This is a genomic window from Stenotrophomonas sp. 86156_Sma (assembly GCF_056481625.1).
Genome location: NZ_CM151157.1, coordinates 4,691,694 through 4,746,574, shown reverse-complemented (window position 1 = coordinate 4,746,574; position 54,881 = coordinate 4,691,694). Strand labels below are relative to the sequence as shown.

Genomic DNA, 54,881 nt, shown 5'->3' with positions numbered 1-54,881 from the left:
CGACGCAAGGTTCCCACAATGTTGCTGGGTCATCCTGTCTACATGGCTCAGTACAACCCGCGATCACCGTTGTTCGGCATCCGGAGCCCGGGACGGCCCCGGCAGGCGCTGTCCGTGGCGCCTGTGATCGACCTGCAGGCCGAGTACCAGTTCTGGCACGTCTACGAGCGCGTGGTCCGTCCGTTGCCCGGTGGGGGGCTGCGGCTGGCCTGGCTGGTGTGCCAGAAGGTGTACCGGGACCGGTGGCAGCACCCGCACGACAGCGACGAGGCGGCGTTGTCGCGGGTGTTGTTCGGCGGGAACATGACGGCTGACCGGGCGTCGGAGCTGGCGGAGCTGCACGCGCTGGTCAGCCGTCGGGTGGCGTTGCTGGCGAAGCGTGGGCGGGTGGATTCCGCTGCGTGATGCCTGCCCTTGGTAGGGTCGACTGTTAGTCGACCGCTCTTTGCATCTACTTCACAGAAGGCCGCGCTTCGCACGCGAGTCGACCAACGGTCGACTCCACCAAGAGCCAACCCGCCCGGCATTTCTAAGGCTTCCCCCGATCCAACTGCCGGTAACCGATCGCCTCAGCCAGATGCGCCGTCTGGATCGTTTCACAACCCGCCAGATCAGCAATCGTGCGCGCCACCCGCACAATCCGGTGCATCGCCCGCGCAGAAAGCTGCAGGCGCTCAATCGCCTGCTCCAACAGATCCTGATCGCCCTCGCTCAGTTTCGTACAGGCACGCAGCGCAGCCGGCGGTAGATGTGCATTGAGCGCGCCACGTGCCTGCTGCCGGGCATGGGCGGCTTCCACCCGCTCACGCACCGATGCACTGGGCTCACCCAGTGGCGTGCTCTCCCGCAACTCCACTGCGTCCATACGCGCCACACTGATATGCAGGTCGATACGGTCCAGCAGCGGGCCGGAGACGCGCGCACGGTAGCGGTTGATGCGCTCATCGCTGCACAGGCAGCGGTTGCTGCGGTCACCGGCCCAGCCACACGGGCAAGGGTTCATCGCTGCCACTTAGTGGGGGGTTCACTGATGTCATTTAGGGCGAAACGCGAAGCTTGACGAGGGAAGCTGGGAGTCCATAAATTAGGGGTGCTGCTAGCCGAGTCCCCCGGAGATGAGTTCGGAGCCGCTGCCATATCGCCCTTGGCGTATCATCTATATCCCTGTCGTGGAACGACAAGGTGGGTTGTTCCCTTTCTTGTTTCTGAAAAACGGTCTTCCAAGTGCAACAGCGGCTCTATGGGCGCGAGCGCTGAGCTCGGAAAATTGGAGTGACTCAAAGATCGAGGCTCACCTTCGGGCCGTTGGTACGTTCTACGCGTTCTGCCAAATGAAGTGCGGCGGCGAGGCTCCGCTTACCGGTGATCTGTACGTGCTCGTGCAGGAGTATGCCGAGGCTAGATTTCGCGGCACTTGGATTGCCGGTGAAGACCCAACGGGCCTCTACTGGAGGCGGGTCCGAATCTCAACTGTGAGCGAAGAGATCCGGGCGCTGGATCGCTACTCCAGGTTTGTGGCCAAGCTGCACGACTCCCCTGTGTTCAATCCGGACGAGCATGCCCTAGTCAAGGTCGCTCGATTCTATCGGTCTGCCCGCGAAGCTGGCCGGAGCGATGCGCTCGTCCATCTGAGAGGAGTACGCCGACGAAGAAGCAAAGCAGCTCCGACGATAAATCGCAGAATGACCGAGAGTGACAAGGCGGCTATGCGGGCGAAGCATCTCTCGCCGGCGGAAATGATAGAGACGGTAGAGCATGGGGCACGGTCGCCAAGAGACAAGATGTTGTTACTGCTGCTTGGCTATGCGGGACTTCGCATCTCTGAGCCACTGCATCTGTATGTCAATGACGTTGTCGAGTTGTTTCGCGAAACGGGTGCATCGAAGATTCGCCTTGAGCATCCCGAGAATGGGAGTTGCGTGTCGTCGACTACAGAGGATAGGTCTGGCTTCCTCGCAAGGGTGTACAAGCGCCTCCCGCGAAGCCAACTGGGAAGGGGACATCGTGAGTTTGCAGGGTGGAAGGGAATGGTTCTGACCGAAGCTGATTCCGCAAACAGATATGCTTTCTGGCTGGAGGAGAGCATCACGGGCAGGTATTTTCGCCGCTGCCTTGAAGCGTACTTCGATGATCACAAGTCATTGCTCAGGACGGGGCGCCTTCGCCACCCGTATCTCTTTTTCAACACCACGCGTAATGGAGCATTGAACTATGGGCAACCATTGAGTCTTTCGTGCGCACACGAGCTGGTTGATAGAGCGTTCAGGCGTGTAGGGATAAGGGCAGGATCGCACGCATGTCGCCACCACTATGGCTTCTATGCCGCTGACGTACTTCAGATCCCTCAAGAAACGCTGATGAGGATGATGCACCACAGCTCGATTGTCAGCACAGATACCTACTACCATGTCAGCGCCGCTTCTGTCAGGGCGAGGATCTCGGGAACTGACATCCGCAGAATTCCATACGCGAGGCCAGAATTCCCAAGCAGCTGGGGTAAGCCGTGACACAGCTCGATCACGTTACACAGGACATTTCTCAGCTACAGCACTATCGTGGATTGGGCAGCAGTTGCGAGATCGTCTTCAACGCATGTCCGGATAAGTTCGTCGTTACGGGAACGATTTCGCCAATCGAGTGGCGCGATGTCGGTGTAGAGGTTGAGCGTTCGATAGTCCTCAAGCTTACAAGCTCGATGACGGAATTTCGGGAGGATAGGAATGTCATTCGTGCTTTTGACTTCAAGGCATCAGAGGACGGCACGCCTGGTACGCTCCATTACCTGCGCCAAACCTGGTTGTTACGCGCGATTGGTGATCAACTAGAACTGAAGTCGGGCCAGAGTCTCTCCCAGGCGCTAGCGCTTCTCAGCAAAGACGACCAGATCCGACTGTGGCGTCGCATACAGCCGGAAGATCTGGCAGGGGTCCGAGTTGCTTTTCAGGAGGGTCGGATTAAGAAAGTCGACTTGCGTCTGAGCACTGTGTTCAGCTGCGAAGATCCTCTGGCCATGGTGGATCAACTCATCTCTCTCCTTTCCCTGCCGGCAGCGAGAGGTCAGAAGTACTCGGGTATACGGAAAGAGCTGATCGCTGGATCCTCATTCAAGAAGATCGTCCATCTGATCCTGACAACGCTCTGGCGCCGCGGCCTTATTTTTTACTCTCTCGCGATGACAGAGTCCTTGGTTGCAGAGGCTAAAGCTGAGACAGGGCTAACCATCCGTAGCGGTTCTCTGGTACAAGTTCTTCAGGATCCTGATCTTTTCCCGAACGAACTGTTCAGGCGCGTTTGCACCCTTGAAATCAAGGCGCTCGGCAAGCGGGCGGATGCAACTCAGAATCTGTACTTGTCATGGTTTCTCCTTTCGACTAATTGCAGCGACATCGGTGACATATCACCTGAACTGTTGACAGCAACTCGTGATTTCAAGCTCGCGTCCTACAAATGGTGGGAGCTTCTCCGAGTAAGCTTCGAATCGGTGCACGGCTCAGCTAGCTTTCCAGTTCCCCCTCGATCCAGGGTGTTTGGGGAAGTTCGCACTCGGTCACTTGAGTGGGTCCTGCGCGAAGATGCCCGACTCTCTATTTGGACGGAGCTGTATGAGCGGATGTTTGCGTCGGAGTACAAGACGTACACCCCTCAGCAGTACACTGATGCTAGACACTTCTTCCGTTGGCTTATGACTTTGGAGTCGTGGCCATCTCCTCAGGCACTTGACCACAAGCAGGTACGGAATGATGGGCAAGACCGTGATGGCAGTTCATTTCGAGAGTACTTGGATAACTACGTCACAAAGACGACCAGGCAGAAGCCCGGTCCTTTAAGAGCAGCATCCAAGACAGGCGCAATGCGCCAGCTTTACCGCGTAATGGATTTCAACAGGCAAGAGAACTTGGGCGCGATTGCGCTCGATCAGCGATTGATTGGGTCTTTGCGAGTTGATAACCCAGTTGCAGAAGGTGACTGGATTTGGAAGCAGGCCGCCCCACGACGGACTCATCGCTCTGCTGTCGGGACGGACGTGCTGGAGTTCTGCCGAGAACTGCTTCTTGATCGCGATGGCAGCGGTGTCCCAACGTTTGGCTGGCCGCAGTCACAGAGCTCCCTCAGGCGCGACTGGATCGTGGTCGATGGAGCACATAGCGGAAAGTGGCCATATGAACGCAGTCTGCCTGGGGGCCGAATTGAGATATGGCAGCCTACACGTGCGCTTGCGATCTATTTGATGCTTGAGTTGCCACTTCGCGGATTTCAGGTCAGGTGGCTCGACTCTGGTCTGGGCGACGAGTACGTGTGGGATATGCGCGCGGCGAGGCTTGTAGAGAACGATTCGGCGCTCGCTGAAATCTCTAGGAGCTTTGGTGTCTTCCGTCCCCTAACGAATGACGTGCTGTCGGGCAACGATCAGATTGGCATCTACGTCACTACAAACAAGACGCAGATGTGGAATCCCGAAGATTTTCGCGGATTCACTATTCCCTGGCCGGACGCGGAGATTTACTCCATCCTTGATATCCAGCGGGAGTGGTGCAAGGTTGCCGCAACAATTTTTCATACGGAGAAGTTGAGGCTGTCGGATGATGATCTCAACATCAAAGCCAATGTTGTCGACATCCTTCCGGGATTTCACGTGCTGTTTCGAGATGCCTCAAGCTTCGCAGGTGGCAATAGACCAGTATCGTCGGCAAAGATGGAGGCTCTCTGGGTACTGTTGTGCGGGGAAGCTCAGGTCGAATGGAGCAGGAGAGGAACGCCGCTACGGCTTCTCACTCAGAGATCGGGAGGCCGCGCGGACGCGAAGAGGGCTATTCACGACCTTCACTCCCTCCGAGTCTCGGGGATTACATCGCTGTATCTAAAGGGCGTTCCGGTAGAGATCATCAGCAAGTACATAGCGGGTCATGCATCGATCGCGATGACACTGCACTATGAGGCATCAGATCCCCGGGAGATACGCCGCAGGCTACATGCCTATCAGCATCGTTCTGAGTCGAACTCTGGGCGGGACGATGCCCGCCAGCTGATGGAGCGTCTCGAGTCAGGCGAATCGCTCTCTCCCGAGCTTCTTAAGGAGGTATTCGGTCAGGACGCATTCACGCGGCTTCTCATGTCAAACGACTTCCTGACCGAAAGCCAAGTCGGGATAGAGGCGGCTAAGCATGTGTCAGGAAGTTGGGTTTGGTATGGGGATGGAATCTGCCCCGGCGCTAAGTGCAGCGAGGGTGATGAGCTGGGAGGGCCGGTAAAGGGCGGAGCCAGGAGCTGTGGGAACTGCAAGTTCTTTTTGACCGGAACCGCGTTCCTGTACGGGCAGGCTCACCGCTGCAATGAGCTCATGTACGATCTTCGCCGTCTCGGCCTGGAGCGCGAAAATTGCTACGCGATGAAGCGTCAGGCTGCTGTTGGATCGAAGGCGTACGTGAATGCTCAAGCTAGAATCGAGGAAATAGATGCGCACATCGAGCCGAAGCTTTCTGACTGGTGGGCACGGTATCAGCTTCTTCAGAAGAGCATTGCAGCTACGGAACGAATCGCTCCTCAAGGAGGAGCTCAGGCTCTGACGAGTGACGCGCCTCGCGAAGATTTTCAGGTATCGGCGACTGTGACGAATCATGTCCAGCTTTTGAAGGAGTTGTCGCAGAGTTCAGATATCCTCAACGCTGGACAGGAGAACATGGGGCCTGTCTTGGAGCTCAACTCCATCATCAACGTGGTGCTCTCCAAATGTGGCATCGATCCCTTCTTGCTTGGCGTTCCGGACAGTGTTGGACGCGCGACAACCACCGTGGTTGCCGAGGCGATGCAGAATCTCTTCCGGATGCACTATAACTGCACGGACACAGACGCCTACAGACGGATTCAGAACGTCTATGAATCCGTTGACGCAATGGTTGACCCTGTACTCGCGGCGAGTTTGGCGAGCGTCGCAGATGCGTTCAAGCCAATGCTACAAGCTGGTGCATCGTCTGCAGTGACGTGGGATGAAGATGTCGGTGAGAGACTGCTAGGGAAGAAGGCGCATGACTGACCAAGTCGAAGATCAATGGGAAAGCTCAGAACTTCTGTATGAGTACATCTGCACTAAACCCGGGATTGACGTTCGGCTGAAAAAGTCAATTGACCGAATTAGGTCAGTCTGTAATGAGATCGCAGAAGAGGCACGTCGTCACAAGAAGCTTGGCGGAACATTCAAGCGCTCTCCGATCTTCATTGCGGAGGTTGGAAGGCGTTGCACGGAAACGTTTGGCGGACCGTCAGCTGCGTCGATCGTTCGCAACCGTTCCAAGGAGCCGCTCAAGGCTATCTACATTGAGCTAAGGTCCGAGGAGCTTAGGCTAGATCTGCGGATGCCAGCCACTGCTGATCCCTCGCGTTCAGACGACACGGCAGTTGCCGCATACGTACGGTCGCTGGAGCAAAGGCTCAGCGTGAGCGAGCAGATGGTGATTGGTCTTTCACAGACACTGCGTGGCCTTAGGCCAGTCTCGCTCCAGCAGGCGCTCATCTCCGGGACGCGAGAAGGAGATTCCCTTGACTTGGTCGCTGGAGCGCAGGAGAGGCCATCCGACACCGAAGTATCCGAGTTGATACAGAAGTTATTGGACGAGCGCCATCTCAGTCGGTTCGGTCTTCGGTTAGATCGCTCTGTCTTCAACAGCGCCACTGGGGAGGAACTGCTCTCACCCGAGGATGTCTCTACCCTTCAGCGTCTGAGGTAGATCGCTGCTTCTCAACCACGCGCTGATCGGCTGGCGGGAGCTCTGACCCACGACGTGTGGGGTCTTCGGTGCCGCGCGGCCCGCCTCCGCCTTCGGCTGTGCGCTAGGCCAAGCCAGCAGGCGCATGCTGGAACGTTTTAGCGACGAGAACTTGCGGCATGTGTAAGACGTATCGCGGAAGGGCAAAGCGTCCAGTAGTCACTGTCCGATCCCAAGAGGCTCCCTAGCGCAACCTCAATAGCTATAGGTCTGCGCCAGTCGGCGTTGGGCAAGAAGGAGAACTCCCTCGGGCCGAGTCTTGCTTCTTGCTCCCGTCGCTGAAGCCATCGCGATCTGATCTGCATCTCTTTACAAAGTGCTTGCATGGCGGCCTCTTCGTTCATCTCAGTCTGCAACATGACACTAGCTGCCACACGCATCCCCGACCATGCGACATATCGCCGTCTGCCCGAGCTGAGGTTGAACCATGGGCTCTCCTGCATTGCGATGACTCCGTTTGCTCGCTCAGGACTTATTCGGTGCCGTCGAAGAAGGTTCGCCAAGTATGCGGATATCTCGTCGTTGACAAGCCGCCCCCACAGAGCGACGCGAGCTTCTGTATGGGCCGGCCCTTGCCAGCCATTTAGTGCAACTGCCAGCGCATTGCGAAGGTTTGGGAGAGCCTCCCACGCCGGAGAGTATGTCCAGGCGAAAGGGTGGTAAAGGGACCTTCGAGTGGATGGTGAATCGCTGGTCTCGGTCAGCAGTACTCCCGCCGCCTGGAGGTTTCGCAGCAAACTCCACACAGGCCCGTCATCTGAGGCGACCGGGGCATTTCTTGTAACAGAGTCTTCGAGTGCACACCACAGGCACGAGTAGTACGGTCCAAGGGACGCGACCAGTGAGGCCACGTCTGGCCTTGCAGTCGATAGGGTCAGTTGATCAAGTCCATGGCGCACTCAGTTCCAAGGGCTCCCACCAGTGAGCGATCTTACCCACCAGCCAGTTGCACTGTCTACATGATTTTCATGTAACTCGGCACTGGGCCATAGATTGCTGTCCGCTTCCTCGAGCGGGCGGAATGGCAACCAAGACGATCTACCAAGAAGCATACCGGCGTCTCGTAGAGCAGCTTCGGGCGAGACGGGAGGCTATGGGAATTAGCCAAGTATCGCTTGCCTCGCACTTGGATTGGCCGCAGCAAACTATCTCTTCCATTGAGGCCGGTGCCCGGAGATTGGACTTGCTCGAGTACCTCAGGCTCACCTCGGCCCTTGGCATGAGTGCTGCAGAGGCAAGCTCGCTTTTGATGTCTGAGTGGAGGGCGATGCGCGTCCCTCCAATTCGCTAAGGCGCGATGGCCAACGCCCGGTTATCAGGGGCGAACTGCTCCTTCTGTTGCTGGTGGTCAGTTGATCACTATTACGATTCCGGCGTAACGCTTGCCATTGATCGGTCTCCAAGCTGCGATTTGGGTGCATTGAGCGAAGTCGATTGACGGGGACGCTATGAGTCCTCTTGCCCGAACTCGGTACGGGCCGCCCGCAGCACGCGAGCTGGATCAGAGGTCAGGGCTTCGGCAGGTGGCATGCCGTTGAGCAGAGCGTGCGGTGAGAGAAACCACTCTGCCTCACTCCATCCGGTGCTGCGAAATAGCCCGTCCGGCTCGATCTCGAAATGATCGAGTGCACGCAGTACTGACAGGATTTCTGCCAAATATTCAACGGGTTCGCCATTTTCACCAAACTGCCAGTCTGGGTAGCGATAGCCGGGCACAGGCTTCGTTACATAGACCCCGAGTAGCTGGCCGGCTCTGCGCAGCTGACCGGCTAGGCCGCTACCATTGGTCAATGACGGGCCGAGCTGTGAACTGACTTCGGCGGCGCTATGCCACTGTGCGGCAAGTTCATCTCGCCTGACGGCGGCGTCGGACAGGATCTTCTGGGCCGATGAGCAGGCGTCTGAACGCCGTGGTGCGCCCGTTGCTTCTGCCTGTGGCTTTAGCTGTTCTTGGAGAGATGCTTCAGTGAAATTGCCCGTTGCGTGGATGCGATCGAGCAGGAGTCGAAGCGCGATCGCTAATCCCTCGTCCTCTGACGGGTAGGGAGACGCAAACAGAGGTATCTGAACCCACAGATGCTCCTGTCCTGGGTGTACATAGGGGCGATGATCATCAAGCAGCAAGGCCGCGCCTAATTTTGGTGTGGCTAGGCGTAGATCCTTCGTGCTGCCCGTCCAATGGATGTATTCAAGGCTCGCGAACCACGGAGGCGCGCTTCCTTCACGAACCAACAAATCGGCAATGCTGCGAAAGCGCTCTTCCGGCACAGTCGTAAACATCATGAGCTGACTGAAGTGCGATCGGACGTCCTCCAAGAACCGACAGAGGCCGGGTCTTGGAATCTGGCTTATCGCATTGGAAATGAGTGTCCCTTCGAGGTCCAATGCCAGAATGCTCGGCTTCATGTGTTGTCTCTAGCGAGGAGCGTGTGTACACCTTGCTCCTGGACACTCTCGCTGTCCAACACGTGAGCCTACTGGTACACATGCAGCGTGAGCCTACTGGTACGCATGTAGCGTGAGCCTACTGGTACTTGTTGCCTGCAACTGACAAAAGGATCACCTTTGCTGTGCTGCTCGGCAGGGCGGCACCACTAGGTCGGCTGGAATGTTTAGCTCAAGGATCGGCATAGGAGGCATGGGTGGTCGCCGCTGCGCTGTGGCTCTCTTAGTTGCCGCGATGAGGGATCGACAATGTTCAGAACTAGTCACACACATCCTCTGCATATCGCCACGATCGCTGTCGGAGTCAGTGGAGGCGCAGTAGGTGTAACTTTCGCGCCAGGGAAGTTTCAGAAGGCCGCGATGACGGGGCCATGGAGTCGTGACATTGACGTGGATCTTTGCGCGATTCGCCGGTGGGGCGCGGGGTACTTGATCTCCCTGATTGAGCCATGGGAGTTCGATGAGCTTAGGATTGCCGCGCTGCCAAAGCGGGCGATGGCGCAGGGAATCAAATGGTACGGACTTCCAATCGTAGACGGCGCAGCGCCGAACAGTTCTTTCTTGGAGGCATGGCGCGAGCTGGGTCCAGCACTCAGTCGTGAATTGTTGCGCGGAAGCCGCGCAGTTGTTCATTGTAAGGGCGGGCTAGGACGAGCTGGCACCGTAGCGTGCTTGTTGCTTCTAGAAACAGGCACGGCTGCCACAGGTGAGCAGGCCATGAGCATGGTTCGTCAGGTCAGGACGGGTGCGATCGAGACGCGTGAGCAGGAGGACTTCATACGCGCCTGGAGTCCAGGTCCGGGCAGCCAAGCTACAGGCAACTGACACCGTCGACCGGTCGGACTGCGAAAGGCATAGGTTTTGGACCACGGGCGCCTAGGTAGCGCTCTTGCTCGATTCCTTACGTAGGGAGTCCTCGGAAGCCGGCCGGCGCAGCGTCGACAGGATGGTGCACTCAGCTCGCTGTCCGCCGTGACAACTGGCGATTACCCGTTCCAGCTCGTTGGCCATACGTTGCAAGTCTGCCATCCGGGCGCGAATGTCGGACAAGTGGCTGCGGGCCAGACGATCCACATCCACGCACGACAGGCCCTCGTCGCCGGCCAGCTGCAGCAGGCTACGGACCTCTTCCAGGCTGAAACCCAAGTCCCGACCGCGGGCAATGAAGCGCAGGCGCTCAATGTCCGGCAATCCGTAGACCCGGTAACCATTGCCTGATCGTCCCGGCCTCGGGAGCAAGCCGATGCGCTCGTAGTAGCGGATTGTCTCCAGATGGCACCCGCTGGCGGCGGCAGCGTCACTGATTTTCATTCGTAGTAGGCTTGACTCCGTAGTAGCTACGGACTTTACCCTCATGGACCCTGCCATGCCAGCGGACCGCGCCGGCCCGGCTCCCCTGCGATGGAGAAGATCCGATGAGTGATTGCGGCTGCCACCACGAGGCAAAGAACGCGCAGGAACGGCGCGTGCTGTGGATCGCTCTGGCACTGAACGCTGCAATGGCGGTGATTGGCGGCATTGCCGGCTGGATCGCCCATTCCACCGGCTTGCTTGCCGACGCACTGGACATGCTCTCCGACGCCACGGCCTACGCCATTGGGTTGGTCGCTATCGGTCGGACGGCGCGCTTCAAGGCCAACGCTGCTTGGGTTAGCGGTAGCGTGCTGCTGATTCTGGGCGTTGGCGTGCTGGTCGAGGTCGGCCGCCGCGTACTCCACGGGGCTGAACCGGTAAGCGGGTGGATGATCGGTACGGCTCTATTGTCGCTAGTGGTCAATCTCGCGGTCCTTCGCATGCTGGCGCCACTGAAGTCTGGCGAAGTACATCTGCGGGCAACGTGGCTTTTCACCCGAGCCGATGTGGTAGCCAACGTGGGCGTGATCCTGGCTGGCCTACTGGTGTGGTGGCTGGCCAGTCCATATCCAGATTTCGTAATCGGTGCCTTTATCGGCCTCTACGTGATGAAGGAAGCCTTTGAAATATTGGGCGACGCGCGCCGGGCACGCGCCGACGCGCGCAAGACCCCTGCATGACCGCGGGCGGCCAGCTGGGATTTTCCCTGCGCTGATTGCTGCTGGCGAAATTGGCTGTCGGCCGGGATTTGCCTGAAATCGAGGCCGAAACGCGTACAGATGCGTATGAGCATCAGGTCGCGCCCTTTCGACCGCCAATTGCCGGGTGACGCATGTAGGCGCAGGCCGATCCCTGTGATCTCAAGAACCTTCGGAGTACTTCCATGTCTGTGCGATGGGCGGCCTTGGCCGCGTTGCTGTTAACGGGCACAGCAGCGATGCCTGCGGTGGCGGCCGAATTGATGACCTTGGACGATGCCTTTGCACGCGTAGCCCAAACCCATCCGGAGCTGCGTCTGGTCGATGCGCGAGCCACTGTCCTCGCTGCCGAGCGAGATAAGGCGATGCAGCGTCCACCGTGGACGCTCGGTGCCGAGGTCGAAAACGCGCTGGGCACGGGCGCGGCCGGTGGCTTGGACAGCGCCGAGTTGACCTTGAGCCTGAGTTCGGTGCTGGAGCGCGGCGGCAAGCTCGAAGCCCGCCGTACCTTGGCACAAAGCCGGATTGATGCGCTGGCCGTGCAGCGCGAGACCGGGCGCCTGGACTTGCTAGCCGAGACGGCGCAGCGCTATTTGGCTGTCGTTGGTGCCGACCGGCAACGAAGCCTAGCGGACATCGATGTTGGCCAGCGCCAGCGAACCGTGGTCGCCGCCAGGCAGCGCCTGCAGGCCGGCGCCTCACCCGAGTCGGTGCTGCTCACCGCGCAGGCAGCGCTTGCGCGGGCCGAGCTGAAGCGTGATCGGGCCGAGCAACAGCGACTCGCTGCTCGTCAGCATCTGGCTGCTTTGTGGGGCGAACGTACTCCCACCTTCGAAGTGGTCCCGGCCGATCCGATGGCCCTGCCGGCGATCGCCTCCATGCAGACGCTGGCCGATGAGTTGGAACGGACTCCGGAATTGGCGCAGTTTGCCGACGCCCGCCGGATCGCGCAGGCACGCCTGCAGCTGGCGCGTTCAGCGGCCTCACCGGACCTGTCCTGGCAGCTCGGAGTGCGTCGACTACAGGAGACCGATGACACCGCGCTGGTCGCCAGCTTATCCATGCCGCTGGGCAGCCGCAGCCGCGCACAGCCAGAGATTCGAGCCGGCGAAGCCGAGCTGCAGGTCCTGACGATCGAGCGCGAGGCCAAGGGCCTGTCGCTGTACTCCACGCTGGTCGAAGCCCATGGCCGCTACACCGTGGCACAGGCCGAGGTGGCGCGCCTGCACGACGACGTGTTGCCGAAGCTGGCCCGAGCCGAGCAGGCCGCTGAGCGTGCCTATCGTGCTGGGGCGATCAGTTACCTGGAATGGGCACAGTTGCAGTCCGAACGCACCGCCATGGCCCAGCAACAGCTGGACGTCGCCTTGGATGCGCAGCGCGCCCTGATCGAAATTCAACGACTGACCGGCCAGGCGCTTGTCACGCCGCCGGCTGCCGCTTCCACTGGAGAGACCCCATGAATCGCTTTTCCTGGACCGCACTGGGCATGGCTCTGATGCTGGCGGCCTGCAACGCGTCGACCCCCAACGAAGCATCCGAAGGAGGCCACGCCGCTGAGGGCGAAGAGCACGGCGAGCACGAGGAAGCGCCGCTGGAAACCGAGATCTCGGCCAAAGCTGCGCAGGCGGCGGGAATCCAGGTCGCGCCGGCTGGACCCGGTGAGATTGCCGATGAGCATGAGGTGCAGGGGCTGTTGACCCCAATCGATGGGCGCATCGCGCAGGTCACTGCACGCTTCCCCGGACCGGTCCGTTCCGTGCGAGTGGGCGTGGGTGACCAGGTACGCACCGGCCAGGTGCTCGCGACAGTGGAGAGCAACCTCAGCCTGACCAACTACACCGTTACCGCGCCGATCAATGGCGTGGTCATGGCGCGTACGGCCGCCGTGGGCATGTCGGCGCCTGAGGGCGCCCCGCTGTTCGAGGTAGCCGACCTGTCCACGCTGTGGGTGGACCTGCACATCTTCGGCGCCGACGCCCAGCACATCGGTGCCGGCGTGCCGGTGACGGTCACCCGCTTGAGTGATGGCGTCACGGCGCAGACCACATTGGAGCGCGTCCTGCCCGGCACCGCCACTGCCAGCCAAAGCACTATTGCCCGCGCAACCGTAGCTAACACCGATGGGCTGTGGCGGCCGGGTTCAGCGGTCAAGGCGCGGGTCACCGTGGATCGCCAATCGGCGTCGCTGGTGGTTCCGATCACCGCCCTGCAGACCGCACAGGACCAGGACGTTGTCTACGTGCAGCAGGGCGAGACGTACCACACCCGGCCGATCAAGCTGGGGCGCCGTGACGCCGAACGCGCCGAAGTGCTGGAAGGGCTCAAGGCGGGTGAACGAGTGGTGGTGGCCCAAAGCTTCCTGATCAAGGCCGACATCGAAAAATCCACTGTGGAAGAGGAATGAGGCCCGCCATGCTCGAACGCCTCATTGGTCTGTCCATCCGCCACCGCTGGCTGACGCTGGTGCTCACCGCTGCGCTAGTCGCACTGGGCGTGTGGAGCTACCGTCACCTGTCCATTGACGCCACGCCCGACATCACCAACGTCCAGGTCCAGATCAACACCCAGGCCCCGGGTTACTCGCCGCTGGAGGCCGAGCAGCGAGTGACCTTCGCCATTGAAACGGCCATGGCCGGGCTACCAAAGCTGGACTACAGCCGCTCGCTGTCGCGCTACGGACTCTCCCAGGTCACTGTCGTCTTCAAAGACGGCACCGACCTGTACTTTGCCCGCCAGCAGGTCGCCGAAAGGCTACAGCAGATCGCATCTCAGCTGCCCGAAGGGTTGGACCCAGAGATGGGTCCCATCTCTACCGGCCTGGGCGAGATCTTCATGTACACCGTGGAGGCTGAGCCCAACGCCCGCAAGCCCGACGGCACCCCGTATACCGCCACGGACCTGCGCACCCTGCAGGACTGGGTGATCCGGCCGCAGCTGCGCACCACGCCTGGAGTGACCGAGGTCAACACAATCGGTGGCTTTGAGCGGCAGATCCACATCACCCCGGATCCGGCCCAGTTAGTGGCACTGGGCTTTACGCTGAACGATGTGGTCGCAGCGGTCATGCGCAATAACCAGAACATCGGTGCCGGCTACATCGAGCGCAACGGCCAGCAATTTCTGGTCCGCGTGCCCGGCCAGCTGGCCAATCTGGACGCGATTGGGAACATCGTGCTGGACCGGCGCGATGGCGTGCCCATTCGCGTCCGCGACGTCGCTAGCGTAGGCGAAGGCAAGGAGCTGCGCACGGGTGCGGCGACCCAGAATGGCCATGAGGTCGTGGTCGGTACCGCCTTCATGCTGTTCGGCGCAAACAGCCGGGAAGTCTCCCAGGCAGCCGCGGCCAAGCTGGACGCCGCCAACGCCAGCTTGCCCGCTGGCGTGCATGCAAAGGCCGTCTATGACCGCACCGCGCTGGTGGATCGCACCATTGGCACGGTGTCCAAGAACCTGATCGAAGGCGCGCTGCTGGTGGTGGTGGTGCTGTTCCTGCTGCTGGGCAATGTGCGCGCTTCGTTGATCACCGCGGCAGTGATCCCGTTGGCAATGCTGTTCACCATTATCGGCATGGTGCGTGGCAGCGTGTCGGGTAACCTGATGAGCTTGGGCGCCCTGGACTTTGGCCTGATCGTGGATGGGGCGGTGATCATCATCGAGAACTGTCTGCGCCGGTTTGGGGAGGCGCAGCACGCACTGGGCCGCCAGCTCAATGACGAAGAGCGCTTTGATCTGACCGCCTCGGCCACGGCTGAGGTGATTCGCCCCAGTCTGTTTGGTCTAGGCATCATCGCGGCGGTCTACCTGCCGATCTTCGCGCTGTCCGGGGTGGAAGGAAAAATGTTCCACCCGATGGCGATCACGGTGGTCTTGGCCCTGACCGGTGCCATGGTGCTGTCGCTGACCTTCGTACCGGCGGCAATTGCCACCTTCCTGCGCGGCCGTGTGGCCGAGCACGACAACCGCTTGATGCGCTGGTCACGTGCCCGCTACACGCCGCTGCTGGAGTGGGCGCTGCGGCGGCGGGTCGTAGTGCTGACAGGCGCGGCCGTGCTGGTGGTGGGGTGTGGCGTGCTGGCCACCCGGTTGGGCTCGGAGTTCGTGCCGAGCTTGGATGAAGGCGACATCACCTTGCAGCCCATGCGTATCCCCGGCACCAGTCTGGAGCAGTCGGTGGCCATGCAGGAAACGTTGGAGAAGCGCTTGGCCCAGTTCCCGGAGGTGGCCAACATCTTCTCCAAGATCGGCACCGCCGAAGTGGCCACCGACCCGATGCCCCCCTCCATGGCCGATACCTTTCTGATGCTCAAGCCCCGCGACCAATGGCCCGACCCGCGCAAACCCAAGGCCGAGCTGGTGGAAGAGCTGGAGGCGGCGGCCAAGGAGATCCCGGGTAGCAACTACGAGTTCACTCAGCCCATCCAGATGCGCACCAACGAATTGATCTCCGGCGTTCGCTCGGACGTTGCGGTCAAGGTCTACGGCGACAATCTTGACCAGCTGACCCGCCTGGCCAGCCGAGTCGAGCGCGTCATGCGCGGGGTCCCCGGCGCCGAAGACGTCAAGGCCGAGCAGGTTACTGGCCTACCACTGCTCACCATCACGCCAGATCCAGCGGCATTGGCGCGGTATGGATTGAATCCGGGTGACGTGCAGGACACGGTGGCCACCGCCATCGGCGGTAGCGTCGCTGGCCAGCTGATCGAGGGCGACCGCCGATTCGACTTGGTGGTGCGTTTGCCCGAATCGCTGCGGCAAGACCCGGCTGTGCTTGCGGACCTGCCCATTCCACTGCCGGAGAGCACCAGTATCGATGAGTCCAGCCGTGTAGCCGCTGGTGCCAACGGTGGGCCTCGCACTGTTCCACTACGAGAAGTGGCGAAGATACAGGTAGAGCGCGGGCCCAACCAGATCAATCGTGAGAACGGCAAGCGTCGAGTGGTGATCACCGCCAACGTGCGTGAGCGTGATCTTGGCGGATTCGTTGGCGATCTGCGTACCCGCATCGGCCAGGATGTACCGCTTCCAGAGGGGTACTGGATCGATTATGGCGGCACGTTCGAGCAGCTGATCTCGGCCAGCCAGCGCTTGGCGGTAGTTGTCCCGGTCACATTGGCGCTGATCTTCGCCCTGCTGTTCATGGCCTTCGGCTCGGCCAAGGATGCCGCCATCGTGTTCAGTGGCGTTCCCTTGGCATTGACTGGTGGCGTAATCGCCTTGGCTCTACGCGGAATTCCGCTGTCAATCTCTGCGGGCGTAGGCTTCATTGCGCTTTCGGGCGTGGCAGTACTCAATGGCTTGGTCATGATTGCCTTCATCCGCCGACTGCGTGAGCAAGGCGACGCCCTCGAAGATGCTGTCCGGGATGGCGCCCTGGGGCGACTACGACCGGTCTTGATGACTGCCCTGGTGGCTTCCCTTGGTTTCCTGCCGATGGCTTTGAACGTAGGCGCTGGTTCTGAAGTACAGCGGCCGCTGGCCACGGTCGTAATCGGCGGTATCGTGTCCTCGACCGCGCTGACGCTGTTGGTCCTGCCGGTGCTATACCGCTGGCTACATCGCGGCCGCGGCAGCCGTGGCGATGGCGCCATCCAAGATCCTTCAACCTCATGAACGAGATCAATTTGGAAGAGGTCCGGGCAGCGATGTTCACGGACCCGAGCGTGAAAGCAGTAGACGGCCTGCGGCTGGTCCCAGGCCCGGCAACTGGCCGCGCGATTGTGGCCACGATCACTGTCGCTGCCCCCTCGGCGGACCTTGACGTGGTCCACGCTGTGATCGCCCGGGTACTTTTCGATCAATTCGGCATCGAGCAGGCAGTGCTTTCTTTCAACGACCCTGGGCCGGCGCCGCCGCGACCCACGACGGCGCCATTGAAGAAATTGTGATCGCTGCGACTCTCCTGAGTGCCTACGCAGTTATCGTGTAAACGGCAGCCAAATCCAAAGCGCGATGAGCGTGGTCAGCAGGACGGGGGGCGTCAGGATGAGCCCTACCTTCATGTACTGCCCCCACGTAATCCGTTGGCCTTTTCCGGCAAGGACATGCAACCACAGCAGGGTCGCTAGCGACCCAATTGGGGTCAGCTTGGGACCAAGGTCGTTGCCCACGACGTTGGCGTAGATCATCAGCTCGCGAGTGGCCGTCGATACGTTCGCCCCATCGATAGCAAGCGCACCGACCAGTGTCGCAGGCATATTGTTCATAATGGAAGCGAGAGCAGCGACCGCAAAGCCCGTACCAATCGTTGCCACGAAGCTACCCTGCGTTGCCAACCACTCTAGGATTGCACTCGCCGCGTCAGTCAGCCAGGCATTACCCAGTCCGTAGACGACTAGATACATGCCGATCGAGAACAGCACGATCTGCCAGGGTGCGTCACACAGGATCTTGGTCACAGCCATTGTGGCGCCCCGGCCTCCAGTCGCCCAGCGGCCTGCAATACCCATCAGCACTAGTGCAGCTGCACCCGTCACCAAAGCAATAGGAACGCCGAGCGGCCCGGTTACGAAGTACGCAATCAGTAGCAGTACTAGAAGAGGCAGCGCTGCGCGAAAAACTGCCACGTCGCGTATCGCGTCGCGGGGCGCTTCTAGATCCTGGACTGGATACCTACTGGGGATGTCGCGCCGGAACCAGAGCCATAGGACGATCAAAGTAGCTCCGACCGATACCAGGTTCACCGGCACCATGATCGCGGCGTAGCGCCCAAAGGACACGTCAAAGAAGTTCGCTGTAACGATGTTGACCAAGTTGGAGACAATGAGCGGAAGGCTGGCGGTATCGGCGATAAATCCGCAGGCGACCGTAAATGCCAGCGCGCCGGCAGGCGGGAAATTCAAGCGCAACAGGATCGCAAGAACAATCGGAGTCAGCAGAAGAGCCGCGCCGTCGTTGGCAAACACTGCAGCAATTGCAGCTCCCAGCAGGACAATGAGCGGAAAAAGCTTCCGACCATTGCCGCCGCCCCAACGGGCCACATGCAGGGCGGCCCACGCGAAGAAACCGGCTGCGTCGAGAATGAGAGAGATGATGATAAGAGCGACGAAGGTGAACGTTGCATCCCAGACAATTCCCCACACCGTTCCAACATCGTTCCACCCGACAACCCCAGTGGCCAAAGCAACGGCGGCACCGGCGAGTGCCGACCAGCCTATGCCAAGCCCGCGAGGTTGCCAGATCACGAAAACAAGAGTGACGATAAAAATCGCGAGAGCAAGCATGTAACCCACCGTTGGAAGTCAGATAGAGCGCTGATTGACGCGCTTGGAAAGCTCATCGGCGCTCTCAACGCGCTCGGAATAGCGATCAACGAGGTAGGCTGCGCGTCCTCGTACGAGCCAGGTGAACTTCACTAGCTCCTCGCATACGTCAACGACACGCTGGTAGTAGGCCGATGGCTTCATGCGCCCGGCCTCATCGAACTCCTGGAAGGCTTTGGCCACGGATGACTGGTTCGGGATGGTGACCATTCGCATCCATCGGCCAAGTACACGTAGCTGGTTTACTGCATTGAAGCTCTGCGAGCCGCCGGAAACCTGCATGACGGCCAGAGTCTTGCCCTGTGTCGGTCGCTTGGCACCGTCGGCCAGGGGTATCCAATCGATCTGAGCCTTCATAATGGCGGTCATGGCGCCGTGACGCTCAGGGCTGACCCAGACCATGCCCTCGGACCAGTACGCGAGCTCGCGAAGTTCGCTCACCTTATGATGATCGGGAGACGCGCCGTCGGGCAATGGCAAGTCGTGCGGATCGAAGATACGCACATCGCAGCCGTACCAGCGTAGAAGCCGACCGACCTCCTCTGCGAGCAGGCGGGAAAAGGAGCGTTCACGCAGTGAGCCGTAGAGGATGAGCATCCGCGGTGGATGGATCGGGTCGCCAAGCCCGATGAGGGCGTCTACGTCGATCGGCGCAAGTTGTGTGGGGTCGATGTTTGGCAGATCTGCCGCAATGCGATCAATCACGGTGACGTCCCGGTTGTAACGATCTCGCCATCTTCCTTGGTAAAGGAAGACACGGGGTTCGCCAGCAGTGCGAGCACTTTCTCAGACGGTCGGCACAATGCAACGCCACGGTCGGAGACCACGATTGGACGGTTGATGAGAATGGGATGAGCCATCATCGCGTCCACCAGCTGGTCGTCGGTGAGGCCAGGGTTGTCCAGGCCCAACTCCTCGTATGGCGTTCCCTTCTTGCGCAGGAGGTCGCGAGGCGTGATGCCCATTGCGGCAATTAGTTCGACAAGTCTCTCGCGCGTCGGCGGTGACTGCAGGTACTCGATGACCTGCGGGTCTTCGCCCGACTGGCGCATCATTTCCAGAACGTTTCTGGACGTGCCGCAGGCCGGATTATGATAGATCGTTAGTGTCATGATGGATCCCTCAAGCAATGTCTGGTCGGGAGAACGAAGTGCCTTCGAGCTGGCCAATTGCGCAGACTTGCGCTGTCAATGCTGCTCGAGACAGCGTATGGAGTGGCAGCGCGACGAAGGCTCGGATGCGGTTTTCCAGGTACATCAGCGCCTTTCGGAAGGCGGCGCGTTGCCACATTTCCCCGTGAGCTTCGCGGATGGGATCCTCGATACCCCAATGCCCCGTCAATGGTCGCCCGGGCCACAGTGGGCACGCCTCGCCAGCAGCGTGGTCGCAGACAGTGAAGACAAAATCCATGCGGGGGGCACTTGCCGCGGCAAACTCCTCCCATGCTTTGGACCGCAGGCCTTCGACCGGGTAGTTGGCCTCGTGCAGCGTCTCAATCGCCAGCGGGTGGACCTCGCCCTTGGGGTGACTGCCGGCAGAGAACGCGTTGAAACGGCCATCGCCAATACTCCGCAGGGCGCTTTCCGCCAGTATCGATCGCGCAGAATTGCCCGTGCATAGGAACAGGACGTTGAAGGGCTGAATAAGGCTCATCCGCAGGTCTCCGAGGTACATGGGCGGGCGAGTTTGAAGAGGTCACCGCAAATCTCGGGAGTCCCGGAGCAGCAGTCCTCAGTCAGAAACGCGAGCAGTTGGCGCATGTGCTCATAGCTAGCGGCGTACAGCACGCGCCGCCCGTCTCGCCACGAGCGCAGCAGGCCAGCTCGCTCCAAGGTCGAGAGGTGAAAGCTCATGCGTGGTGGCGCGATCGCGAGAGCTTCCGCAATTTCGCCGGAGGGCATGCCATCCGGGCCAGCACGAACCAGCATCCTGAATGCAGCTAGGCGATCAGACTGGGCGAGCGCAGAGAGTGCGAGGACGGCGGAATCATCTTTCATGTCTAAATCCTACAACTATTCTTGTAGGATGCAAGTGTCTGGCCGGCGATCCCATCTCCGGACGTACCTGTCCGGAATCGAGGTCTGCTGCGTGTCCTGCGAGCTACCGCTCCGCTAAGGCGTTTAGGATTGAGGCGTATAGAGCTGGTGGCCCAGAAGCGCGCACGTGCCGTTATACACAAACGCCACACTCTGCCTCGCCCGGGTAAAGGCCACGTAATACTTAGGTGGCGCCGTTATGCGTGACGCATCTGCAGTGCGCAGGTACTGCGTCAAAGGCCCATTAGGGAAGATGAGGACCCGGCTGTAGGTGCGTCCCTTGGACTGACCGAAGTTCATCGCTGGTAGGCCGTCGCACGCCTGCCGTCGGTCATGCCGCAGCACGGTCGGGGCAAATTCCTGCATGTACGCAGTGACATGCTCGGGCGCGACAAGGTAGATGCCATCGTGACCGGTCAACTGATCATTGCCTGATTGGGTCCGGGGCATCTGCGGATAGAGCGCGTCGGCCAGATCACACAGGGCCTGCACGCATCGCAAACTCGTGAGGCGGTGATCGATCTGGCACAGGCCTTGCGACTCCCAAAGCTGGAATAACGTCGCCAAGTTCGGTCCGCGGAACTGGCTGTACCGAGGCGCGTAGTTGGTGGCGTAGGTCGCTTGGCGCGTGTCGCCCACTAGCGTAACGCCGATCGGGCTCTTCAACAGGCGCTCAATAAGATCTAGGTCGTAGCCAGCCAAGTCCTGCACTTCATCAACGTACACTTCGTCGTACATGTTCGCCAAGCGCGAGATGACCTGACCTTGAGTGAGCTCATCGCACCGAACGGCGAAATCGGAAGCCCGATCCGAATACATCCGGTCGCCTGACAGGTAGTGGCGGCCTACATGCGAGCGGGGTGCCCGGTTGTTCGTCCGTCCTTCAACAAACAGAATCGATTCGACCCTTGGCTCGCGGCACAATGCCGCCTGATAGGGTCGAATGCACTCGCGTAACAGAAATCCGTACCAGCTATACAACGTGACATTCGCAGGCACCGCGCCGGTTGGGGCCTCGAATGAGCGTCGGATCTCTTCGAGATTCTCCAAGGTATAGGTGAGCATAGCGACGCGGCGCTGTGGCCGCTCCAATGCCTGGCGAACCAGCAAGGTAGTCTTGCCAGAGCCGGCTGCCGAAAGCAGTACTCGGTTAGGCGATAGCACGCTGGACATAGTCCGGGAAAGTGATCGAATGGGGGCTGTTGAAAATGGCTAGGGCCGTATCGGTCTTGTGACCTTTCATGTACTTGAGCAACGCCACCTCGTCGGCGAATGACTTGACCAGCACGGTGTTCAGCTCGTCCAATGAGTTGGCTTTAATGAGTTGCTCTTCCAACGATGGGGCGCTCTCGTCAGAATCGTAGTAGATGGCATTGGGGAAGTCGGCATATCGCTCTTGCACCAGCGCGATATCACCATCGTTGTCGGTGACGACTCTGGCCTGAATACGCAGGCGCTCCGCAATCTGCAAGAAGCGTTTAAACGCCAGTGATTTGACCGAGATGATGTCCACGCCGCGCGCCAATGGCGCTACGCCGTGGTGATCAAAGTAGGCACGTTGCACGATCAGCTCGTCGGACGGGCCCTCCACCAGAATTGCCTGCTTGGCCAGAATCAGTCGCAACGTGTCATGACCAGGAAGCTTCATGAAGTAATCGTGCGTATCATGCGGCAACTGATCCAGTTTCATCTGGTCTTGGGCGCTGAACAGGATCACGTTGTCCACGCCCAGCTTGTTCAGAACGAAGCTGCTGTGGGTTGCGATGACCACCTGCTGCGTCGTGGAGAGCGCTGAAATCTTGTCAATCAGCTGGCTCATGCCAGAGAACGAGAGGTGGTTCTCCGGCTCTTCGATTAGCAGTACATGCGCCGACCCTGCAGCATGCATAGCCAGCTTCATCTTTACTGCGCTTTGCTCACCCTTGCCAGCTTGGGTGAAAGGAAGCTCATCCAGGTACGGTGACAAGCTTGTTTCCCACGTTGAGCGCGGTGAAGAGTCCACGCCAACCGTCAGTGCTTTGTGACTGATGTCTCCTGTGTGCTGAGTGAGATAAGCATTAATGGCGGCCACGTCGTCCTCTTCCGAGAAGCTTTGCCGCATGCGGCGAAAACTCAAAGATAGCGAAACGCGCTGCGCTGGGGTAAGCGCCTGTTCGATGATGCTGGCGATATAGCGATCGGCTCCGGACAGTGTCTTGATACCGTGGGTGTCGATGATAGTTGAATCGAACGGGATGGTACGAGCGGTGACGCCGTTGTTGGCAAAGGAGTACCAGCGCACCGTGTAGTATTCCACTGGGAGGCTGGTCGCGCCCTGGTGTTGCTGCAGGTAGGCGTTGAATTCCTCGCGATAGTCGTCGCTAAGCTCGACCAGCAATCGGACGCCTGCACTGTCTAGACCTAATGAGTTGTTGGTGCCGCGCAAGGACGCCAGCGCGGGATCGTTCCCCAAATAGGCTTCAATGGAGATCCTGGGCGGTGACGCAGGCGTTCCTGCGCGCAGAGCCGCTAAGTACTCCCTCACCGTTGGCTGGTGAAAAAGATAGGGTGTGAGCTCGTAGGTGAGGTTGCGACCATACAGCTGCCCAGTTATTACTGCGTGGATCGCTTCCAGCAAGGTGGACTTTCCCACCTCGTTGTCACCAACCACAAGGTTCATGTGCGCATTGAGCTGCAGATTGAGGTGACGAAAAGACTTGAAGTTATCGATAACAATACGTTCGATCGGCATGCTCCATCCCCCAGTGGACTATCCTGTCTCTACAGAACTTTACGCGGCTCTTAAGAACGATGCCAACTGGACTGGATTTGGAAAGAATTTGTTCTGGACAGGCCTGGCGGGCACAGAAGGTAAGCCATCAAAGACTGCTAAATGAACAGGATCCATCGTCTTCGTTCGTCTCACGTATCGGCTATGCGGTTTGGTGGTTGTGACGAGGTGGTGGTTATAGTCCCGACTTTCTTAGCGGTGCTCGGTCACAGACTGCTGGACGTCGTCGGAGCTGTCAGGGAGGCGGCGATTCCCTGGGCCTCTAGATAGTCACGAACAGTGGCAAGGTCGTTGAGTTGACCAGAGCACATGAAGGCCAAGGCCGGGGTCCCCTTGAATGGTGCTGCGCTGTTGGGGCGTCGTAGCCAGCTGTCAGCTTGCTGCTGATCAGGGAAGAGGATGTGCAGTGCCTGGTATATGCCGAGCGCATAGCTGATTCGCTCGAGTGTTTCTGGCCAAAGGCCGTCAGTCACTCCCGCCTCTAGCTGTGCACAAGCAACGTCGATGGGCCTACCCAGGATTGCCGACTGCTCATGAGCGCTTAGTTTCCAAACTTCTGCCATCTTCGTAAACGCGCGCAGAGCAGGTCCTTCCAGGCTGGTGGCGTCACTGGCGATTGGGTAGATCATCCCTCTGGCCTGGGGGAGCAGATGAGTCATGCTACTCCCGTTTCACTCACCGCACCCTCAGCGATGCGCCGATTGAATAAATAGTTGGCCCACATAGGCGGGCGATGCTCATGTCATCTCGACCGTTCGGTGCGAGGGAGGCCTAACAGCCTCGCTTCGGTCGACGGTCTGGCAGCCGACTGCCTGCCGGCCGCACGTCTGCATTCTATTTCAACGACACGTGGTGGCTGGTAGTGAACAACGTGGTGTGACCCCTTCAGGACCTATAAACAATGAAGGGGACAACAGTGACTACTGGGCCTCTATGCCCTGCCGCAATAAGCCTTATAGGGAAGGCGCCGGCGATGGATTTCACGGCGTCATTGGGCTTGGAAGGGGAAATCCATCACAAATGATCCGAGCAGCTCCGCACCGCGACGCTGGGCATTAGCCTGCAACGTTGGATAGATGGCTGGTTCGTCGTGATCAAGACGACGTTAGCTGTAGAGGTGATGCATCTGTTGTGCGGTAGTTCATCAGCGATGCTGGCAGTCATCTCATGCTGTATGACCACTCTAAATGAGCAGTCATTTTTCTATCTATATGAAACAAAAGGAAAAAATGTCTTAAATGATACGGGCCGCAGGCACTAGTGAGATCAGTTGGAACCGCGCGGGATACTGCACGCTGCGCGCCGCGCGGGCGATGCGGATGTGGCCGGATTCCAGCGGCTCGCGCAGGGTTTCCAGCGCGCTGCGGTTCCACTCTGGAAGTTCATCGAGGAAGAGGACTCCATGGTGGGCCAGCGAGATTTCACCGGGGCAGGGCGGATTGCCGCCACCCACCAGCGCCGCCGCGCTGGCGCTGTGATGTGGTGCCCGAAAGGGCCGTTGCCGCCAGCGCCGCGGATCCAGCCCCTCACCACTCACCGAGGCAATCGCCGCCAGCTGCAGCGCCTCGGCTTCCTCGGTGTCTGGCAGCAGGCTGGGCAGGCGCGAAGCCAACAGCGTCTTGCCGCAGCCAGGGCTACCGATCAGCAACAGATGGTGCCCACCCGCAGCGGCGACCTCCAATGCACGCCGCGCATGCGCCTGCCCGCGCACGTCGGCCAGATCCGGCAGCGGTAATGGCGTCGTGTCCACGCGTTCCACGGGCGGCAGCAGGCGCGGATTGCCCAATCCGGCGCAGCACTCCAGCAGGGTACGGGCCACCCGCACATCGGCGTGCTCGGCCAGAGCAGCTTCTGCGGCATTGCCCGGCGGCACCACCAGGATGCGTCCGGCTTCGGCCGCCGCAATCGCCGCCGGCAGCGCGCCGGCCACCGGCCGCAGTTCACCGGTCAGGCCAAGCTCGCCCAGGAATTCGTACTGCAGCAGCGACTGCGGATCGACCTGGCCGCTGGCCGCCAGAATGCCCAGCGCGATGGCTAGGTCGTAGCGGCCGCCCTCCTTGGGCAGGTCGGCAGGCGCCAAGTTCAGAGTGATGCGGCGCTGCGGAAAGTCGAAGCGTGCGCAGAGCAGGGCGGCACGGACGCGCTCGCGAGATTCGCGCACGCTGGTTTCGGCCAAGCCCACGATCTGAGTGACAGGAAGGCCGCCAGAGAGATGCACTTCCACCCGCACCAGCGGGGCGTCGACCCCGGCGCGGGCACGGCTGTGGACCAGCGCCAGGCTCATGTGTGGGTTCCTGCAGAAAGACGCTTGATGGTGCGGCAGGTGCTCCGCGTGGGATATCGGGGATTTTGGGCCGAGCGGCTAGGGGGATTCTGGTCAAGGGTTGCCCGGCGTCTTGAATAGACATCGCGGTTCAGCGGCCCCCGGGTCTTTGACGCGTCCAAACCGCACCTGGATCCAGTACGGCCTGCTTAACTGAGGGTATCCCGGTGATAAGCGATGGCGGGTTCGCGCGGGCGGCAGCATTGCGACGCGCATTTTCATCGCCTCCTTGCTAGAGTCGTGACAAAGCCGCGACCAAGGAGGGCATGACCAGATGCTTCACGAGAACAACGCACTTGGGCTGTTCCTGTATGCCTGGGGCTACAAAGACGCTGAGGTTGGTCGGGTCGGCGCGCGGTTGCTTGCAACAGCACAATCTTTCCTTGACCACCTCATCGGTGATTTGATCGGTCAGGGAGAGGAAGGTCGATGGTTTCTGATGGAGTTCAAGCGTGAAAGGCGCGGGTTCTTCGAGGAGGCCCATAAGAAGCCGGCTCGAAAAAATCTGATGGATGCACTATGGGCCAATCATGATCTCGCCGAGCTGTCTGCCTATGCGCACTTTGCGTGCTGGTTACAAGGTGACGACATTACAATCCAACAGTACGTGGTGGCCACTGACGATGCTCGAGTAGACGGTTATCCGCCCCACAGGATGCCCTTTGTCAGGGGCTCACTGGGCTTTGTCCGGGCGTACGAGTATCTCACCGAAGCCGATTCGACTCCTTTCCCGCACAGATCCGAAGACCTTTTCTCGCACGGAACAGGTGTAACCGGCGAGGGCATGCGGAAGTATCTGGCGGCGGTGCTTGCCGCGCACGATCACAACGTGGACCCCGGCGTAGAAGTCAACGCACTGTTGGGCTTTACTCCGAGCTCGGGTAAGCCCGTCGTCTTGGTGCCCACAAACTTTGGCGGCCTTCTAGAGGCTTTTGAGCGTGCCCTGCGGACTTCAGCTGCGGCTACAGGACATGAGCTTTCGAAGAGTCAGGCATCCGAGTCAAGTGAGGGTTAGACCGCAGCCCGTGCCAGCGGCGCGGTGAGCAAGGTTACGGAGGCGAGGGAATCCAAGTTCAGCATCATGCACAGGCGCCCTGTGGGTATCTACCTCGGATTGCTGGCAAAGTGGCTAAGGGAGTTCTGGCCAGTGACTGATGGCAGCGTCCAGATTCGCAATCCGCAACAGTCTGCTTGCCTAGCGTGTCTTACTCGCCCCCAAGCAGACACCGCTGCTCATCAGGCACCAACCCATTGAAGCGCCCAAACCGCGCCTCAACCCACGAAGGTCCCGCGCTTTCCACCAGCAACCGCCCCTGGCTTTGATGCAGATCCAGCCAGCGCTCGAAGCTGGTGCGCAGACGCTCGATGTCCGGCGCCCGCCACCGTGCATCGGCGGGCATGCGGATCAGCACGCGCGAGGGCGCGTTCTCCACGTCCAGCACCAGAACGCCCTTGCAGCGGATTTCGAAGGACGTTGCCCCAGCATGGCGCGCGTGCAGTTCAAAGCCCTCCTGGGCCTTCGCGGTCACGAAGCCGCGCGCATCACTGTGCAGCAGGCGGTAATCGGCCGGCTGCAGCTTCTGGTAGGCCCACACCTGATCGCCCGCGGGCTCGGGCCACTCCACCCACAAGGCGCCGATCACCGCGATGCACACCACCGCAGCGGCCAAGCCGTGCATCTTCATTCGTCACCCCGCACACAGGCAGAAAACTCCGCGCCGTAAGCGCGCTCAGTCCTTGGGTCGCATCCGCTCGTGGATGAAGGCGGTCAGCGCGAGATCGGCCATCACCAGCCCCTCCATCACCCGGTCGCCCACGTACTGTTCGGGCTCGCCGTTCTGGCGCGTGCGCTCGGCCGCCAGCAGGATCTCCTGCACGATGCGCTGGCCGGTGAGCGCGCAGTCGGCGTCGGACAACTGCATCTGCCGGCTGCGTAGATGGTGCCGCTCGGGCCAGGGCTGGCCGTCGGCCGCGGCGCCCGCGCCGATGGCGTGCAGGATGGCGATGAGGCTGTTGGGGTCCAGCGCGGGCGCGGGCGCGGGTGACGGCGCTTCCTGGATCGGGCGCGGGGGCGGGGAGTGCGGTGTGGTCATGGCGGGCTCCGTGCATGCAGGCGGACGCCGCCACCGATAAAGGTGGCGGGCAGAGCGTGGCTCGAAAACCGGGCTATTAGGAAGAAACCGGCGGGCACAAGGCCCCCACGCCCCGCCCGCCATAGCTGGCAGACGGAATGCCAGCCGACACCACGCAAGGTGATGCCGGCTGGCAAGTGCAAACAACATCCTAATAGCTCGGGTTTTCGAGGCCCGGCCACCCGTTTTCGGTGGCGATACCAGAGTTGCCTGACGTAGTTGGGAATGCCAAGGGGGAGGGGGCAATGCCGCCAAAACCCGAGACGCTTTTGGCATTGTCGCATAGCGAGGAAAGCGGCGAGAGCCTTGGCGTGCTTGGCGCAGCGGCACTTCTGGAACGGAGTCCTCAGAACCTTCGGCCAGAGATGCCAGGCGCGGCAAATGCGACAGCACTCGCCCATTGGGCATGTGTGATCGCTCATGCAACCGAACCGCTGCGACACCGGCTGGATGGTTTAAATGACTTCCTGCCTATTGAACCTACCGAGTGCCGCGCGCAATCTGACTACCGCTGTAGTCACGCGGGGCTGCACTGCCCGCAGCAGGACGGTCTTGTAGCGTTTGAACGGATTTCACCCACTGGCGCAGGCCAATACAAGGATCACTGTACGTGTTACGCCGCAATCGACTTCTTCTGTCTGCGGGTCTGGTCCCGCTTCCGTGGTTCCTGTTCTGGACCAGCGTTGCCGCCGTGTTTGCGCCGGGCTACAACCCGCTTGCACAGCACGCCAGCGAACTGCTGCAGGCACCAACGATTGCAAGCATCTGCGCCAGGATTGCCCCCATCGGCTGCGGCGTGGGCTTCGTGGCGTTTGCCATCGGGGTATGGCGGGAGTCCGGCCGCCGGATTGCCGTAGGCGCGATCTGTTGGATGATCTTTGGCATCTCCATGCTGACCAACGGTCTCTGGCCCATGGGCCATCCGATGCACGGCTTCTATACCATCGGCATCGCAAACATCATTGCACCGGCGATGTCGCACATCGAACTGAGTGCGTGGTCTGCCAACCGAAGGGCGTACGCCGTGACCGCTGTGGTGAGCATCGGGGGCATCGTCTATCTCTGGTTGAACGTGGTGGGAGCGGATCCGGATGGGTTCAGGGGGCTGACACAGCGCCTGTTCTCGTCGATCAACTCGCTGTGGCCGTTTCTGGTTGCGTTGTACTTGGTGCGCAGGGGTTCAAGCGTGCTGACGGCGCAGCCGGCGCGTTGATGGAACGGCATGCAGGCACATGGACGACTACTGAGCGTGCGGAGTTGAGATGAGGATGAGGATTTTCCGTCGCCAGCTGATCTACATTCAGGTGCACCAGGACCATTTTATTGCGCGCTTGGTCGGTGGAGACAGGACCATCCGTCGCCAGTGTCACGCCCTTGGCAATCGCGCGGGCCCGATCAAGGACTTTTCGAGTATCCGGCCCCTGCTCAAGGCGATCTTCTCGGAACTCCTGCCTGGGTTCTCTCTCGTCAAGCCGTGGGGGATTCTGCACTTTGATCCGGTTGAGTACCCGGTCACGAAGGAAGAACTGGCCGGGTTCCAGAAGGCTGCCATGCGAAGTGGTGTTAGCTTCTGTTTTCTCTCCACGTGGGAGCAGCGGCATGAAGACAAGGATCTGTTGGAGATGTTCAAGTAGTGCCGGCCCGATACTTCGTTCCAGGCCAGGCAAATTCGTGGTTGGGTCTGTTCGAGGCATTGCGAGAGTCCGCTCTTGGCCGGAAGCTGACATTAACCTGGTCGTAAGGTAATGAACCACCACGCTTCACAACGCTGCCTGGGAACCCGGATTGATGCCCGTCTCTCGGCTGGCCTGACGAACGAAGTTCGAATGATAAGCCTCGGGGCTGTTGAAGGGTGGCAGGAGCACCTCCTTTGGCGGGGGTGAGTGCCAACGGAGGTACTTGATGGTGCCCATGTTATCGATTCCGAAAACGGTTTCGTCGATCTACATCGATGGATTCGTGTTCGCAGAACACCCTTGGGTTCGACAGGCAAGTCATGTTCTTGCCCGCGGGTCTAGGAAGGAATCTCGTCAAAACGTGCCGACCAGTCCGCTGTGCCAAGCACAGCGCGACATTTGTCCGAATGCAGGTGCGCTCGGAAACTGAAAATGTCCCTAACCAAGTACACGGAGCGTTTCAATGCACAATCGAATTGCAGGAAAGGCACTTTCCTCCCTCACGCTGATCATCGCGGGCACTGCGGCGACGTCGGCCGCTCCAGTTCATTCGCAGGTGAACACTGCAGAAGCAGGGTTGAATGCCCTGACGGCGATTGACCTGGATGTACTTCGCAGCAGCGAATTCTCCGCTCACCAGGACGGGGTTCTGGTTGCCCACAACCATTCGGACTCGCTTGACGTGTGTCATCCTCACCACGATACGGGCGTTGACACTCGCAATCTGACGGACGTCGCAATCCCGTCGGACTCTCGATTTGACGTCTGAGCCAGATTCCCGGCCGTGTCCTGTTAGTTCTCTGAAGAGATCGTTGGCCCAGGTCCATGAGACCCCGCGTGCCAGCTGCACGTACTAGATATACGTCTCTGCGCTTTCCATCAGCGCCAGGAGGTGAAGCAGGAAAGACATCGGAAGGTGTTTTGAAAGCTCCACCATCCTGGCCTCAAGGCTCGAGCGTGTGCCAACGGTCTCACCGGTGCGCTTCATCTGCTCGCCGGCTACAAGCCAGGACACGCTCACATTCATGATGCGGGCCATGCCCTGCAGATGGTCGATCGTAGGGGAGAAACTCTCCTCTCGTTCCCAGTGTCCGACGGTAGCGCGGTTGACGCTCAGCGCCTTGGCCAAGTCGGTCTGCGACAAACCGCTGCTGATCCGGGCAAAGCGGATCCGGGCAGAGAGCGTGTCGAATTCCATATCCATATAGAGCCCCTGACTCGCGACGCGACCCTGGTGAGGAGGTTGGCTTAGAGTCTGCTCAATTGTCACCCCAGAGTCAAACAAGGTTCATCAACCACGAAAATGAGCAGTCGCATTATGCTGTGCTGTGCACGACACAGCGTAACGTTTGCGTGAATGCAATGTGTCTGCCTGTAATCGATGTCCGCAGTGCGGATTCGTACTGCACTGCGGGGAGCTTGTTTTTCCAACCGATTACATGGAGTGTTTCAATGAGCAATCGAATCGCAGCAAAGGCCCTCTCGTCTCTTACGCTGATAATTGCGGGCACCGCAGCAGCGTCGGCGGCACCGGCTCACTCGCAGGTGACCTCTGCGGGTGCTGAACTGAAGGCCCTGACGTCCATCGAGGCTGATCTGGACCTGCTTCGCAACAGCGAGTTCTCCACTGCCCAGGAACAGATGCTGGCAGACGGCCACCATTCGGACTCGATCGGGTCCCACCACCATCACGAGGCCACCAAGAAGGAAATGGCATCCGTCGCTGCCATCTCCAACTCGCGATTCGACGTCTGAGCTCGCCCACCCGATCAAAAGGAACTGGAAATGAAAGACAACCGAAGCACGGCCAAAACTCTTTCTGCGCTCACCATGCTGGTAATCGGCAGTGCGGCCGTCGGTGGGGCTGTCGCATCGCCGATTTCTGGCGCCCAGCTGGAGCCGGCAATTGAAAGCGCAACGTCGTTGACCGTCGTCAATGACCTGTCGATGGACGAGTTCGAGAAGGTCGCCACGGACAATCGTCTGGAGGCCTTGGTTGCCGGGGGGCATCACGACGACTCCTTCGGCTCGCACCACCACCATGAAGCGGCCATCGAGAAACAGACCGCGATGTCTGCCGATCGCTTCAACGTCTGAGGCCGGAAGCAGGCGAGCCGGCGGCCTGTTGCCGCTGGTGGTCACCTGCACGCAGACGCAATGGTGATTCGAGCTGCTGTGCTCTGCACAGCAGCTCGATTGCGGGTCTGCCCATCATGTGGCAGTAATCCTCATTACAAGTCGGTGCCGGACAGTCGTAGGTGGCAAGGACGGCGAGCACTGCATGGAGCAGAAAAGTGAATGCGATTACCCAGTTGCAAACTCCCGACGTGAGCAGCCCGGCCTGCTTGATGGAGATCGCGGATACGACGGAGCATATGGAGGCCGTCGTCGAGGGGATTCTGTGGTCAAGACTGCGCAGGATGAAAGCGCGACTTCAGGAAGTGCTTGCCGATCCGCGGTACGGGACGACGGCTCGTGCCATGCATCAGATGTACCAGTCAATCGGGTCCGATCGCCAGGCTCGCGTACTGCTGAGTTCCGAATTCTGCGAGCAGTATCTGTGCCTGGAGTCCGCGCGGAAGGACAGGCTGGAGGCCGGAGCTGACGAGCAGGAGAGGGCAGAGGAACAGGCCCGCGCGCTTGGCGCGCTGCACGACATAATCGCTCGGGAGAAGTCGATCGCCGAGCTGGCGCAGGGGCGGACCGGCAGATATCTGAGAGAGGCGCGGCAGTGGCAGCTCTACAGCCCGGTTGGAGACTGCGTTGCGGAAAAGGATGCCACGGGCGTGTGGACCCTTCGGCAGTTGCCGAAGCTGGGTGACTGTATCGCGCTGGACCTCGAGAGCCCGCCAGCGCGGCACCATGAGCCGCGTTCTGGGGTGCTGAGCCAACCGTGCCTGCCGCTGACCGATGCGGAGCGTGAGCATGTCTCGCGAAAGCTGGCAGAGGCGCTGGCGGCGATTGATCGGTCAGAACCCATGTACGGCCTTCTCATCCGCAACTTCGTCCGGCGGATCACCGTGCGCAAGTCGGCAGAAGTCACGTCCGATGAAGCCGGCCGCTACGGCTCCGAGCATGTGCCGAGGCAGCCGGGTTCCATTCGGCTGCTGAACACGCATAACCCTGAGCTTCTGGTTGAGGCGTGCATGGAGAGCATCATGCATGAAAGCACGCACAACTATCTGGCCGCGTGGGAGCTTGCCAACGGGTTCTTCGTTGCCAATGACTACCAGCACCGTGTCGTGTCTCCGTGGTCCGGCAATCCCATTCCCAACTCCTCCTACATCCACGCGGTCTTCGTCTATTACGTGTGTCATCGCCTGCTCAAGCGTCATCTTGAGATTTCTCCGGGCCTGGGTGAAGCCGCCAAGCGCCACGTCCAGCGCAGGTTGGCCGTCTGCGCCGCCGGCTTCCTGATCGAGCAGGATCTGAGCGGTCGGTTGATGACCAAGGACGCCATCAATGGCGAGGTCGGGCAGATGATCGATCAGATGCAGGCCGAGATGAAGCGTCAGTATCGATACGGGGAGTGGCAGCAATGAGCAGAACAGTCGTCATCTACGCGGATCACCTTGACCCGGTCGCGCTGCGGGCGCTGGCCACGGGTGTCCCCGCCATACACATTGATGAGCTGATACCAGTAATGGAGGGTCAACCCTGGCCTGAGGTTCTCCGGCTGAGCCCAGGTGCGCATCTTGAGAGTCTGTTCCGCGGAACCAAAGTGGTGAACCGGGTCTTCTCTCTGGAAGGAACGCAGGTCGAACGGTTCTTGGCCGAGCACGGAGTGGACGCCCGCTGGTTCCATATCCGCCTGCAGCCGCTTCTGGCGCTGGGGGTGAGCCTCTGTCACGACACCGGCACGCGCGGCGTATCCCGGTGTCTGGCCCCGCTGAATGTGCAGTGGTTTGAACTCGAACGCGCTCTTCCCGAGGCGAATACGCCTGACTTCGCCTATAGCTTTGGCTACGAAGAACCAGACCTGTCCCGCATCGAGGACCCCATGCAGAAGTCGGTCTGGTCGCTTTTTGACTGGCGACAGGAACGGCAGCTTGATGACGAAGAGCGCCGCAGGCATCAGTTCCACGTGTCCAGGCCGAAGGGCGTCCCCGTGATCGCCTGGTTCCTTGGGCGGGACTACAACGGAATCCACTTTCCCCGTGGAAGCGTTGAGGTCGATGATGCTGTGTGCGGGCAGCTGACGCGAGCAGCTGCACAGGCCTTCCGTGCCGAAGCAGGAGAGATGCTCCTGTACGTGACGGACGAGGCAGTCACCTTCCACGCATTCTCGCCCTACCTTCGTTCCGTCGCCGTCGATACCGCTGTGCAGGATGCATTGGACGCGTGGTTGCTTACCGGCGGCGCCGGGGGTGTGAATGCTGCTTGAGAAGCTGAGCTCGCTGCGCGAGTCCATGGGCTGGGTCTACGGAAGCGAGGACCTGTGCGTACTGTTGTACAGCCTGGTCAAGCGGACCCGCCCGCGCATCGTCGTCGAACTGGGCACCGGCTTTGGCGTCACTGCGGCCTGGATGGCCGGTGCATTGCGGGAGAACGGCAGCGGTGTCATTCACACCTACGATAATGGCTCGCACTTCTCCAGTGAGCCAGGCATCAGGTTTGTCGAGGGCCTGCAGGGGCCGCTTGCCGATTCACTGCGGGAGATGGGGCAGGACTATCCCGCTTTCCTGCAGCACGTATTCCAGTGGGCCGGAGTCGAGAATCACGTTGTCGCCAATTGGCAGGAGATCGGCTTTGCCGAGATTGCCCAGGCCCCCGCCTTTGACGGCGGAATAGATATGGTCTTCTCCGACTTCAACCACTCCCAGGACAGCATCCAAGCCTTGCTGGCGGCGTTTCTGCCGCGCATGGCGGAAAGCGCTTCGATCTTCATCGACAGTGCCTCCACCCAGCGGCTCAGCTACCTGACCCTGGAGGCCGTTGTGGACGCCCTGAATCAGAATAAGATACCCAGGGCGTTCATCAAGGATCGCAGCGAGCAGGACATTGACGCGCTGCTGCGTATGGTCCAACGCTCGCGCTTCCGGCTGATGCATCTGCTGGAAGCCTGCGATAGGGCGCAGAACAGCACGGCGTGGATCTCGATTGAACCGGTGGACGTGATTCCGACTGCGGCCACCTTCCTGCATTAGAGAGATGTATATGTTCGGCTATTACTTTGCGCTGGCCCGCACCAGGCTTATGGAAACCAAGGGGATGAGCGCAGCGCTGATCCTGGCGCTGGGGTTGGGCATCGGCGCAAGCATGACAATGCTGACTGTCGTGCGGACAATGACGTGGGATCCACTGCCGGGGCGGAGCGAGCATCTCTATCACCCCTTCATTGACGCGCTTCCCACGTCCTACGACGTCAGGCCGGGCATGGACCCGCGCGTGGCTCTCACCTGGGTGGATGCGCAGAACCTGCTTCGGCAGGCCCCCGCCTCCCATCAGACCGCACTGGCGTCTGCCCGTCTGCTGGTGGATGCGCAGCGCAGCGTGCAGATTCCATTCTTCACGCAAGGGCAGTATGTCACTGCAGATGCGTTCGCCATGTTTGGCATTCCCATGGCGCAGGGCAGGGCCTGGACGCGTGAAGATGATGCTGCCCACGCCCGGGTTGTCGTGCTGGGCCAGGATCTGGCTGCTCGTCTGGGCAGTGAAGGCCTGGTGGGAGCCACCGTCCGGCTTGGCGGCCAGGCATTCAGGGTGGTCGGTGTCGCCGGTCCGTGGAGCCCGCGCCCCCGGTTCTATACGGACCTTCAGCAGGATGTCTTCAAGGGGCGCGAAGACTTCTTCATCCCGATTGGTGTTGCAGCGGAAATGCAGATGGCGGTGTCCAGCAGCGTCTTCTCATGGAGCAGTGACAAGCCCCTCAATCGCCTGCAGGACGCCCGCACATCATGGGTCCAGTTCTGGGCCGAGTTGCCTGACGCGGCCAGTGTCGAGCAGTACGAGCGCTTCCTGGGCAACTACGCACGTACACAGCAGCAGGCCGGAAGGTTTGACAGGACAACCACGCCGCGCATGGTGTCCTTGAGGGACTTCCTGGTCGAGCATCGCATCATCCCCAACGAGGTAAAGCTGCAGTTGGCGCTGTGCCTGGGCTTCCTGATCGTTTGCCTGCTGAACATGAGTGCCCTGATCTTCGCCCGCTTCATCCGCCGTTCCCATGAGATATCGATCCGTCGGGCGCTGGGTGCGCGCCGGCAGGACGTCATCTATCAGCTCTGCACCGAAGCACTGATCATCGGCGGCCTGGGCGGCGCGGTAGGGCTGATCGTTGCAGAGGCCGGCCTCTACCTTGTGCGGATGCAGCCGGAAGACTACGCCTCGCTGGCCAACATGGATCTGAGCATGGCCGCTCTCACCGTGGGCCTGGCGTGTGTCTCCAGTGTCATCGCTGCGTTCTTCCCTGCGCTGCGCGCTACCTCAGGCCGTCTGGCCATGCAGATCAAGGCGTCAGAATGAGCATTGCAGAAGTCCCCCTTATCGTCCGCGCGCTCACCCGCAACCGCTTCATCGCGTCCATTCTCCTGGTGCAGGTGCTGGTTGCCACGGCGTGCGTGACGAACCTTGCGTTTCTGCTGTCCGAGCGGCTGGGAACCCTCACCTACAAGACGGGCCTGGAAGAGGCGAACCTGGGCGTCATCGAGACCGAATACCTGGGGCCTGCAGCAGCCAACCCTGCAGCCTCGATCAGGACCGACCTGGAGGCCATCCGCCAGCAACCAGGCGTCGAACAGGTAATCGCAGCAGAGTCACTTCCGCTTGCCCAGCACAATTGGTCGGCCGGGTTCACCAACAAGCCGCTTAAAGGCAATGACATTTCCGGCATCGTAGAGGCCGAACCGACTGTCTATACGGCATCGTCGCCTGCCGCCAAGGTGCTGGGCCTGACCCTTGTTGCCGGCCGTGACCTGTCTGCGGGAGCATTCGTGCCGATGGAGGCCAGCGCCGACTATGCCGGGCTCTACAAGGCGAGCGAGGCCGTTGTGTCGCAGGCACTGGCGGACAAGCTGTTTCCGGAGGGCGGCGCCGTCGGCAAGTTCCTGTATGCCGACGCGCAGCATCCCATTCAGGTGGTCGGCGTGGTCAAGACGCTTTCCCGACCTGTCCTGAAGACCGATGCAGACAATGACATGTCACTCATTCTGCCGCTGATTCCGGACGGGCCTCGCGTGATGTTTGCCATCCGTGCCGCGGATGGGCGAGTGGCGGACGTGATTGCGTCCAGTGAGGCCGCGCTGTCGCAACGCGATGCGAACCGCACCATCGCCCGCAGCACCTCATTCCGCGAGCTGCGCGCCGACTACTTCCGCCACGATCAGACCATGGCGATCATGTTCCTGAGCTCCGGGTTGGCGCTGTTGGTGGTAACCGCAACGGGCGTGTATGGACTGGCCAGCTTCTGGGTCCGCAAGCGGTATCGGCAGATCGGTATCCGGCGCGCACTGGGCGCCCGCAAATCCGACATCCTGCGGTACTTCCTGGTGGAGAACCTGATTCTCACCGCTACCGGCTCTGTTGTCGGCACCGCACTGGCCATCGGCCTGAACATGGCCGTGGCCCGGTACTACGAGGTAGCCAGGATCGAGACGCCATTTCTCGCGATTGGCGTGCTGACCGTACTTCTGTTGGGCCAGGCCGCAGCCTATGTTCCGGCCCGACGAGCAGCCAAAGAAGCGCCGGTGGCGATCCTGCGCAGCGCCTGACCCGGACGGGTCTGTCATCCGGCCAGTGCTCGCGCCAAAGCACCGTTCCTTACGGCTACGCGATGGCGACTCGGAGGAGTTGCGATAGACAAGGCGTATAACAGGGCAGTGGAAGAAAGGAGTAACCGGCAATGCGATGCATTCGGGTACTAACCCTCCTCTCGCTCATCCTGGGTCTGCTGGGGTGCAGGGACGAGGTGGAGAGTTCAACGTATCCCATGGGTCAGAGTGGAAAGACCTGCACTGCCGACAAGGGCTTTGATCGCCACCCACCTGAAGTGGTTGTTGCCGAGCTTTCCAGACGGGCGTTGGATAGTCGCAGGTTGACTCATAAAACAGTCTGCGGCTCGGTCACCAGTTGGGAGATCCTTCCCGCGGGGGCTTCGATCAATCAGATACCTCCGCCAGATGTTTATGTAAGCGTCCGGCTGAGGGAGGACGGCTCCGTTTCCGCTAGTACGGACCGCCCATGATGTCGGCGCTGCCCCTGATGCTCGAGCATCAGGCCAGGATCACAGGGCGGTAGGATTGCTACGTGTGGTGCCGGGTTCGTCGAGTACCCGGAGAGGTCAGCCTCTGGCCGGAAGCGAATCTGATCGATGACGGCGTCGCAATTCGTTTAATGCGACGGAGCCCAATTTGATGATCTGCGGAGGGTAGACAGAGAACGCTTGATGGCGCGACGGGCACTCCGCGGGCTGACGTTGTGAGTCGCTGGCGAAGTGGCTAGAGGGATTACGACCAAGGGCGGCCCGCGGTCCTCAACAAACAACGCTGCTCATCAGGCACGTACTCATTGAAGCGTCGAAACAGCGCTTCGATCCACGAGGTTCCTGCACTCTCCACCAGCAACCCGTCCTGGCTCTGGTGGTAGTCCCACCATCGCTCGAAACTGAGACGCAGGCGTTCGATATCCGGCGCCCGCGTAAGTGCATCTGCGGACATCCGGATCAGCACGCGCGAGGGCGCATTCTCCACGTCCATCACCAGCACGCCCTTGCACCGGATCTCGAAGGACGTCGCTCCGGCATGGCGCGCGTGCAGTTCAAAGCCCTCGTATGCCTTCGCGGTAACGAAGCCGAGCGCATCACTGCGCAGCTGGCGGTAATCGGCCGGCCGCAGCTTCTGGTAGGCCCACACCTGATCGCCCGCTGGCTCGGGCCACTCCAACCACATCGCGCCGATCACCGCGATGCACACCGCTGCAGCGGCAAGGCCGTGCATCTTCATTCGTCACCCCGCACACAGGCAGAAAACTCCGCGCAATAAGCGCGCTCAGTCCTTGGGTCGCATTCGCTCGTGGATGTAGGCGGTCAGCGCCAGATCGGCCATCACCAGCCCCTCCATCACCCGGTCGCCCACGTACTGCTCGGGCTCACCGTTCTGGCGCGTGCGCTCGGCCGCCAGCAGGATCTCCTGCACGATGCGTTGGCCGGTGAGCGCGCAGTCGGCGTCGGACAACGCCATTTGCCGGCTGCGCAGGTGATGGCGCTCGGGCCAGGGCTGGCCGTCGGCCGCAGCGCCCGCGCCGATGGCGTGCAGGATGGCGATGAGGCTGTTCGGGTCCAGGGCCGGAAGTGTGGCGTGGTCATGACGGGCTCCGTGCAAGCAGGCGGAAGCCGCCACCGATAAAGGTGGCGGGCAGAGCGTGGCTCGAAAACCGGATGTTGGGAACCGGCGGGTACAAGACCCCCACGCCCCGCCCGCCATAGCCGGCAGACGGATTGCCAGCCGGCACCACGCGCGGTGGTGCCGGCTGGCAAGCGCAAACTACTTCCCAACAAAACGGGCTTTCGAGTCCCGACCACCGATGCACGGTGGCGCAGTAACGATTACCTGCTGTTGTTCGGAATGCCAACGGGTAGGGGTCAATGCCGCCAAAACCCGAGACGCTTTTGGCATTGTCGCATAGCACCGGAAGCGGCGAGAGCCTTGGCGTGCTAGGCGGAACGGCACTTCTGTAACGGAGTCGTCAGAACCTTCCGCCAGAGATGCAAGGCGCGGCAAATGCGACAGCATCGGGCCGACGGCAATGTGTGATCGCCAAGGCGAAGGAACCGGTGCGACGGCCGCTGATGGGCCGCGTACTTCGCCTCCAAGGATGAGTGACTTTCTGCCTATTGACCCTGTAGGACGTCACGCAGAATCTGACTACTGCTGTAGTCACCCGGAACTGTCCTGCGCGGAGCAGGAAGGATCTGCGGCGTTTGAACGGATTCCACCCACTGGCGCAGGCCAAAACAAGGATCACTGCACGTGTTACGCCGCAATCGACTTCTTCTGTCTGCGGGTCTGGTCCCGCTTCCGTGGTTCCTGTTCTGGACCAGCGTTGCCGCCGTGTTCGCGCCGGGCTACAACCCGCTTGTACAGCACGCCAGCGAGCTGCTGCAGGCGCCAACGATCGCAAGCGTTTGCGGCAGGGTTGCCGCCATCGGCTCCGGCGTGGGCTTCGTGGCGTTCTCCATCGGGGTGTGGCGGGAGTCCGGTCGCCGGATTGCCGTAGGCGCGATCTGCTGGATGATCTTTGGCGTCTCCATGCTGACCAACGGGCTCTGGCCCATGGGCCATCCGATGCACGGCTTCTACACCATTGGTATCGCAAACATCATTGCACCTGCGATGTCGCACATCGAGATGAGCGCGTGGTCTGCCAACCGAAGGGCGTACGCCGTGACCGCTTTGGTGAGCATTGCGAGCATCGTCTACCTCTGGTTGAACCTGGTCGGCGCGGATCCGGAGGGCTTCAGAGGGCTGACCCAGCGCCTGTTCTCTTCGATCAACTCGCTGTGGCCATTCCTGGTGGCGTTGTATCTGCTGCGCAGGGATTCCAACGAGCTGAAGACGCACCTCGAGCACTGATGGGCACACATGCGGGTTGATGTGTTCAATTGGTGGCCGGCCCACTACTTCTGACTGGATGAAGGACCTCTCGTGATGAAACTTCCAGCCCGCTTCTGGGTGCATCTTTTCAGCCATCTGGGGTTCGTCGGGATCCTGGCCGGGCTGTTGGCCGGCTGGGTGGGGACGTTCTTCGAGGCCCTTGCCGGTCATTCCGATGCCGCAACCGACGCCGCCCGGGTGAGCGGCGTTGGAACGCTGTTCGGGTTCTGCATGCTTGCCCTGTTGCTGCTGGGAGCGCTGACCGTCTCTGGCGAGCTGTTGGGGCTGATCAGGCCGTACGACCGCAAGGCGCCATATCGGCATGAGGCGCAGGCGATGCATCGGAAGGTGTTGCTGATTGTCGTGGCGGTACTGTCCTGGGCGGGCCTGACTGCGGCGTTCGTCATTGGGTCGATGATGCGCTCCAGCTAGGTGCTGATGGTGGTGCTGGCATCTTCGGATTCCTCGGCAGAAGGAATCGGCGGGTTCGACACGGGAAGCCGGGCGGAGTGGTGATTCATCCGGAATCGGTTGCCCTGACCAGGGACAGCCTGCGGATTGAGGTGATACCGGTGCGGTCGCCGCGATGAGACGACTGGAGGATGAGATGCCGTGTGGCACGATTCGCGGATAAGGGCCACACGAGCGTGTTGATAGGAAGACGCCGACGTGCCCCGTCGGCGTCTTCCTCCATCAATTGATGATCTCCCCACTCCCCGAAGCAACAAACGCCTTCAACTGCCGAACGAATTCCGCGTCGTACAGCTCCCACTCAACAATCTCCCCAACCACCCGCAACGGCTGCGCACTCCGATACGACCGCGTCGGGTTCCCGGGAAACTTCTTGTTGGTCACGTTCGGATCGTCTTCAAACGGCCCGGTCGGCGCCACCACATACACGCGCGGCCGCCCTTCACCGCGGGCCATCTCCGCAGCCAGCCCGGCGCCCTTGGCAATCGTGGTGAAGTAGATGTGGTTCATCACCACACTGTCGCGATAGTTGGACCTGAAGCCCGCGCTCAGCAGTTCGCCCACCGCCAGATCAGCGCGGGTGCCGTGATAGAACGGCCCGGCAACCTGGTCGCAGGTGTCATGCGAAACGGGTGTCCATTCGGTGTCCTGCGCCATCGCTGCTGCCCCTGCTTGTCCTGCCGGATCGACAGACCGGCGAGTCTAGGGCGCCCGGTGGGCCTTGCTGCAAGGCCCCATCCGGGAAATAATCTGTAAACGGGAGGCGCGGTGCGCCTCCTTTTTTCATTCTGCGGCGCCGCGCCCTTCCAGCTCGCGCACGGCCGTTTCCAGCGCGTCCAGCTTTTCGCGGGTCTTCAACAACACGGCGCGCTGCACTTCGAATTCCTCGCGGGTGACCAGGTCGAGCTTGGCCAGGCCGGCCTGCAGCGCGCTCTTGAAGGTGGCCTGCAGTTCCTCGCGCGATTCGCGCAGGCCCGGCGGCACCAGGTCGCTGAGGCGACGGGCGAGGTCATCGATGTGGTTCAGGTCGATCATGGGGTGCTCCGTGGGGGTGGGCCCGTGCATCCGGCGCGGGCAGGCCATTCGGGCACAAGGATACTGCTGGCACCCATCGCCCGGACAGGCGGCAGCGGCTTCGCACGGGCCGCGTTCAGGCGCTATCCTCCACGCCGGAAGACAGGAGATAGACGATGAAGATGGTCATGGCGGTGATCAAGCCGTTCAAGCTCGACGACGTGCGCGAAGCGCTGGCCGAGCGTGGGGTCACCGGGATCACGGTGACGGAAGTGAAGGGCTTTGGTCGCCAGAAGGGCCATACCGAGCTGTACCGCGGCGCGGAGTATGTGGTCGATTTCCTGCCGAAGGTGAAGCTGGAAGTGGCGGTGACCGATGACCAGGTTGAGGCCGTGGTTGAGGCCATCGTGAAGGCGGCCGGCACCGGCAAGATTGGTGACGGCAAGGTGTTCGTGTACGACCTGGGCAGTGTGGTGCGTATTCGTACCGGTGAACTGGACGCGGACGCGTTGTAAGCCGTTCGGCGGGATGTTGTAGAGCCGAGCCGATGCTCGGCTTGCTCTTTGTAGAGTCGAGCTTGCTCGACTGCTCTGCGCTTCAGTCGAGCAAGCTCGACTCTACAAAGAGCGGTAAAGCGGTCGAGCAAGCTCGACCCCTACCAAAGCAAAGCATCTACCGGCGCTTGGCCCACTTGTAGAACCGCTTCCAGCCCTGCCGCACGGCGGCCACCCAACCCGGGTCGGCCACCAGTGCGGCCTGCGCGGCACTCGGCGCCTGGCCGGTCACGCGCTGGCGGATCTTCAGCAGGTTCTTCATGTCGCTGCGGCGCATCTGGCGGCTCAGCGGGTTGCGGCGGAGCCAACGCGGGGCCCGCCAGGCCGAGGTGAAGTCCAGCAGCACCGGTACGCCGCTGCTGACCACCACGTTGGTGCCATGCAGGTCGTTGTGGGTGATGCCGGCGGCGTGCAGGCGGCTGAGCGCGTGCTGCAGCTGCTCGAACACTTCATTGCCCACGGCCTGCGCGGTGCTCAGGGTCTGGCCGGGAATGAACTCCATGCCCAGCGCCAGGCCACCGAGGGTGCCGAGCAGTGCAGGGGCATGCTTCCAGCCGCCGAGGCGCTGCAGCATGCGGGCTTCACGGCGCACCATCAGCCGGGCGATCAGCGAAACGGGAGTGCCGCGGTAGCGGGAATAGTCCTTGATGACCGCCTCGCGCCCGTCCAGGCAGGTACGGTAGACGTCGGGGGCCAGGAAGCGTTCGCCGCGCTTGAGCAGCAGCGGGGTGGCGGCGTCATCGCCGCAGGAGGAGGGGGGGGAGCAGGAAGATACATGTCGGGGTCTCGGACGACCCGGTGGGTGGCGCAAAGCGTCAAGCGAACCGGTGTTACAGGGAGTTACTAAGTTTTCGTTAATTTTAGTACTCGCCAGTTCGCTATTCCACGATTTGTCGGAGAAATGTCGGGGTCGTGGCTGGAACAGTTCGTCGCGCCCAATCGGACAATTCTGTCTCACTTGGCCGGTGGTTCTTTCAGAATCAATAGGTTGCATTTCGCTCTGCCTCGTTCATCCGCGGCCCGCTGAACGTCACGCACGTCCAGCTTGACCCCGACGCACGGCCTGCCGACCATAAGCTGTTAATTCGCGACATCGGCGGCCGCCCCTTCCTGGCACGTCCCCGTCCCCTGCCGCGGTCCCCACCGGTGCTGGCCGCCAGGCCGTGCATCGCCCTGATTCCCGTTCCGGCTGCGGCTGGAGGAAAGTGTTTTGATCATCAAAATCGTCATTGCAGCGCTGTTCGTCGCCTGCGTGCTGTACATCCACTTCCGTGGCAAGGTCCGCGCGCGCTGGTCGCGCCAGCTGCTGGACCACTCCAGTTTCATGGCCCCGATCAACGTGGTCATGTACATGTTCTCGAAGGTGCCGACCACGCCGTTCCTGGACCCGGCCAAGGAATTCCCGCAGCTGGAGCCGCTGCGCCAGAACTGGCAGATGATCCGCGATGAGGCGCTGGCGCTGCGCGATGCGCAGAAGATCGCCGCCTCCAGCACGTTCAACGATGCCGGCTTCAACTCGTTCTTCCGCCGTGGCTGGAAGCGCTTCTACCTGAAGTGGTACGGCCCGTCGCACCCGTCGGCGAAGGCGATGTGTCCCAAGACCACCGCGCTGCTGGAGTCGCTGCCGGATGTGCGCGCGGCGATGTTCGCGCAGCTGCCGTCGGGCAGCGAACTGCGCCCGCACCGCGACCCGTTCGCCGGTTCGCTGCGCCTGCACCTGGGCTTGGCCACGCCCAACAACGACGGCTGCTACATCGAAGTGGACGGCATCAAGAAGAGCTGGCGCGACGGCGAGTGGATGATGTTCGACGAGACCTACATCCACCACGCGCACAACGAGACGCCGGATGATCGCGTGATCCTGTTCTGCGACATCGCCCGCCCGCTGCGCTTCGGCCTGCCGGGCCTGTTCAACCGCGCGGTGGCGGCCACGCTGCTGGCCGGTGGTGCCTCGCCGAACCTGCCGGGTGACCCGACCGGTGGCGTCAACAAGGCCTTCGGCAGCGTCTACAAGGTGCGCCTGAAGGCCAAGGCACTGCGTGAGCGCAGCGTGGTGGCGTATCAGGTCATCAAGTGGGGCCTGGTGGTGGCGGTGATTGCGGGTATCTGGGCGCTTTGATCGTTACATGCGGTTGCCGGCCAGCGGCCGGCACTACCGGAACATGAAAAAACCCGCGCTGTCGCCAGCGCGGGTTTTTCTTTTGCAATGGTAGGTGCCAACCTTGGTTGGCACGCTTTCCGATCAGCCCTTCAGCGCCGCCTGCACGAACGGCGGGGTCACCAGCACGCCGGTGTGCAGCGCGGCGGTGTAGTACAGGGTGTTGAAGGTCTTGGCGGCCGAGTCGGCCTGGCGGAAGTCGAAGCTGCTGTCGCCCTTGCGCGCCATGGTCACGCTCCACCAGCCGGTGGGGTAGCACGGCTGCGGGAACGGCAGGGTCTTGAACGAGCCGAAGCCGGCCTTGCCCATCTCGGTGCGCATTTCGTTGATCAGGTCCAGCTGCATCAGCGGCGACTCGGACTGCTGCACCAGAATGCCGTCGTCCTTCAGGGCCTTGAAGCAGCTCTCGTAGAAGGCCTTGTTGAACAGGCCTTCGCCCGGGCCGACCGGGTCGGTCGAATCGACGATCACCACGTCCACGCTGCCCGCCGGGCAGTTGGCCATGTAGGCCACGCCGTCGTCGAACAGCAGCTCGGCGCGGGCGTCGTCGTTCGAGTCGCACAGTTCCGGGAAGTGCTTGCGCGCCATCACCGTGACCTGCTCGTCGATATCGCACTGGGTCACGCTCTCCACGCCGGTGTGCTTGAGCACTTCGCGCAGGGTGCCGCAGTCGCCGCCACCGATGATCACGACGCGCTTGGGCGCGGCGTGGGTGAACAGCACCGGGTGGCTGATCATCTCGTGATAGAAGAAGTTGTCCTTGCTGGTCAGCATGATGGCCCCGTCGATGGTCATCAGGTTGCCCCAGTCGGTGGTCTGGAAGATCTCGATCTTCTGGAACGGCGACTGCACCTCGTCCAGCTTGCCGGTGATGCGGTAGCCGATGGCCGAGCCGGTGCGCTCGAAGTGTTCGATGTACCAGTTGTTGCTGTCAGTCATTGGAAAACAGTCCTGTTCGGAGGGGTGGAGCCGGGCTGGCGGGCGGGGCCGCGTGGCACAGATGCCACATCCGGACGGATCGGCCTGTTCAGGTTGGAACCTGTCACGGGCGCGGGCGCGCATGATAACGAACCTGTGGGCATATAGGCGTTATCATGCCCCCCCCTTTTATTGCCAACAAGGCCGACTGAAATGACCGATTGGTCCCTCGACCAAGCCCGCAAGACCTACTCGATCCCGCATTGGGCGGACGGTTACTTCGACGTGGATCAGGCCGGGCACATGGTGGTGAGACCGACCGGGGCGGACGGCCCGGTGGTGTCGCTGCCCAAGGTGGTCGATGCTGCGCGCGCGGCCGGTGCCAAGCTGCCGCTGCTGGTGCGCTTCCCGGACATCCTCGGCCAGCGCCTGGGCAAGCTGCAGGCGGCCTTCGCCCAGGCCCAGCAGGACTGGGAGTACAGCGGCGGCTACACCGCCGTGTACCCGATCAAGGTCAACCAGACCCGCGGCGTGGCCGGCACCCTGGCCAGCCACCACGGCGAAGGCTTCGGCCTGGAAGCGGGCAGCAAGCCCGAGCTGATGGCCGTGCTGGCGCTGTCGCGCCCGGGTGGGCTGATCGTCTGCAACGGTTACAAGGACCGCGAATACATCCGCCTGGCCCTGATCGGCCGCAAGCTGGGCCTGCAGACCTTCATCGTCATCGAGAAGCCTTCCGAACTGAAGCTGGTGCTGGAAGAGTCCAAGGCGCTGGACGTGAAGCCGGGCCTGGGCGTGCGCATGCGCCTGGCCTCGCTGGGCGCCGGCAAGTGGCAGAACAGCGGTGGCGACAAGGCCAAGTTCGGCCTGTCGCCGCGCCAGCTGCTGGACCTGTGGAAGTCGCTGCGTGACACCGAGTACGCCGACTGCCTGAACCTGCTGCACTTCCACATGGGCTCGCAGATCTCCAACGTGCGCGACATCGCCAACGGCATGCGCGAAGCCACCCGCTACTTCGTGGAGCTGTCGCGCCTGGGCGCGAAGATCACCCACGTCGATGTGGGCGGTGGCCTGGGCGTGGACTATGAAGGCACCCGTTCGCGCAGCTTCTGCTCGATCAACTACGGCCTGCATTCCTACGCCAGCAACATCGTGCAGCCGCTGGCCAATGCCTGCGAAGAATTCGGCCTGACCCCGCCGCGCATCGTCACCGAGTGCGGCCGCGCGATGACCGCGCACCACGCGGTGCTGATCGCCAACGTGTCGGAAGTGGAAGAGGCGCAGGAAGGCCGCGTGCCGGACCAGCACGACGACGAGCCGGCGGCGATCCGCCACCTGCGCGAGATCCACGACGAGCTGGACGTGCGTCCGGCGGTGGAACTGTTCCAGGAAGCACAGCACTTCCACGCCGAAGGCCTGGCCAGCTACGCGCTGGGCCAGATCGACCTGCCGCAGCGTGCGCGCATCGACGATCTGTTCTACGCCATCGCCCACGGCGTGCGTGCGCGCCTGAGCTATGACGAGAAGAGCCATCGCCCGGTGCTGGATGAACTGAACGAGCGCCTGGTCGACAAGTACTTCGTCAACTTCAGCGTGTTCGAATCGATCCCGGACGTGTGGGCGATCGACCAGGTGTTCCCGATCGTGCCGATCGAGCGCCTGGACGAAACCCCGGACCGTCGCGGCATCATCGCCGACATGACCTGCGACTCGGACGGCATGGTGGAAACCTATGTCGAGAACGAGAGCCTGGACAGCTCGCTGCCGCTGCACAAGATGAAGCCGGGCGAGAGCTACCGCATCGGCTTCTTCATGGTCGGCGCCTACCAGGAAATCCTGGGCGACATCCACAACCTGTTCGGCGATACCGATGCGGTGGAAGTGCTGGCCGATGCCGATGGCTATGCCATCACCCAGCAGCGCCGCGGCGACACCACCGACGTGATGCTGGATTACGTGGGTTACCGCCTGGACGAACTGCGTGCGACCTATGCGCAGCGCGTGGCCGAGGCGCAGCTGTCGCCGGAACGTGCGCAGGAGCTGTCGGAGGCGCTGGAGGCCGGCCTGACCGGTTACACCTACCTGTCCGACGAACCGCTGGTCTGAGGTAAACGGGAACGCCGGGCATGGCCCGGCGCTACCGGTCCCGATGAGCGCGCGCGCGATCTTCCACCTGTTCCTGCATGCCGCCGTGCCAGCCCTGCTGGCATGGCTGTTCTGGCGCAAGCGCTTCGCCTCGGCGTGGCTGCTGATGCTGCTGGGCTGGATCATCGATCTGGACCACCTGCTGGCCGATCCGATCTATGCACCGAACCGCTGCAGCATCGGGTTCCACCCGCTGCACACCGCACCGGCGATTGCGGTCTATGCGGGGCTGTGCGTGCCGAAGAAAACGCGGTTGTTCGGCATCGGCTTGATCATCCACATCGTGCTGGACGCGATTGATTGCTGGTGGATGCATCACCGTTGATGCTGGGTGGATGCCGACCTTGGTCGGCGCCTGCCGGGTGCTCGGCGACCGGTCGGATTGGCGCTTGGTAGAGCCGGCCGCTGGCCGGCTTCCGCAGGGCGTTCCCGGTGATCACGTGGTTGCCGGCCAGCGGCCGGCACTACCCGCCGTTGGGTTGGCCAAGGTCGACACCTACCGGATGCACGGCGAACGGTGTTCCCGGTGACCACGTGGTTGCCGGCCAGCGGCCGGCACTACCCGCCGTCAGGTTGGCCGCCTCACGCCACCGGCAACCACAACGTGGCCCGCAATCCCGGCTGTGCATTTGCCAGTGCCAATCGCCCGCCATAACTGGCAGCGATATCACCCACAATCGCCAACCCCAGCCCACTGCTGCCCTCGCGCTCATCCAGACGCACGCCACGCTGGGTGACCTGTTCCAGCGCGTCTGCAGCCAGCCCGGGGCCGTCGTCGCGTACCTCAATGCGCAACTGCCCTTCGCTGGTGTCTGCAGTGACGTCCACCCGCTGCTTCGCCCACTTGCCAGCGTTGTCCAGCAGATTGCCCAGCATTTCCTCCAGGTCCGCACCGGCACCGGCGAACTGCAGCGCCGGATCGATACCAGCCGCCGTGAACGTGATGCCACGTTCGCCATGCACGCGTGCCATCAGCCGACACATCGCCTGTGCGACTGCCGCCACGTCGGTGCGCTGGCGATGGTCGGCGGCCAACCCTGCGGCCAGGTAACGGTCGACACTGGCCTGCATACGCGCACTCTGCTCGCGTACGGTGGCGCGCCAGTCCGCGCCGTCGCCGTCGGCCTCAGTGGCCAGCACGCTCAGCGGGGTTTTCAGCGCATGCGCCAGATCCTGTGCACTGGTGCGCGCTCGCGCGACCATGCGTTGCTGATGCTCCAGCAGCGCGTTGAGCTCCTCGCCCAGCGGTGCGACCTCCGCACCCAGCCCCTGTGTATCGATGCGCTGCGCGTCGCCGCGCCGCACCCGTTCCAGCTGTGCACCGAGGCGATGCAATGGACGCAATCCGAAGTGCACCTGGCTGGCCAGCACCGCCAGCCACGCCGCGACCAACACACCCAGCGCGATGGCAGTACGCTGGCGGAACGCGGCAACGTCTGCATCCAGCGCGCTGCGATCGGTTGCGACCACGGCCACGAACGGTTCGTTGGCGCGTGGCAGGCGCACCTGCTGCACGCGTGCGCGCAGGGATTGCTGCAGCGGTCCAGCCAGATTGCGGGTGGCCGCTCCCATGGCCGTGGCAGGCAGCGTTTCATCCCACAGCGAGCGCGATTGCAGCAGCACACGGCCATCGGCACCGGCGATCTGCCAGTAAGCACCTGAGAACACGCGCTGGAAGCGTGCGTCATTCGGTTCCTGGCGCAGGCGCAGCTGTCCGTCCGCATCCACTTCGGCCTGCGCCAGCAGGGTCAGCATGTCCTGCTGCAGTTCATGGTCGAAGCGATCGCGCGCGCTGCGCTTGAACAGCTCGCCCAGCAGTGCACTGGCCAGCAGCGAGACCAGCAGCAGGCCGACACCGCCAGCCAGCAGCAGGCGCCGTCGCAGCGAGGGTTGCCGGCTCACGGCGCGGCCAGCCGCCAACCCTGGCCGCGTACGGTCTGGATCAGATCGATGCCGAGCTTGCGGCGCACCCGCCCGAGCAGCACGTCCAGTGCGTTGGAGTCCGGATCGTGGCCGCCATCGAACACCTGTTCGCCCAGGCGGTCGCGGCCGATCACCTGGCCGCTGTGGTGGATGAGGTAACTGAGCAGGCGGAACTCCTGCGGGCTCAGCGACAGCGCCTGCCCATCCAGTTCAAAGCGGCCGGCGTTGACGTCCAGCTGCAGCGGGCCGCAGTGCAGGCGCGGGCTGGCGTGGCCGTGGCTGCGGCGGATCAGGGCGCGCAGGCGCAGCACCAGTTCGTCGGCCTGGAACGGCTTGGTGAGATAGTCATCGGCACCGGCATCGAACCCAGCCAGCTTGTCGTGCCAGCGCCCGCGTGCGGTCAGCACCAGCACCGGAAAGCTGCGGCCGTTGCCGCGCCAGCGCTCGATCACGCTCAGTCCGTCCAGCCCGGGCAGGCCCAGGTCGACGATGGCGGCCTGCAGGTCCTCGATCTGGCCGATCTCCTCGGCCTCGCGCCCGTCGGCAACCACGTGCACCACGTAGCCGGCCTGTTCCAGCAGGGGCACCAGGCGCTGTGCCAGCGCGGCATCGTCTTCGGCCAACAGGATGCGCATCAGTCGTCGAGCTCCGTCTTCAGCAGCTTTCCGCTGCGCGCATCATAGTCCAGCTCCACCACCACGCCGTCGCCGCGCAGGATCTCCACTTCGTAGACGCCATCGTCCAGCTCCACTTCCAGCAGCTGGCCCGGAAAGCGCTTGAGTGCATCGCGGACCACGCTTTCCAGCGGTACGTAGCGGCCCTGCTGCACGGCACGGCGCGCGACCTGCTGCGCCGGGTCCTGTGCCGGTGCGGCGGCGGTCGGGGCGCTGGCCAGGGCCAGCAGCAGGGGCAGGGTGGAGAGCATCGGGGCGCAGGGCGGGCTGTAGGAACAGGCGTGAGTGTGCCGGGGCTGACTAACAGCTGGCTAACAGTGCCGGCTAAGGAGCTGTTAACCACGGGGTGCATTGTGGCGTTGCCGGGATGGTCCGGCCACGAACACGAACACGAACAGGAGAACCCCCATGTTGAAGTCGCTCACCCTCGCCACTGTTGCTCTGCTGGCCATCGCACCGGCCGCACAGGCTGCACCGCTGGGCATGGCCCAGGTCGAACAGACCCTGCGCAAGGCCGGCTACACCCAGATCCATGAGATCGAACGCGATGATGGCCTGTGGGAGGCTGACGTGAGCCGCGCCGATGGCCGCTTCAGCGAGGTCTACGTAGACCCCAAGACCGGCGAGATCTTCGACGAGCACAGCGGCCGCGCGCTGTTGACCACCGAGCAGGTACTGGCACGTGCACAGGCGCATGGCCTGCGCGAAATCCATTCGCTGGAACGCGATGGTGCGACCTGGTCGCTGGAAGCCCGCAATGCCCGCAACCAGAAGGTGGACGTGCGCCTGAGCGGCTATGACGGCCGCATCCTGCACAGCGAGCGCGATGGCTGGCTGGATTGACCTGCTGGTAGTGCCGGCCGCTGGCCGGCACACGGGGAGAAAGCGTGTCGACCAAGGTCGACACCTACCAAGCGTACGCAGCGGTAGCGGCCGACCTTGGTCGGCCCAGGCCCGACGCGGCGCTTACCAGCCAAACGGCGGCGGGTAATCCCAGTAGCCCGGGCCGCGGCCGTAGTAGCCGCCGTACGGGCCGTAGAAGCCCGGGCCCTTGCCTTCGCTCACGTGGATGTTGACGTTGACCCCGTGGGTCTTGCCTTCATCGGTGGTGTAGTTCTTGCTCAGGTTCAGCGTGGCGGCGTTGTAGTGGCTGTTGCCACCGTTCTTGGAATAGCCGATGCCGGTGGTGAAGCTGCCGGACACTTTGACCTTGTCGTCGGTGACGTCGGCGATCTTCGCGTCGTCGTGCACGCGAGGGCCGCTCTTGTCACCGTAGTACGTGCCCGGCGGGTCCTGCTGCAGGGCCGGGTCGTTGAGGTAGCGCATCGGCGCCTGCGGCAGCGTCAGGTCCAGGCCGGCGGCCTGCGGCGCGGTGGCGCCAGCGGCGGACTGGGCCAGCACGGTTCCCGGCAGGGCCAGGCACAGCAGCAGGGTCAGGGGGCGGATCATGACGGCGCTCCAGCGGACAGGTGGCCACGCAACACGCGGCGGTACAGGCCGACGCTAGCAGGGGTTGCTTGAATGATGCCTGTCGGCGCCGGATTGGGGTAGAGCCAGGCCATGCCTGGCTGCAGGTCACAGCCGCCCGAACCCGAACAGCCCTTCCAGCGCATGCCTGCGCCGCTCGATCCGGGCCCGCAGCAGCTGGGCGCCGATCATCGAATAAGTGATGCCGTTGCCGCCGTAGGCCATGGCGAAATGCACCCGTGGCCCCCACTGATCGTGCGGGCCGAAGAAAGGCAGGCCATCGGCGGTTTCGGCGAAGGTGCCGGCCCAGGAGAAGGCGGGCACCGGATCCAGCCGCGGGAACCAGTGCTGGAGCTGTTTCATCAGCTTGTCGGCCTTGCGCTCTACGCGCCTGTGGCGGCGGGCGGGAATGTCGATGGCGTCGTCCAGCCCGCCCACCAGCAGGCGGCGGTCGCCGGTGGCGCGCAGGTAGAGGTACGGGCGTGCGCTCTCCCACACCATCGTGTTGCGCAGCCGGCCCAGCACGTCCGCATCGATCGGGTCGGTGATGAAGGCGTAGCTGCTGCGGTTGCGTGCGACGCGCTGATGCAGCCAGCGTTGGTTGGCATAGCCCATTGCCAGCACCACGTGGCGGGCGTGGATCGTGGCGCCGTCCTCGGTGAGGGCGGTTACCCCGCGCGCGCTGGGCGTGAGCGTGTGCAGTACCGTACGGTCATGCACATTGCCGCCGCGCCGGCGCACGCGTTGCAGCAGCGCATAGGTCAGGCGATAGGGATCGACCCGCGCCGCCTGGCGCGTGAGCAGGGCACCGCCGGCGTCCACGTCGAAGCGCTCCCGCAGTGCCTCCGGGCCCAGCCAGCGGGCATCCAGGCCGATTCCGCGCCGTGCCTCACCTTCGGCCATCAGGCGCGGCACGTCGCGATGGCGGCTGGCCAGGTACAGGCTGTCCATGCGCTGGAAATCAACGTCTTTCAGGCCGCGAGCCACGTCGCCCAGGGCCGGAATCGCCTCGGCACACGCCCGATAGGCAAGCGCGGCGGCGTCCTGACCATGGCGCTGCGCCAGTTCCAGCAGATGGGTATCGATCTCGTACTGCAGCAACGCGGTGCTGGCAGCGGTGCTGCCCCAGCCGATATCGCGCTGCTCGATCACTGCCACGTCGTGGCCATGCCGGGACAGTTCGTCGGCAATCAGCGCACCGGTGATGCCGCCGCCGACCACCAGCACGTCGCAGCGCAGATCCTTTTCCAATGGCGGAAACGCCTGGATCAATCCATTGCGTACCGCCCACCACGGGTAGCCACTCTTGAGGTCCATGCGTCAATTCGCCGGATCGATTTCATGCTCGTCCGCAGGCTGATCTACAAGCAATCGAGCGAACAGGTCGGGAAGGTCACTCGCTACCGGGATGGCGTACTGACGTTCCATGCCAATGAATGGAATCCGCACTACCGGCATTGCTGCGTCCAGTGTGTCGAATCCATAGCCCTCCCCGCCGCCGTCCGAAGCGAACAGGAATATGCCCGGCGCGTATGATTCAACCTCATACTCACGATTGAAGTCGATGACCTCTTCTGCTTCCCAGAAGACAATGTAGTTGTCACCAATAAATCCTTCGCCGCCGTTGTGCGCCCTAAGGAATTCAAGGTAATTCTCGGGAAGTGCCACTCCCACGCGGGCTGACAGACCAGTAATGGCCGACATTTCAGCCGGGCCATTGAGCTGTCCCTCTGTCAGGTGATATTCCATGGCTGCTCTTCCATGTCTCTCGGGGACTGGTTAAACCAGAAGTTTGCCTGCTGCTGATGAGTGTCGCGATGGGGGATAACGTCATTGGCGGAGTCGGTTGGCGTCCACCATTGCCCGTAGATCAGGCCGTGGGACGGCCGGTATGCGGGGTCTGGATCAGTTCGGACAGATCGAAGCCCTGCAGGCGGGCGGCCGCCAGATAATGGTCCTGCACGGTAGCGTCCAGCTGCGGTTCGCGGGCCAGCAGCCACAGGTACTTGCGATCCGGGCTGCCGACCAGCGCCACGCTGTAGTCCGGAGCGACCTGGATCACCCAGTAGTCGCCCTTGGCGAACGGCAACCAGCGCAGGCCCTTGGGCAGGAAGCTCACCTCCAGGCGCGCGCTGTCGTTGTCGACGGCGCAGGCCTCGCCGGTGGCTTCCTCGACCTCGCCGTCCATACGGCAGCGGTTGGTGACGCCGACGTTGCCGTTGTCGAGCAGGGTGTAGTGCGCCGACACGTCGGTGCAGCCTTCCGGCTCGTGGCGCATCGGCAGGCGCGCGATCTCGTACCAAGTGCCCAGGTAGCGGGGCAGTTTGAGGTCGGCGACGGTCTTCAGCGGCGGGTGCTCGGTCATCGGTGGTCGTGGCAGGGGTGGGCCTCCACGATGCCGATGGCCTTGCCATGGGCGGGTGAAGCCGGGGCGATGGCCGTGTCCAGAACGTTCCGTCGCCCCGGCGGAGCGCCCGTTGTCACCGGCGTGGCGGTATCCTGCTGCCAGCGCCGTGTTTTCCTGATCCAACCGAGGTGGAGGTGCCGATGTACCAGGTGATCCTGTTGAAGAGTGAATCCGCGTTCGCACGCGAACAATGGCCGCAGGTCGATGACCTGGTCGACTACGAAGGCGTGGCCTACAGCCTGCGCGCCGGCCCGCGCCAGCCGCTGCCGACCGACCACGACTGGCACCCGGTGGCGGTGTATGCGCCCGATGAGATCACCGAGGAAGAGTTCCAGGACTGGTACGCGCTGCAGCAGCCGGCCGTGGAAGAGCTGCGGCTGAAGTACTGATGCTCGACGTTGCCAGGGCCGCCCATACGCCCTTGACCGCCTCTGCCGTATAGTCGCGCGCAGGCGCGGTGGTCCGCGCGAACCGGTGTGGCTGGCTTGTCTTCTTTCCTGCGATCGATCCGTGCACAGGGCCCTTGGCTGGCCCTGCTGCTGTGCAGCGCCTTCCTGCTGTCCGCGCCGGTGCTGGCACAGGATGATGAGCCCACGCCGAAGCAGCAGCTGGCAGATATCGATGCGAAGCTGAAGGAAGTCGACCGCAAGCGTGGCGATGCCGCGGCCATCGAAACACTGGCCATGCTGTCCGAGGATGCCTCGAAAGCGCGGCGGGATGCCGAGGCGCTGGAAAAGGCGCTGCAGCCGCAAAAGGATCGCCTCGACGAACAGCTGGCGCAGTTGGGCACACCTGCCGAGGGCACCACCGAGCCGCCCGAACTGGCTGCGCAACGGCGCAGCATCAACAAACAACGCGACGGACTGGCCGCGTCGGTAGCGCAGGCCAAGACCAGTGCCGTGCGCGCCCAGCAGCTGGCGACCGACATCGACCAGCAGCGCGCCGCGCAACGTACCGAAGAATTGGGGCAGAAGGTTGCCTCGCCGTTGTCGCCCGCGCTGTGGAGCAAGGTTGCCGAGCGCCTGCCGATCGATATCGCACGCGTCGCGCCGTTGGCCGAGCAGGGGCGCGATACGTTTGTCGCTGGCGTCCGGGCCAATGGCTGGGG

The 54,881-nt window shown here is 62.0% G+C and carries 56 protein-coding genes and 3 pseudogenes (1 of these 59 only partly in view); 31 read left to right on the top strand and 28 right to left on the bottom strand.

Going from position 1 to position 54,881, the window contains the following annotated elements; all coding sequences use genetic code 11:
- Nucleotides 1–18 precede the first annotated feature (18 nt).
- Nucleotides 19–405 carry a hypothetical protein gene (locus ACZK33_RS21995; protein WP_423174305.1) on the top strand — a complete coding sequence of 129 codons (387 nt, stop codon included), beginning with the start codon at nt 19–21 and terminating at the stop codon, nt 403–405.
- Nucleotides 406–529: 124 nt separating this feature from the next.
- On the opposite strand, the pseudogene ACZK33_RS21990 reads toward ACZK33_RS21995, so the two are convergent.
- Nucleotides 530–1,012: pseudogene (locus ACZK33_RS21990) on the bottom strand (magnesium chelatase subunit ChlI family protein); the annotation flags it as partial.
- Nucleotides 1,013–1,331: 319 nt separating this feature from the next.
- Here ACZK33_RS21990 and ACZK33_RS21985 point away from each other — a divergent pair.
- The 4 genes from ACZK33_RS21985 to ACZK33_RS21970 all read left to right on the top strand — a co-directional run bounded on the left by ACZK33_RS21985 (nt 1,332) and on the right by ACZK33_RS21970 (nt 8,052).
- Nucleotides 1,332–2,507 (top strand): site-specific integrase, encoded by a 1,176-nt coding sequence (locus ACZK33_RS21985; protein WP_146200785.1) that lies wholly within the window; start codon nt 1,332–1,334, stop codon nt 2,505–2,507.
- Nucleotides 2,504–6,031 (top strand): VPA1269 family protein, encoded by a 3,528-nt coding sequence (locus ACZK33_RS21980; protein ID WP_164166565.1) that lies wholly within the window; start codon nt 2,504–2,506, stop codon nt 6,029–6,031. Before ACZK33_RS21985 ends, ACZK33_RS21980 begins: the two co-directional genes overlap by 4 nt.
- Complete coding sequence (locus ACZK33_RS21975; RefSeq protein WP_142806936.1) at nt 6,024–6,722, top strand: hypothetical protein; 699 nt, start codon at nt 6,024–6,026, stop codon at nt 6,720–6,722. The genes ACZK33_RS21980 and ACZK33_RS21975 overlap by 8 nt, the downstream gene beginning before the upstream one ends.
- Before the next feature lie 1,060 nt (nt 6,723–7,782).
- Nucleotides 7,783–8,052, top strand: coding sequence for a helix-turn-helix domain-containing protein (locus ACZK33_RS21970; protein ID WP_032966097.1), 270 nt, complete (start codon nt 7,783–7,785; stop codon nt 8,050–8,052).
- A 155-nt stretch (nt 8,053–8,207) separates the two neighbouring features.
- Here ACZK33_RS21970 and ACZK33_RS21965 read toward each other — a convergent pair whose 3' ends face one another.
- Nucleotides 8,208–9,167 carry an NIF family HAD-type phosphatase gene (locus tag ACZK33_RS21965; RefSeq protein WP_239508211.1) on the bottom strand — a complete coding sequence of 320 codons (960 nt, stop codon included), beginning with the start codon at nt 9,165–9,167 and terminating at the stop codon, nt 8,208–8,210.
- Between the two features lie 288 nt (nt 9,168–9,455).
- Between ACZK33_RS21965 and ACZK33_RS21960 the strand changes: the two genes are divergently transcribed.
- Complete coding sequence (locus tag ACZK33_RS21960) at nt 9,456–10,031, top strand: phosphatase domain-containing protein (RefSeq protein WP_164166563.1); 576 nt, start codon at nt 9,456–9,458, stop codon at nt 10,029–10,031.
- Nucleotides 10,032–10,082: 51 nt separating this feature from the next.
- Here the strand turns inward: ACZK33_RS21960 and ACZK33_RS21955 are convergent, their stop codons facing one another.
- Nucleotides 10,083–10,517, bottom strand: a complete 435-nt coding sequence (locus ACZK33_RS21955) for a MerR family transcriptional regulator (RefSeq protein ID WP_099484980.1) — start codon at nt 10,515–10,517, stop codon at nt 10,083–10,085.
- Between the two features lie 104 nt (nt 10,518–10,621).
- Between ACZK33_RS21955 and ACZK33_RS21950 the strand changes: the two genes are divergently transcribed.
- The 5 genes and pseudogenes from ACZK33_RS21950 (at nt 10,622) to ACZK33_RS21930 (ending at nt 17,145) form a co-directional block, all read left to right on the top strand.
- Nucleotides 10,622–11,239 carry a cation diffusion facilitator family transporter gene (locus ACZK33_RS21950; protein WP_114618997.1) on the top strand — a complete coding sequence of 206 codons (618 nt, stop codon included), beginning with the start codon at nt 10,622–10,624 and terminating at the stop codon, nt 11,237–11,239.
- A gap of 203 nt (nt 11,240–11,442) precedes the next feature.
- On the top strand, nt 11,443–12,720 hold the full coding sequence (locus ACZK33_RS21945; protein ID WP_478453881.1) for a TolC family protein: 1,278 nt from the start codon (nt 11,443–11,445) through the stop codon (nt 12,718–12,720).
- 137 nt (nt 12,721–12,857) lie between these two features.
- A pseudogene (locus ACZK33_RS21940) lies at nt 12,858–13,664 on the top strand (efflux RND transporter periplasmic adaptor subunit); the annotation flags it as partial.
- 8 nt (nt 13,665–13,672) lie between these two features.
- Nucleotides 13,673–16,870, top strand: a complete 3,198-nt coding sequence (locus ACZK33_RS21935; RefSeq protein WP_164166557.1) for an efflux RND transporter permease subunit — start codon at nt 13,673–13,675, stop codon at nt 16,868–16,870.
- Nucleotides 16,867–17,145 (top strand): hypothetical protein, encoded by a 279-nt coding sequence (locus ACZK33_RS21930; protein WP_114618993.1) that lies wholly within the window; start codon nt 16,867–16,869, stop codon nt 17,143–17,145. The genes ACZK33_RS21935 and ACZK33_RS21930 overlap by 4 nt, the downstream gene beginning before the upstream one ends.
- 30 nt (nt 17,146–17,175) lie before the next feature.
- Here the strand turns inward: ACZK33_RS21930 and ACZK33_RS21925 are convergent, their stop codons facing one another.
- The 9 genes and pseudogenes from ACZK33_RS21925 to ACZK33_RS21885 form a co-directional block, all read right to left on the bottom strand.
- Nucleotides 17,176–18,480: an arsenic transporter gene (locus tag ACZK33_RS21925; RefSeq protein ID WP_005411451.1), complete on the bottom strand. Its 1,305-nt coding sequence runs from the start codon at nt 18,478–18,480 to the stop codon at nt 17,176–17,178.
- 18 nt (nt 18,481–18,498) lie between these two features.
- On the bottom strand, nt 18,499–19,224 hold the full coding sequence (gene arsH, locus ACZK33_RS21920; protein ID WP_164166555.1) for an arsenical resistance protein ArsH: 726 nt from the start codon (nt 19,222–19,224) through the stop codon (nt 18,499–18,501).
- On the bottom strand, nt 19,221–19,631 hold the full coding sequence (arsC, locus tag ACZK33_RS21915) for an arsenate reductase (glutaredoxin) (RefSeq protein ID WP_005411449.1): 411 nt from the start codon (nt 19,629–19,631) through the stop codon (nt 19,221–19,223). Before arsC ends, arsH begins: the two co-directional genes overlap by 4 nt.
- Nucleotides 19,632–19,641: 10 nt before the next feature.
- Nucleotides 19,642–20,172, bottom strand: coding sequence for an arsenate reductase ArsC (locus tag ACZK33_RS21910; RefSeq protein WP_114619015.1), 531 nt, complete (start codon nt 20,170–20,172; stop codon nt 19,642–19,644).
- Complete coding sequence (locus tag ACZK33_RS21905) at nt 20,169–20,516, bottom strand: ArsR/SmtB family transcription factor (protein WP_099484974.1); 348 nt, start codon at nt 20,514–20,516, stop codon at nt 20,169–20,171. The genes ACZK33_RS21910 and ACZK33_RS21905 overlap by 4 nt, the downstream gene beginning before the upstream one ends.
- A 123-nt stretch (nt 20,517–20,639) precedes the next feature.
- Complete coding sequence (locus tag ACZK33_RS21900; protein ID WP_478453877.1) at nt 20,640–21,728, bottom strand: UvrD-helicase domain-containing protein; 1,089 nt, start codon at nt 21,726–21,728, stop codon at nt 20,640–20,642.
- Nucleotides 21,706–23,286 carry an ATP-dependent nuclease gene (locus ACZK33_RS21895; protein ID WP_478453875.1) on the bottom strand — a complete coding sequence of 527 codons (1,581 nt, stop codon included), beginning with the start codon at nt 23,284–23,286 and terminating at the stop codon, nt 21,706–21,708. Before ACZK33_RS21895 ends, ACZK33_RS21900 begins: the two co-directional genes overlap by 23 nt.
- 245 nt (nt 23,287–23,531) lie before the next feature.
- The gene (locus ACZK33_RS21890; protein WP_235648920.1) at nt 23,532–23,984 is read right to left on the bottom strand and encodes an antitoxin Xre/MbcA/ParS toxin-binding domain-containing protein; all 453 of its coding nucleotides are present in this window, start codon (nt 23,982–23,984) and stop codon (nt 23,532–23,534) included.
- A 602-nt stretch (nt 23,985–24,586) separates the two neighbouring features.
- Nucleotides 24,587–25,609: pseudogene (locus ACZK33_RS21885) on the bottom strand (YifB family Mg chelatase-like AAA ATPase); the annotation flags it as partial.
- A gap of 313 nt (nt 25,610–25,922) precedes the next feature.
- On the opposite strand from ACZK33_RS21885, the gene ACZK33_RS21880 reads away from it, so the two are divergent.
- The gene (locus ACZK33_RS21880; RefSeq protein WP_087923877.1) at nt 25,923–26,663 is read left to right on the top strand and encodes a hypothetical protein; all 741 of its coding nucleotides are present in this window, start codon (nt 25,923–25,925) and stop codon (nt 26,661–26,663) included.
- A gap of 190 nt (nt 26,664–26,853) precedes the next feature.
- On the opposite strand, the gene ACZK33_RS21875 is transcribed toward ACZK33_RS21880, so the two are convergent.
- Entirely contained in the window at nt 26,854–27,333 is a 480-nt protein-coding gene (locus tag ACZK33_RS21875) for a cold-shock protein (protein WP_423174307.1), read from the bottom strand.
- Nucleotides 27,334–27,378: 45 nt separating this feature from the next.
- Nucleotides 27,379–27,741, bottom strand: coding sequence for a hypothetical protein (locus ACZK33_RS21870; RefSeq protein ID WP_423174308.1), 363 nt, complete (start codon nt 27,739–27,741; stop codon nt 27,379–27,381).
- Nucleotides 27,742–28,390: 649 nt separating this feature from the next.
- On the opposite strand from ACZK33_RS21870, the gene ACZK33_RS21865 reads away from it, so the two are divergent.
- From ACZK33_RS21865 to ACZK33_RS21855, 3 genes are all read left to right on the top strand, one after another.
- Entirely contained in the window at nt 28,391–28,993 is a 603-nt protein-coding gene (locus ACZK33_RS21865; RefSeq protein ID WP_423174309.1) for a DUF998 domain-containing protein, read from the top strand.
- 55 nt (nt 28,994–29,048) lie between these two features.
- Nucleotides 29,049–29,414: a hypothetical protein gene (locus tag ACZK33_RS21860; RefSeq protein WP_053443848.1), complete on the top strand. Its 366-nt coding sequence runs from the start codon at nt 29,049–29,051 to the stop codon at nt 29,412–29,414.
- 505 nt (nt 29,415–29,919) lie between these two features.
- Nucleotides 29,920–30,225, top strand: coding sequence for a hypothetical protein (locus ACZK33_RS21855; protein WP_423174310.1), 306 nt, complete (start codon nt 29,920–29,922; stop codon nt 30,223–30,225).
- An 84-nt stretch (nt 30,226–30,309) separates the two neighbouring features.
- Here ACZK33_RS21855 and ACZK33_RS21850 read toward each other — a convergent pair whose 3' ends face one another.
- A complete protein-coding gene (locus ACZK33_RS21850; protein ID WP_099843995.1) occupies nt 30,310–30,660 on the bottom strand; it encodes a helix-turn-helix domain-containing protein in 351 nt (116 codons plus the stop codon).
- A 248-nt stretch (nt 30,661–30,908) separates the two neighbouring features.
- On the opposite strand from ACZK33_RS21850, the gene ACZK33_RS21845 reads away from it, so the two are divergent.
- The 7 genes from ACZK33_RS21845 (at nt 30,909) to ACZK33_RS21815 (ending at nt 37,165) form a co-directional block, all read left to right on the top strand.
- On the top strand, nt 30,909–31,211 hold the full coding sequence (locus ACZK33_RS21845; RefSeq protein WP_423174311.1) for a hypothetical protein: 303 nt from the start codon (nt 30,909–30,911) through the stop codon (nt 31,209–31,211).
- 30 nt (nt 31,212–31,241) lie between these two features.
- A complete protein-coding gene (locus ACZK33_RS21840) occupies nt 31,242–31,553 on the top strand; it encodes a hypothetical protein (RefSeq protein WP_127563839.1) in 312 nt (103 codons plus the stop codon).
- A 197-nt stretch (nt 31,554–31,750) separates the two neighbouring features.
- Nucleotides 31,751–32,998, top strand: coding sequence for a hypothetical protein (locus ACZK33_RS21835; RefSeq protein WP_423174312.1), 1,248 nt, complete (start codon nt 31,751–31,753; stop codon nt 32,996–32,998).
- Nucleotides 32,995–33,840: a hypothetical protein gene (locus tag ACZK33_RS21830; RefSeq protein ID WP_154353485.1), complete on the top strand. Its 846-nt coding sequence runs from the start codon at nt 32,995–32,997 to the stop codon at nt 33,838–33,840. The genes ACZK33_RS21835 and ACZK33_RS21830 overlap by 4 nt, the downstream gene beginning before the upstream one ends.
- Nucleotides 33,830–34,603 carry a class I SAM-dependent methyltransferase gene (locus ACZK33_RS21825; protein WP_099843985.1) on the top strand — a complete coding sequence of 258 codons (774 nt, stop codon included), beginning with the start codon at nt 33,830–33,832 and terminating at the stop codon, nt 34,601–34,603. Before ACZK33_RS21830 ends, ACZK33_RS21825 begins: the two co-directional genes overlap by 11 nt.
- A 4-nt stretch (nt 34,604–34,607) precedes the next feature.
- Nucleotides 34,608–35,921: an ABC transporter permease gene (locus tag ACZK33_RS21820; RefSeq protein ID WP_423174313.1), complete on the top strand. Its 1,314-nt coding sequence runs from the start codon at nt 34,608–34,610 to the stop codon at nt 35,919–35,921.
- Entirely contained in the window at nt 35,918–37,165 is a 1,248-nt protein-coding gene (locus tag ACZK33_RS21815) for an ABC transporter permease (protein WP_423174314.1), read from the top strand. The genes ACZK33_RS21820 and ACZK33_RS21815 overlap by 4 nt, the downstream gene beginning before the upstream one ends.
- Nucleotides 37,166–37,900: 735 nt before the next feature.
- Here ACZK33_RS21815 and ACZK33_RS21810 read toward each other — a convergent pair.
- Together ACZK33_RS21810 and ACZK33_RS21805 are read right to left on the bottom strand one after the other, a co-directional pair.
- A complete protein-coding gene (locus tag ACZK33_RS21810; protein ID WP_285301986.1) occupies nt 37,901–38,395 on the bottom strand; it encodes a cold-shock protein in 495 nt (164 codons plus the stop codon).
- A gap of 45 nt (nt 38,396–38,440) precedes the next feature.
- Nucleotides 38,441–38,773 (bottom strand): hypothetical protein, encoded by a 333-nt coding sequence (locus ACZK33_RS21805; RefSeq protein WP_478453867.1) that lies wholly within the window; start codon nt 38,771–38,773, stop codon nt 38,441–38,443.
- A gap of 648 nt (nt 38,774–39,421) precedes the next feature.
- Between ACZK33_RS21805 and ACZK33_RS21800 the strand changes: the two genes are divergently transcribed.
- Both ACZK33_RS21800 and ACZK33_RS21795 read left to right on the top strand, forming a co-directional pair.
- Complete coding sequence (locus ACZK33_RS21800) at nt 39,422–40,024, top strand: DUF998 domain-containing protein (RefSeq protein ID WP_369353270.1); 603 nt, start codon at nt 39,422–39,424, stop codon at nt 40,022–40,024.
- Nucleotides 40,025–40,099: 75 nt separating this feature from the next.
- Nucleotides 40,100–40,477, top strand: coding sequence for a hypothetical protein (locus tag ACZK33_RS21795; RefSeq protein WP_423174316.1), 378 nt, complete (start codon nt 40,100–40,102; stop codon nt 40,475–40,477).
- Between the two features lie 261 nt (nt 40,478–40,738).
- On the opposite strand, the gene arr is transcribed toward ACZK33_RS21795, so the two are convergent.
- Together arr and ubiK are read right to left on the bottom strand one after the other, a co-directional pair.
- Nucleotides 40,739–41,173, bottom strand: a complete 435-nt coding sequence (arr, locus tag ACZK33_RS21790) for an NAD(+)--rifampin ADP-ribosyltransferase (protein WP_049462535.1) — start codon at nt 41,171–41,173, stop codon at nt 40,739–40,741.
- Nucleotides 41,174–41,299: 126 nt separating this feature from the next.
- Nucleotides 41,300–41,551, bottom strand: a complete 252-nt coding sequence (ubiK, locus tag ACZK33_RS21785; RefSeq protein ID WP_049456468.1) for a ubiquinone biosynthesis accessory factor UbiK — start codon at nt 41,549–41,551, stop codon at nt 41,300–41,302.
- Between the two features lie 155 nt (nt 41,552–41,706).
- On the opposite strand from ubiK, the gene ACZK33_RS21780 reads away from it, so the two are divergent.
- A complete protein-coding gene (locus tag ACZK33_RS21780; protein WP_005411374.1) occupies nt 41,707–42,045 on the top strand; it encodes a P-II family nitrogen regulator in 339 nt (112 codons plus the stop codon).
- Between the two features lie 157 nt (nt 42,046–42,202).
- Here the strand turns inward: ACZK33_RS21780 and ACZK33_RS21775 are convergent, their stop codons facing one another.
- Nucleotides 42,203–42,808, bottom strand: coding sequence for an RIO1 family regulatory kinase/ATPase domain-containing protein (locus ACZK33_RS21775; RefSeq protein ID WP_478455113.1), 606 nt, complete (start codon nt 42,806–42,808; stop codon nt 42,203–42,205).
- Between the two features lie 489 nt (nt 42,809–43,297).
- Between ACZK33_RS21775 and ACZK33_RS21770 the strand changes: the two genes are divergently transcribed.
- The gene (locus ACZK33_RS21770; RefSeq protein ID WP_029550749.1) at nt 43,298–44,203 is read left to right on the top strand and encodes an aspartyl/asparaginyl beta-hydroxylase domain-containing protein; all 906 of its coding nucleotides are present in this window, start codon (nt 43,298–43,300) and stop codon (nt 44,201–44,203) included.
- Between the two features lie 123 nt (nt 44,204–44,326).
- On the opposite strand, the gene speE is transcribed toward ACZK33_RS21770, so the two are convergent.
- Nucleotides 44,327–45,181 carry a polyamine aminopropyltransferase gene (gene speE / locus ACZK33_RS21765; RefSeq protein WP_049400802.1) on the bottom strand — a complete coding sequence of 285 codons (855 nt, stop codon included), beginning with the start codon at nt 45,179–45,181 and terminating at the stop codon, nt 44,327–44,329.
- A gap of 192 nt (nt 45,182–45,373) precedes the next feature.
- On the opposite strand from speE, the gene speA reads away from it, so the two are divergent.
- Together speA and ACZK33_RS21755 are read left to right on the top strand one after the other, a co-directional pair.
- Nucleotides 45,374–47,263 carry an arginine decarboxylase gene (speA, locus tag ACZK33_RS21760; protein ID WP_005411370.1) on the top strand — a complete coding sequence of 630 codons (1,890 nt, stop codon included), beginning with the start codon at nt 45,374–45,376 and terminating at the stop codon, nt 47,261–47,263.
- Nucleotides 47,264–47,306: 43 nt separating this feature from the next.
- On the top strand, nt 47,307–47,627 hold the full coding sequence (locus ACZK33_RS21755) for a DUF6122 family protein (protein WP_005411369.1): 321 nt from the start codon (nt 47,307–47,309) through the stop codon (nt 47,625–47,627).
- Nucleotides 47,628–47,884: 257 nt separating this feature from the next.
- On the opposite strand, the gene ACZK33_RS21750 is transcribed toward ACZK33_RS21755, so the two are convergent.
- From ACZK33_RS21750 to ACZK33_RS21740, 3 genes are read right to left on the bottom strand one after another with little or no spacing between them, the layout of a single operon-like run.
- The gene (locus ACZK33_RS21750; protein WP_423174318.1) at nt 47,885–49,204 is read right to left on the bottom strand and encodes a sensor histidine kinase; all 1,320 of its coding nucleotides are present in this window, start codon (nt 49,202–49,204) and stop codon (nt 47,885–47,887) included.
- Nucleotides 49,201–49,860 carry a response regulator transcription factor gene (locus tag ACZK33_RS21745; protein WP_423174319.1) on the bottom strand — a complete coding sequence of 220 codons (660 nt, stop codon included), beginning with the start codon at nt 49,858–49,860 and terminating at the stop codon, nt 49,201–49,203. The genes ACZK33_RS21750 and ACZK33_RS21745 overlap by 4 nt, the downstream gene beginning before the upstream one ends.
- Complete coding sequence (locus tag ACZK33_RS21740; RefSeq protein WP_005411366.1) at nt 49,860–50,150, bottom strand: PepSY domain-containing protein; 291 nt, start codon at nt 50,148–50,150, stop codon at nt 49,860–49,862. The genes ACZK33_RS21745 and ACZK33_RS21740 overlap by 1 nt, the downstream gene beginning before the upstream one ends.
- Before the next feature lie 157 nt (nt 50,151–50,307).
- On the opposite strand from ACZK33_RS21740, the gene ACZK33_RS21735 reads away from it, so the two are divergent.
- The gene (locus ACZK33_RS21735) at nt 50,308–50,742 is read left to right on the top strand and encodes a PepSY domain-containing protein (RefSeq protein WP_032127132.1); all 435 of its coding nucleotides are present in this window, start codon (nt 50,308–50,310) and stop codon (nt 50,740–50,742) included.
- 123 nt (nt 50,743–50,865) lie between these two features.
- On the opposite strand, the gene ACZK33_RS21730 is transcribed toward ACZK33_RS21735, so the two are convergent.
- From ACZK33_RS21730 to ACZK33_RS21715, 4 genes are all read right to left on the bottom strand, one after another.
- On the bottom strand, nt 50,866–51,348 hold the full coding sequence (locus ACZK33_RS21730) for a hypothetical protein (protein ID WP_049400799.1): 483 nt from the start codon (nt 51,346–51,348) through the stop codon (nt 50,866–50,868).
- Between the two features lie 126 nt (nt 51,349–51,474).
- Nucleotides 51,475–52,683, bottom strand: a complete 1,209-nt coding sequence (locus ACZK33_RS21725; protein WP_423174320.1) for an NAD(P)/FAD-dependent oxidoreductase — start codon at nt 52,681–52,683, stop codon at nt 51,475–51,477.
- Between the two features lie 3 nt (nt 52,684–52,686).
- Complete coding sequence (locus tag ACZK33_RS21720; protein ID WP_032127134.1) at nt 52,687–53,115, bottom strand: SMI1/KNR4 family protein; 429 nt, start codon at nt 53,113–53,115, stop codon at nt 52,687–52,689.
- 121 nt (nt 53,116–53,236) lie between these two features.
- Nucleotides 53,237–53,731, bottom strand: a complete 495-nt coding sequence (locus tag ACZK33_RS21715; protein ID WP_285301785.1) for a lipocalin family protein — start codon at nt 53,729–53,731, stop codon at nt 53,237–53,239.
- Nucleotides 53,732–53,913: 182 nt separating this feature from the next.
- On the opposite strand from ACZK33_RS21715, the gene ACZK33_RS21710 reads away from it, so the two are divergent.
- Nucleotides 53,914–54,162 (top strand): hypothetical protein, encoded by a 249-nt coding sequence (locus ACZK33_RS21710; RefSeq protein WP_049422925.1) that lies wholly within the window; start codon nt 53,914–53,916, stop codon nt 54,160–54,162.
- 87 nt (nt 54,163–54,249) lie between these two features.
- On the top strand, nt 54,250–54,881 hold the beginning of the coding sequence (locus tag ACZK33_RS21705; RefSeq protein ID WP_423174321.1) for a DUF3772 domain-containing protein. The gene runs 1,795 nt beyond the window's last position; only the first 632 of its 2,427 coding nucleotides appear in the window; the start codon lies at nt 54,250–54,252; the stop codon falls past the right edge of the window.

What these genes read in the sequence shown, in the direction of transcription:
- ACZK33_RS21995 (WP_423174305.1), top strand. Translation starts at nt 19, where the DNA reads ATGTTGCTGGGTCATCCTGTCTACATGGCTCAGTACAACCCGCGATCA.
- ACZK33_RS21985 (WP_146200785.1), top strand. Translation starts at nt 1,332, where the DNA reads ATGAAGTGCGGCGGCGAGGCTCCGCTTACCGGTGATCTGTACGTGCTC.
- ACZK33_RS21975 (WP_142806936.1), top strand. Translation starts at nt 6,024, where the DNA reads ATGACTGACCAAGTCGAAGATCAATGGGAAAGCTCAGAACTTCTGTAT.
- ACZK33_RS21970 (WP_032966097.1), top strand. Translation starts at nt 7,783, where the DNA reads ATGGCAACCAAGACGATCTACCAAGAAGCATACCGGCGTCTCGTAGAG.
- ACZK33_RS21965 (WP_239508211.1), bottom strand. Translation starts at nt 9,167, where the DNA reads ATGAAGCCGAGCATTCTGGCATTGGACCTCGAAGGGACACTCATTTCC.
- ACZK33_RS21960 (WP_164166563.1), top strand. Translation starts at nt 9,456, where the DNA reads ATGTTCAGAACTAGTCACACACATCCTCTGCATATCGCCACGATCGCT.
- ACZK33_RS21955 (WP_099484980.1), bottom strand. Translation starts at nt 10,517, where the DNA reads ATGAAAATCAGTGACGCTGCCGCCGCCAGCGGGTGCCATCTGGAGACA.
- ACZK33_RS21950 (WP_114618997.1), top strand. Translation starts at nt 10,622, where the DNA reads ATGAGTGATTGCGGCTGCCACCACGAGGCAAAGAACGCGCAGGAACGG.
- ACZK33_RS21945 (WP_478453881.1), top strand. Translation starts at nt 11,443, where the DNA reads ATGTCTGTGCGATGGGCGGCCTTGGCCGCGTTGCTGTTAACGGGCACA.
- ACZK33_RS21935 (WP_164166557.1), top strand. Translation starts at nt 13,673, where the DNA reads ATGCTCGAACGCCTCATTGGTCTGTCCATCCGCCACCGCTGGCTGACG.
- ACZK33_RS21930 (WP_114618993.1), top strand. Translation starts at nt 16,867, where the DNA reads ATGAACGAGATCAATTTGGAAGAGGTCCGGGCAGCGATGTTCACGGAC.
- ACZK33_RS21925 (WP_005411451.1), bottom strand. Translation starts at nt 18,480, where the DNA reads ATGCTTGCTCTCGCGATTTTTATCGTCACTCTTGTTTTCGTGATCTGG.
- arsC (WP_005411449.1), bottom strand. Translation starts at nt 19,631, where the DNA reads ATGACACTAACGATCTATCATAATCCGGCCTGCGGCACGTCCAGAAAC.
- ACZK33_RS21910 (WP_114619015.1), bottom strand. Translation starts at nt 20,172, where the DNA reads ATGAGCCTTATTCAGCCCTTCAACGTCCTGTTCCTATGCACGGGCAAT.
- ACZK33_RS21905 (WP_099484974.1), bottom strand. Translation starts at nt 20,516, where the DNA reads ATGAAAGATGATTCCGCCGTCCTCGCACTCTCTGCGCTCGCCCAGTCT.
- ACZK33_RS21900 (WP_478453877.1), bottom strand. Translation starts at nt 21,728, where the DNA reads ATGTCCAGCGTGCTATCGCCTAACCGAGTACTGCTTTCGGCAGCCGGC.
- ACZK33_RS21895 (WP_478453875.1), bottom strand. Translation starts at nt 23,286, where the DNA reads ATGCCGATCGAACGTATTGTTATCGATAACTTCAAGTCTTTTCGTCAC.
- ACZK33_RS21890 (WP_235648920.1), bottom strand. Translation starts at nt 23,984, where the DNA reads ATGACTCATCTGCTCCCCCAGGCCAGAGGGATGATCTACCCAATCGCC.
- ACZK33_RS21880 (WP_087923877.1), top strand. Translation starts at nt 25,923, where the DNA reads ATGCTTCACGAGAACAACGCACTTGGGCTGTTCCTGTATGCCTGGGGC.
- ACZK33_RS21875 (WP_423174307.1), bottom strand. Translation starts at nt 27,333, where the DNA reads ATGAAGATGCACGGCTTGGCCGCTGCGGTGGTGTGCATCGCGGTGATC.
- ACZK33_RS21870 (WP_423174308.1), bottom strand. Translation starts at nt 27,741, where the DNA reads ATGACCACACCGCACTCCCCGCCCCCGCGCCCGATCCAGGAAGCGCCG.
- ACZK33_RS21860 (WP_053443848.1), top strand. Translation starts at nt 29,049, where the DNA reads ATGAGGATTTTCCGTCGCCAGCTGATCTACATTCAGGTGCACCAGGAC.
- ACZK33_RS21855 (WP_423174310.1), top strand. Translation starts at nt 29,920, where the DNA reads ATGCACAATCGAATTGCAGGAAAGGCACTTTCCTCCCTCACGCTGATC.
- ACZK33_RS21850 (WP_099843995.1), bottom strand. Translation starts at nt 30,660, where the DNA reads ATGGATATGGAATTCGACACGCTCTCTGCCCGGATCCGCTTTGCCCGG.
- ACZK33_RS21845 (WP_423174311.1), top strand. Translation starts at nt 30,909, where the DNA reads ATGAGCAATCGAATCGCAGCAAAGGCCCTCTCGTCTCTTACGCTGATA.
- ACZK33_RS21840 (WP_127563839.1), top strand. Translation starts at nt 31,242, where the DNA reads ATGAAAGACAACCGAAGCACGGCCAAAACTCTTTCTGCGCTCACCATG.
- ACZK33_RS21830 (WP_154353485.1), top strand. Translation starts at nt 32,995, where the DNA reads ATGAGCAGAACAGTCGTCATCTACGCGGATCACCTTGACCCGGTCGCG.
- ACZK33_RS21825 (WP_099843985.1), top strand. Translation starts at nt 33,830, where the DNA reads ATGCTGCTTGAGAAGCTGAGCTCGCTGCGCGAGTCCATGGGCTGGGTC.
- ACZK33_RS21820 (WP_423174313.1), top strand. Translation starts at nt 34,608, where the DNA reads ATGTATATGTTCGGCTATTACTTTGCGCTGGCCCGCACCAGGCTTATG.
- ACZK33_RS21815 (WP_423174314.1), top strand. Translation starts at nt 35,918, where the DNA reads ATGAGCATTGCAGAAGTCCCCCTTATCGTCCGCGCGCTCACCCGCAAC.
- ACZK33_RS21810 (WP_285301986.1), bottom strand. Translation starts at nt 38,395, where the DNA reads ATGAAGATGCACGGCCTTGCCGCTGCAGCGGTGTGCATCGCGGTGATC.
- ACZK33_RS21795 (WP_423174316.1), top strand. Translation starts at nt 40,100, where the DNA reads ATGAAACTTCCAGCCCGCTTCTGGGTGCATCTTTTCAGCCATCTGGGG.
- arr (WP_049462535.1), bottom strand. Translation starts at nt 41,173, where the DNA reads ATGGCGCAGGACACCGAATGGACACCCGTTTCGCATGACACCTGCGAC.
- ubiK (WP_049456468.1), bottom strand. Translation starts at nt 41,551, where the DNA reads ATGATCGACCTGAACCACATCGATGACCTCGCCCGTCGCCTCAGCGAC.
- ACZK33_RS21780 (WP_005411374.1), top strand. Translation starts at nt 41,707, where the DNA reads ATGAAGATGGTCATGGCGGTGATCAAGCCGTTCAAGCTCGACGACGTG.
- speE (WP_049400802.1), bottom strand. Translation starts at nt 45,181, where the DNA reads ATGACTGACAGCAACAACTGGTACATCGAACACTTCGAGCGCACCGGC.
- speA (WP_005411370.1), top strand. Translation starts at nt 45,374, where the DNA reads ATGACCGATTGGTCCCTCGACCAAGCCCGCAAGACCTACTCGATCCCG.
- ACZK33_RS21755 (WP_005411369.1), top strand. Translation starts at nt 47,307, where the DNA reads ATGAGCGCGCGCGCGATCTTCCACCTGTTCCTGCATGCCGCCGTGCCA.
- ACZK33_RS21745 (WP_423174319.1), bottom strand. Translation starts at nt 49,860, where the DNA reads ATGCGCATCCTGTTGGCCGAAGACGATGCCGCGCTGGCACAGCGCCTG.
- ACZK33_RS21740 (WP_005411366.1), bottom strand. Translation starts at nt 50,150, where the DNA reads ATGCTCTCCACCCTGCCCCTGCTGCTGGCCCTGGCCAGCGCCCCGACC.
- ACZK33_RS21735 (WP_032127132.1), top strand. Translation starts at nt 50,308, where the DNA reads ATGTTGAAGTCGCTCACCCTCGCCACTGTTGCTCTGCTGGCCATCGCA.
- ACZK33_RS21730 (WP_049400799.1), bottom strand. Translation starts at nt 51,348, where the DNA reads ATGATCCGCCCCCTGACCCTGCTGCTGTGCCTGGCCCTGCCGGGAACC.
- ACZK33_RS21725 (WP_423174320.1), bottom strand. Translation starts at nt 52,683, where the DNA reads ATGGACCTCAAGAGTGGCTACCCGTGGTGGGCGGTACGCAATGGATTG.
- ACZK33_RS21720 (WP_032127134.1), bottom strand. Translation starts at nt 53,115, where the DNA reads ATGGAATATCACCTGACAGAGGGACAGCTCAATGGCCCGGCTGAAATG.
- ACZK33_RS21715 (WP_285301785.1), bottom strand. Translation starts at nt 53,731, where the DNA reads ATGACCGAGCACCCGCCGCTGAAGACCGTCGCCGACCTCAAACTGCCC.
- ACZK33_RS21710 (WP_049422925.1), top strand. Translation starts at nt 53,914, where the DNA reads ATGTACCAGGTGATCCTGTTGAAGAGTGAATCCGCGTTCGCACGCGAA.